This window comes from Nodularia spumigena CCY9414 (assembly GCF_000340565.2).
GTDB classification, from domain to species: domain Bacteria; phylum Cyanobacteriota; class Cyanobacteriia; order Cyanobacteriales; family Nostocaceae; genus Nodularia; species Nodularia spumigena.
The window spans coordinates 4,906,970-4,964,640 of the sequence record NZ_CP007203.1 but is presented as its reverse complement, the minus strand read 5'-3'; the positions used below and the strand labels follow the sequence as shown (position 1 = coordinate 4,964,640).

Genomic DNA, 57,671 nt, shown 5'->3' with positions numbered 1-57,671 from the left:
ACTCCGGCAATTTCTCAATGGTTCAGTAAGCTGGGTAATTGTACTCTGCACAATCATTATGGACCATCGGAAAGTCATGCAGTTACAGCCTTTACACTTTCTCCTCCAGTAGAAACTTGGCCACTATTGCCTCCCATTGGCAAGGCGATCGCCAATACAGAGATTTATCTTTTAGATCAAAATTTACAGCCTGTACCTATTGGTATTCCAGGAGAGTTGTATATTGGTGGTGTGAGTTTGGCTAGAGGCTACCTCAACCGTCCAGATTTAACAGCAGAAAGATTTATTAAATTGAACATTGGGCAGGAAGAAAAAAATCATCCTACCCAGTCCCTAACCCTATATAAAACTGGGGATTTGGCACGTTATCTAGAAGATGGCAATATTGAATACTTGGGACGCATTGACACTCAAGTAAAAATACGTGGTTTCCGTATTGAGTTGGGTGAGGTGGAAGCAGCACTAAGTCAATATGGGGATGTGGAAGGATGTTGTGTAATTGCCCGTGAAGATACCCCTGGTAATAAACGTTTAGTTGCTTATGTGGTAGCACATCCAGAAAGCACACCCACAGTTAGCGAATTGCGGCAATTCATGAAAGCAAAATTGCCAGATTACATGATACCCAGTGCTTTTGTAATCTTGCAATCCTTCCCATTAACTCCCAGTGGTAAGGTAGACAGACGTGCATTACCCGCACCAGACTTAGAAAGCACACTGCTAGAAAAATATGTTGCTCCGCGTACTCCCATTGAAGAACTGTTAACCCAAATTTGGTCGCAAGTGCTGAAAGTTGAGCCAGTGGGTATTGATGATAACTTCTTTGAACTGGGGGGACACTCCCTACTAGCAACACAATTAGTTTCACGCATCCGCAACATTTTCCAAGTAGAACTACCTTTGTATGAGTTATTTACTGCCCCTACAGTGGGCGAATTAGCGCATATTATTGGGCAGTTACAGCAAGAAAATTTAGAAATTTCAGCACCACCGCTTTTACCAAGAGAAAAAAATTCTGACTTACCAATGTCTTTTGCTCAACAGCGTTTGTGGTTCTTAGAGCAATTTGATCAAAAGAGTGTTTTATACAACATACCCACTGCTTTACGCTTGCTGGGAAATCTGCAAATTGCAGCCTTAGAGCAAAGTTTGCAAACAATTATTCATCGTCACGAAGCTTTACGTACTAATTTCATTGCTGTTAATGGACAACCAACTCAAGTTATTAGGGAACAGAAAGCAGGGAACAAGGAACAGGGAATAGTATCAATTGTTGATTTACAGCACTTACCCACAACAGAACAGGAAATAGCTGTAGAACAATTAACGCAACAACAAATGATTAAACCATTTGATTTAAGAACAGAAGCGTTAATGAGAGTGCAGTTAGTCTTGTTGAACGAGACAGAGCAAGTATTGTTAGTGTGTATGCACCACATTGTTTCTGATGGTTGGTCAATGGGTGTTTTTGTTCAAGAACTTACACAACTATATAATGCTTATTCTCAAGGTCAACCGTCACCTTTAACACCTCTGTCAATTCAGTACGCAGATTTTGCGATTTGGCAAAGACAATGGTTACAAGGGGATGTACTGCAAAGTCAACTTTCTTACTGGGAACAGCAACTTAAAGACGCACCAGCTGTATTATCATTACCGACAGACAGACCCAGACCTGCTGTACAAACTTTAGTTGGTGCAACTCATGAATTTGCCCTGTCAGTTGAGTTAACTGATAAATTGATCAAACTGAGTCAAAATCAAGGTTATACCCTGTTTATGACGCTGTTGGCTGCTTATGACACCTTGCTTTATCGCTACACCGGACAGTCAGATATTTTGGTAGGTTCACCCATTGCTAACCGCGATCGCTCGGAAATAGAAGGGTTAATTGGCTTTTTTGTCAATACTTTGGTGATGCGTAGTAATTTGGCAGGTAATCCCCGTTTTAGTGAATTGCTGACTCGTGTGAGAGAAATGGCTTTGGGTGCTTATGCTCATCAACATTTGCCTTTTGAAATGCTGGTGGAAGCATTGCAACCAGAACGGGATTTATCCCATACACCTCTATTCCAAGTCATGTTTAACCTGCAAAATGCTCCTGTGTCTGAGTTGGAGTTAAATGGGTTAACCGTTAGTTCAGTCCCATTTAAAGGTGTTACAGCTGCATTTGATATGACTTTATTCATGCAGAACACCGCTAACGGACTGGTAGGAGTGTGGGAATACAACACTGATCTGTTTGACCATAGCACCATCGAGCGCATGATTGGTCATTTTGTGACTTTGCTGGAAGCAGTGGTTAGTAATCCCCAAGAACGCATTGACCAATTGCCCATATTAACAGCAGTTGAACGGCAAAAGTTACTGGTTGAGTGGAATGATACTCAAGCTGATTATCCTGTAGGTAAATGTCTCCATCAATTATTTGCACAGCAGGTAGAACTAACACCGGATGCTGTAGCGGTGGTGTTTGATGATCAACAATTGACTTATCAACAGTTAAACACCCAAGCTAATCAATTAGCCCATTATTTACAATCTCTGGGTGTGGGTCCAGAGGTTTTGGTGGGAATTTATTTAGAGCGATCGATCTCCATGACTGTAGCACTGTTAGCAGTCCTCAAAGCTGGAGGCGGTTATGTCCCCCTAGATGTTGATTATCCCCAACAACGATTAACTTACATATCCCAAGATTCACAAATTTCTGTATTGATCACACAAGAGAAATTACTCAACTTCTTGCCAGTTGAAGGCGTGAAAGTAATTGTCTTAGATCAAGAATGTGAAGTATTCTATTCTCAAAGTCCAGAAAATCCGGTGAGTGAAGTTATACCGGAAAACTTAGCTTGTGTATTGTATACTTCTGGTTCTACCGGCAAACCCAAAGGCGTGATGTTAACTCATGGAGCTTTGGTAAATCATAGCAGTGCCATTAGTGAAGCATTTGGTTTGACGAGTAGCGATGCCTACGGCGGGCAAAGGCAACGCGTTTTACAATTTGCAGCTTTCGGCTTTGATGTAGCATTAGAAGAAATTTTCCCCACTTGGTTTAAAGGCGGAACAGTAGTATTAAGACCAGTGCAAATGTTTTCTTCCTTTGCCAATTTTGCCCAGTTTATAGAACAACAACAAATAACTGTTTTAACCCTGACTTCCGCTTATTGGCATGAATGGATGGTAGCAGTATCTCAATCATACTCCACCGTACCCCAAAGTTTACGTTTATTGACAGTGGGTGGAGATACAGTTTTACCGGAAACAGTGGCAATGTGGCAGCAATTCGTAGGGGATAGAATCACTTGTTTAAATGCTTACGGTCCCACGGAAGCCTCAGTTACAGCAATAGTCTATGATGTGCAGAATTACCAACCAGAAAAAACCAATTCAGTTCTCATAGGTCGTCCTGTTGCTAATACAGAAATTTACATCCTTGACTCTAATTTGCAACCAGTTCCCATAGGAGTTAAAGGTGAATTGTACATTGGTGGTGAGCGTTTAGCGCGGGGTTATCTCAACCGCCCAGAATTGACACAAGAGAAATTTATTCTCAACCCGTTTAAAGATGGTAAATGGTTCGACTTCGCTCACCAACCATCCCATTACCTCTATAAAACAGGAGATTTAGCACGTTATTTACCCGATGGTAATATCGAATTTATCGGACGCATTGATGATGTAGTGAAAATCCGAGGTTTCCGCGTTGCACTGGGAGAAATTGAAAGTCTCTTAGTTCAACATCCTGATGTAATTGCTCAGGTTGTGATGCTCAGAGAAGATCAAGCAGTCCATAAACAATTAGTTGCTTATGTTGTTTCTGATAATCCATCCTTAACCCAAAATGAATTACAAAGCTTCTTGAAACAAAAGCTGCCAAATTACATGATTCCCACAGCTTTTGTGATGTTGGAAGCTTTACCAATTACTACTAATGGTAAAGTAGACCGTCGCGCTTTACCCGCACCCAGTCAAGACATTGATTTGACTAACTTTGTTTTACCCCATACACCCACACAAAAACTAATAGCAGATATTTGGAGCAGTGTTTTAGGAACAACACAGTTAGGCATTCACAACAACTTTTTTGACATGGGGGGCAATTCTTTACGCGCTATGCAAGTGATGTCTTTATTAACAGAAACCTTGCAAATAGATTTACCCCTACGTTATTTGTTTGAAAACCCCACAGTAGCAGAACTCGCGGCCGGGTTTGATAGTTTACTAACAAGTCAGAAGGATACCATTACTACCTCTAGCTTTGATTTAAAAGCAGAAGCGGTTTTAGATGCCAGCATTCAAATTTGTAAAGACGTTATATATAACGTCTCTACAGAGTACAACAACAAACCTCAACGAATCTTTTTAACAGGAGTGACTGGTTTTCTGGGTAGTCATTTACTTTATGAACTCCTGCAAAACACCCAAGCTGATATTTATTGTTTGATTCGTGCTACTGATATTGAACAGGCACAACAAAAGCTACAAAGTCAGCTTGAATTTTATCAACTCTGGTCAGTAATTTACAGAAAACGCATTATTCCTGTAGTTGGAGATTTAGGGAAAAACCATTTAGGTCTTTCCACATCAGAATTTCAACAGTTAGCAAGTCAGATAGATGTTATCTATCATTGTGGTGCATGGATTAATGTTATTTATCCCTACTCTGTTTTAAAACCTGCTAATGTTTTGGGAACTCAAGAAATCATTCGTTTAGCTAGTGAAATCAAAGTTAAACCTTTGCACTTCATTTCCACCACATCTGTTTTATCAGCATCTTCTCCTAATGAGGCTGGATTGATTTTAGAATCCGATCCCCTTGAGCAATATCAAACTCTTGATAATGGCTATATCCAAAGTAAGTGGGTAGCAGAAAAATTAGTGATGCAAGCTCGTGATTTGGGACTTCCTGTGGCTATTTATCGCGCATCAAGAATTACAGGAAACACCCAAACAGGGATTAGTAATACAGATGATTTATTTTGCAGGTTAGTCAAAGGTTGTTTAGAAATGAGAAGAGTTCCTGATATAAATATGGAAGATAATTTGACTCCTGTAGACTATGTGAGCAAGATGATTGTTCATCTATCAGGACAAAAGGAATCTTTAGGAAAAGCATTTCATCTAGTCAATCCTGAATCTACTAAAATTAAGGATTTGTTTAACTTGATTCGCTCTTTAGGATACCCTGTACAGATGATTCCTGTAGAGAAATGGCATTCAGAGATTTCACTTTATAGTCAAATGTCTGATACAGATAATTTAAGATTTTTGTCTCATATTATTCCCAAAACTGAGGTAGAAAACAACGACGAACCACAGATTGACTATCAAAACACTATCAATGGGCTAGTAAATACTGATTTTATGTATCCCGCGCTAGACCAAAAATTGCTAGAAACTTATATTTCCTACTTCATTAGTAGCGGTTTTATTGATGACCAGTTGGTAACAGAGCCAATGGTATTTGGTAATAGGACTAACTAACTATCTCAACATCACTAATTTGCAATAAAAATCACATTTTTTGAAACATTAGGAACTAAGCCATGATTACTGACAACCAGATTAAAAGCAAAGTTTGGGAAAGTAAACAAGAATATTCCCTAACGAAAGAATCATTAAAGATGCTATGGGAAAACCGCATTCCTTTAATTCGCATCAAAGATTTTGCTACAGAGCAAGAGTGTGATAGTTTAGTGGCTCAGGCTCAATTGTTTAATTTTGATTCTTATCAAAATGTGTATCCCAAAATTGAGCGAATTGGCATCACCGTATTTGAATATAACCGCATTAGTAAGGCAGCTTATTTTCAAGCAGTAGAACGCACAATAAAATTAAGAGACTCCATCATGGCAGCCTCTTTTAATCCCTTAGAACGGTTAATGGAGAAAATCCGTGATTGTACAGGTGCTAATGTGCGGATTGCTTCAGAACCATTATATGGTAGTTATTATGCGGGATTGATTAGAAAAATAGAGCAGGGTACTCAACTGCATATTGATTATGCTCCCTCAGAACAATCTGAATGGGAAGTTGGTACAGTAATTTATCAACTTTCTTGGAATTTATACTTGAGATTTTCCCCCAATAATCACGGTAAAACCCGTATTTACGATCGCCAATGGCAACCAGGCAATGACGAATATAAACTTGATTCCTACGGCTATAGTGATACAGTCATTGCAGATGCAGATATGATTACTTTCCAGCCTTATGTGGGGGATGTGTTCATTTTCAATACACGCAATTTTCACACTGTTGAGCCAATGGATGGACAGCGTATAACTTTCACCTCTGCAATTGGTTTACTTCCCAACGGTGAAATTATTTTGTGGTCTTGATAGGAGGCAGGAGGCAGGAGGCAAAAGGTAGAAGTTCTTTAATTTTGACTTTTGACTTGATTTATTCCCTGTTCCCTTTCTTAACTATAAAATTTATTTTGCACGACTACTTACAGTGAGGAAATAATTGATGCCTTTAGCAGCTGTGATGAGCGCACCTAACCAACCAGTAGAGGTGCAACAACTACCAGAACCGATTTTGGAAACGGGTGGAATCGTAATTGAAACCCTATATTCTGAAGTCTGTGGTACTGATGTACATTTACTGCATGGGCGGTTAGAAGGAGTACCTTATCCCATTATCCCTGGACACTTTTCTGTAGGTCGTGTGGTGGAAACAGGAGGACAGGTTCGTGATGTTAATGGTAAATTAATTCGCCCTGGAGCGATCGCTACTTTTCTCGATGTCCATGAAACCTGTTACAACTGCTGGTATTGTTTAGTAGCTAAATCATCTACGCGCTGTCCACAACGTAAGGTTTATGGTGTCACCTACTCAGCCAAAGACGGTTTACTAGGTGGTTGGTCACAATTGATTTACCTGAAACCAGGAGTTAAGGTAATCACTTTACCCGCAGAAGTTTCACCAAAACAATTCATTGCTGGAGGTTGTGCTTTACCCACTGCAATACACGCTATAGACAGAGCGCAAATTCAAATTGGTGATAATGTCGTAGTTCAAGGTTCTGGTCCTGTGGGGTTGAGTGCGGCAATTCTCGCTTTACTATCAGGCGCTGGTAAAGTGATTGTTATTGATAAATTTGAGAGTCGCTTAAAAGTTGCACAATCCTTTGGAGTAGATGAAACCCTAATAATTGAAACTGATAATCCTCGACAACATATTGAGCGGGTTTTGGAATTAACCAATGGACATGGTGCTGATGTGACCATTGAAGCGACAGGTGTACCGATTGCTGTTAAAGAGGGTTTGGCGATGACAAGAAATGGAGGCCGTTATGTGATTGTTGGACATTACACTAATACAGGTGAAATTCTCATCAATCCACACCTAGAAATTAATTTAAAACATATTGATATTCGCGGGACTTGGGGAATTGATTTTAGCCATTTTTATCGCATGATTGAATTACTAAAAAGACATAGTGATTCTAGAAAAAATATTGCTTGGGAAAATCTGATTAGTCGTGCCTACACACTAAAAGAAATTAATCAAGCACTGGCAGATGTAGAGCATGGTTATGTACTGAAAGCTGTGATTCAGCCTAATTCTTGATGGGGTTATACCAAATTAATATGAAGCTACATAGAATAAGATGAAGATAATAATTGAACGCGGATACACGCAAATAAACGCGGATAACGGCAGATAAATAATTTAGATAATAAAGAAAATATATGCTCACAGATTTACAAATTGCCTTTATCGGTGGTGGCACGATGGGCGAAATTATCATTAGTAGATTATTAGCAACAAAAACCGTTGACAACTCAGAGCTAATTATAGTTGGTGAACCAGTTGCTGCACGATGTCTTGATTTAAACAAGAAATATGGAGTACGTACTACAAGCTCCAATTTAGAAGCGGTACAAGGCGCAGCCATTGTCATATTAGCGGTGAAGCCTCAAGTTTTAGCTTCTGTGATGACTACACTTAAAGATAAAATTTCACCAGAGGCTTTAGTAATCAGTATTGTCGCTGGAGCAAGTATTCCATCTTTGTGCCAAGGGTTAAATCATGCTGCTATTGTTCGTACAATGCCTAATCTTCCAGTAGAAGTTGGTCATGGAACTACCGTATGGAGCGCATCAGAGAATGTAACAGAAAAACAGCGATCGCTTACTCAAGTTGTTCTACAGCCACTAGGTAAGGAATTTGTTACTCAAAGTGAACATTACCTGGATATGGCAACGGCGTTAAGTAGCGCCGGCACTGGATTTGTGTTTCTGTACATCGAAGCAATGATTGATGCTGGTGTTCAAATAGGTTTAACTCGCACACAAGCCCAAGAACTGGTATTGTATACAATTGCTGGCAGTGTCGAACTGATGTTGCAAACCCATGAACATCCAGCAGTATTACGCAACAAGGTTACAAGTCCTGGAGGCGTAACATCTGCTGGCCTTTACGAGTTAGAGAAAGGGGGTTTACGAACTGTTGTTTCTAATGCGGTGCTGACTGCTTTAAGCCGGACTCAACAATTAAGTAAGTAGGTGAACAGAAAAATTTAAAGGTCTGTGAAGAAAAGTAAAATCGCCCAAAACTCTCTTCCTGTTCCCTGTTCCCTTGTCATAACGACAATTTTTAACGCCAACCTACTTAATATGAGTTAACCTACTTAGTTATGCTCAGTGGTTATTTTGATAAGTATTAAATTCAATTCTCAGAAACTTAATTTATTGCTCCAATATGCAAACCGAAGTTATTCAATCTCAACCCTCGACAAATCCTTTTTCAGCTTTGACTCAATTTTGGGAAAATGTCAAAGCGATCACTGAACCTTACTGGTATCCAAGTAAGTCAGGGGGAAGAGCATTTTCAGATGTGATGCGTTCCTGGGGAATGCTCATTCTCTTATTATTATTAATAATTGCGCTGGTAAGTCTCAATGTATTTACTAATTTCCTCAATCGCTATTTAGTAGATGTTATCATTGTCGAACAGAATGTTAGTAATTTTTTTAAAGCTATATTGGTTTATAGTGTAGCTCTTGTATTCGTAACACTTTTGGTAGGTGTTTCTAAATTACTCAGAAAACAAATTGCCCTTGATTGGTATCAATGGCTAAATAATCACACATTATCAAAATATTTAGGCAATCAAGCATATTATAAAATCAATTTTCAAGCTGATATTGATAATCCAGACCAACGTATAGCTCAAGAAATTGAACCGATTACGAGAAATGCTTTAACTTTTTCCGCTACTTTTCTGGAAAAAATACTGGAGCTTATAGCATTTTTAATCATCCTGTGGACTATCTCTCAGAAAGTGGCGATTATTTTGTTTGTTTACACAATTGTCGGGAATGTAATCAGCACTTACTTGACAGGAGAGTTAAATAAAATTAATCAGGAAGAAATACAATCCAAGGGTGATTATAGTTATGCTCTAACTCATGTTCGTAATCATTCTGAATCAATAGCTTTTTTTAGAGGAGAGAAACAAGAATCAAATATTATTGGGAAAAGATTTAATCATTTCATCCAAATTTATCAACGGAAGATTAAGTGGGAAAGAAATATAGATATTTTTAATCGAGGATACCAGGGCGTAATCGAAATTTTTCCCTTTTTAATCCTTGGTCCTTTATATATGAGGGGTGACTTGGGATTTGGAGAAATTAGCCAAGCTTCTTTAACAGCTTATCTGTTTTCTCTTTCTCTATCAGAATTAATCAATGAATTTGGCATTTCGGGACAGTTTTCTAGTTATATTGAAAGGCTGGCTGAGTTTTCCTCTGCGGTAGAAGCAGTAGCTAAACAATCAGAAAATGTTAATACCATCACAACAGTAGAAGATAATCATATCAGCTTTGAGAATGTAACTTTACAAACTCCCAATTATGAAAGGGTAATTGTTGAAGATTTATCACTTTCTGTAAAACCAGGAGAAGGTTTATTAATTGTTGGTCCGAGTGGTAGAGGTAAAAGTTCTTTATTGAGGGCGATCGCTGGTTTGTGGAATGCAGGAACAGGTCGTTTAGTCCGGCCTCCTTTAGAAGAAGTGTTATTTTTACCTCAACGTCCTTACATTATTTTAGGAACTTTGCGGGAACAGTTGCTTTATCCACATACAGAACGAATAGTTAGCGATCGCGCACTCACAGAAGTTTTAAAACAAGTTAATCTGGATAGTTTATTGAGTCGAGTAAATGGTTTTGATACTGAAGTTCCCTGGGAAAATATATTATCTTTAGGAGAACAACAACGTCTAGCATTTGCCAGATTGTTAGTTACTCAACCTGGTTTCACGATTTTAGATGAAGCTACCAGTGCTTTAGATTTAAAGAATGAAGGTAATTTATATCAACAATTACGAGAAGCAAAAACAACATTTATCAGTGTCGGACATCGAGAAAGCTTATTTGATTATCATCAATGGGTTTTAGAACTTTCTCAAGATTCTAGTTGGCAACTTTTGACTGTGCAGGATTATCAACGTCAGAAATTAAAATCATCTGTCATCAGTGTGGCTGAGAAAGCTGAAATTACAATAGATAATTTTGCCAATAATCAATCTCCTAATTCACCAGAAACAGCAATACAAGAAATAGCCAACCTAGCAAACCAAGTAAGTTTTATTACCGGACTTTCTCATCAACAAATGCAGAAATTAACAGATTATTCACTGGGGACTGTGAGAACTAAAGCTAGTAAAGGTCAAACTGTTACAACTCAAGATGGTTCTACCTACAGCTATAATAAAGACCCCAATGTTTTGAAATGGGTGAAAGTTTAGGGTGAGACAAACTACAATGTTTTTGTTTTTGGGTTGTAGATTTTGTGAGGATACTTATTTTCAAAATAGGTAATAGCAACTTCACCCAATGCTTTAACTGCGGCCGCTCCCATTGCTGGTTGAACCACTGAGCCAATACCAGGAATCAACCCTGCTATAATACTGCCCATATTAAACAGAAATTGTCCACCACCTACGCCTATAATTGCTGCGGCCATTGCTCCAGCACCACTAGCAGGTATCAAATTCACATCATAAATTTGAGCAATGCGAGTGACTACAACACCCTGTACACTAGCTAAACTGGTTTGAAAGGCGATCGCACCAAGAGGAGAAATTCCTCCAGTGAGTCCTGCTGTTGCTCCTGCTCCCATCATTAACCAAAGTTCATCTCTAGCTTGCTCACAACAATATTTATTCATAGAAGATGCAATGTAATAAAAAAGATTTTTTGTATAATTAGGGTTTCATCCCTTCCATTTATGATATTCAGAATTTTTTAGACAAAATCTATCCAAGGATATTGAGGCGAAAGTAGCGAAGCTGCTATAAGCCACCTTTCCTTACGCTTCCACTCGACCTGCTTTCATCAGAATAATTTGGTCAGCGCGACGCAACACAGAAGGACGATGAGACACAACTAAACAAGTTGGTGTCCAAGGATTTTCTTCAGTTTTATTAGTAAATATCCGCGACCATAATGTTAATGTAATGCAAGTCTTAGGTAGAGAAGCCCAGGGTTCAGGCTGCATCTACTTTACAGGTGGAGCTAGCGCCCTACTAATTGGATGGCGCAACTCCACAGTTGATGTCCATCTTCGTCTAGACCCTGAACCACCAGGTATTTTTCAAGCAATTGCCAAGCTCAAACAAGAATTGAACTTTAAACTAAAATTTAGTTAGATCACCCTGATTTCTCACCAACATTCTCAAACCCTTATAAAATCTGGATTATGGAGTTTCACACTACATCAAAAGTCAACCCCGTAAAAAATGCCTGAAACCGATTCTCTATCCGGGTTATACAAATTGCGATTACATTATTCGTGAGAAATACGGGAGCAAAGGTTTCAGGCTTAATAGCTTTTTCTGTACAGTTGAGCCTAAAATTTCGTCAGGAGAAATATCAAAATGGTTCGGTCTATTGCGGCCAAGGATGTGACGCTAGGGGAATTAAAGCAAAATTTTGGCATTCAAATCGTTCAAGATGCTACTTTTTTTCCTGAGTGGTTGGATGGGCTTGAGGCTTTGAACAAAGAAGAGCAACATTTATTAGATCGGGTGAAGGCTAATTTTTTAGAATTGATGGATGATCCCCCAATGCTAGAAAATACGGTGAAGATGGTGGTACTTGCGCCCTTGTTAGATTTAGCTGGTTTTTATCATAAGCCATTTAGGATTGAAACAGAAACGAGTTTGGCTTTAGAAATGGAGGATGAAGGAACGATTATTCGGGGGCGGATTGATGTTTTGGTGTTAAAAAATCGGCTTTGGTTGTTGGTAATTGAATCAAAACGGAGTGATTTTGCGGTGACACGCGCAATTCCTCAAGCTTTGGCTTATATGTTGGGTAATGAGGAAACTGTGCTACCAACCTTTGGTATGATTACCAATGGTAATGAGTTTTTATTTTTAAAGGTATTGAAACATGAATATGCTAATTCGCGGCTGTTTTCTTTGGTAAATCCTGATAATGAGCTTTATAGTGTATTACAGGTATTGAAGCGTTTGGGAATGGAGGCGATCGCGTTCAGCGCGACATAGGAATATTCTGGACAATTTAGGACGGTTTTTGACCTGTTGGTTGTTTAAATGGGAGCAAATCTGGAACGACAAAGAAGCTATAAATCAGGTAAATCAAGAACTTGGTAATTGGAATGACCGTGTTTTGCAAATATCACAATTAACTGTATAAAAACTATGACATAGTTTCTGATTCCAAATCTAACCTGACATCTTCTTCATATAAATTTATGGAAGCATCCATAATGGGATTATCTGGTATTCCTGCTTTTAAATCATGAAACTTAATATTTAGGACTTACGCAAAAACTCTCTGAAATCCTCTTCCCTTCGTGTCCTTCGTTCCTTCTCCCAAAGGGAGAGGCTAGCGCCAACGTGGTTCCTTTCTCCGTTGCTTGTGCGTAAGTCCTAATATTGATATCTTCTCCTTTTTCGAGACAGCATAACTGAATACTTTAAATATTTTGCGTATTTTGACAGCAAATCAAATATGGAAACCTCACCCCCACCCCCTCTCCTTGTGAAGGAGAGGAATCAAATATGGAAACCTCACCCCCACCCCCTCTCCTTGTGAAGGCTATCGTGTACACACAAGTCTTATCAAGTTGCCTAACAGCGTTTCGATCCCCCCTAACCCCCCTTTATAAGGGGGGAACTAGAATCAAAGTCCCCCTTTTTAAGGGGGATTTAGGGGGATCAGATCACTTGTGTGTACACCGTAGCCTTGTGAAGGAGAGGGGAGATCAAGAGTTAGATATCAAGCCCCGGCGAATGGAATATTGCTACCGCAACGCCAAGGACGAACGCGGCTACACAAACACAGCCCACCTGCGTGGGCTAAATTCTTAAATGTCACAGCAAAATTTTGATAACTGTTAACTGATTATGCCATGACCATGCCACCATCAACGTTAAAGACTTGTCCGGTGATATAAGCAGCAGCAGGATCGGCGGCTAGGAAGCGCACCATGCCGGCTATTTCTTCTGGTTGACCGTAGCGACCGAGGGGGATATATTTTAATATATCTTCGGTGTTGCTGAGACTGCTGGTCATGTCTGTAGCGATGAAACCAGGGGCGACGGCGTTGACTGTGATTCCACGCGAGGCTAGTTCTTTGGCGACGGTTTTTGTAAAGCCGATGACTCCGGCTTTGGCGGCGCTGTAGTTGGCTTGACCTGGATTTCCCATTTGTCCGGCGACGGAGGCAATATTTATAATTCTTCCTGAACGTTGTTTGAGCATGATTTTACTGACTGCTCTTGTACATAAGAATACACCTGTTAAATTAAGGTCTATTACGGCTTGCCAATCTTCTGGTTTCATGCGTAATAGGAGGGTGTCGCGGGTAATTCCGGCGTTATTGACTAAGATATCAATGCGCTTGAATTTTTCCATGACGGTGCTAATTAGTGTATCTACTTGCTGGGCTTGGGATACGTCTGCTTGTAATGCGATCGCCTGTCCTCCATCTGCAATAATGTCTGCAACTACACTCTCAGCAGCACCGCTATAATTAGCATAATTAACTATTATAGTCGCTCCTTGGGTTGCTAATTCAAGAGCGATCGCCCGGCCAATTCCCCGTGAAGCACCTGTAATAATTGCAACTTGCCCCTGTAAAAGTTTCATAAATTAATCCTGTTGCTTTTTAAATAACCGCGCTAATTATCTTATGGTGATTTGTGCCTATAATCTCACGATTTTAGACATCTACCTTGGGGAAGAGTCGGAAATTGAGCAACAATAAAAACAAAATGATGTTACAGCGATTCTCTGAGCTACGCATTACCATTGAAAGCAATCAATAAAAATTTGGTGTGTGTCACATGGCTACAAAAAAACAATTCAACAGTTTTGAAGAGATGTTATCAGGTTCTGATGTCCCTGTGTTGGTAGATTTTTATGCTGATTGGTGTGGTCCTTGTCAGATGATAGTGCCAATTTTAGAGCAAGTTAACGCCCAATTACAAAATAGTGTGCGGATTGTCAAAATTGACACAGAAAAGTATTCCGCCCTAGCAAGTCAGTACCAAATTAATGCTTTACCGACATTGGTACTATTTAAACAGGGTCAGCCAGTAGAGAAAATTGAGGGAGTTATGCAAGCAGAACAATTGGTGCAACATCTCAAAAATTTCCTTTAAGGAATATTAAGCATAGAGACGCGAAATTTTGCGTCTCTAGATATGAAAAAATATTAATTTTTAGGAATTTCATCTTAGGAATAATTTATCACTTTAAAGTAAAAGATAGATTGGTTACATTTGTTCTGTGCTAGTGACTTTATAGTTAAAGTATTATATAGGACTCCTATTTGATTTCTGTTGGCGTAGCCTGCGCTTTGCGCTTACAACTCAAAAAGCTGTTTCCCACGGACCACGGACCACCTACGCAAGTAAGTATGGCTACGCCACGCAAGCTATCAAAAATCAAAGCGGATTACTATAACATTCTGAAATTATGGGCGAGAAATGAGCATCTCGGTTGAAAATACCGGGATTCTGGCTGGGTGTATTTGAGCCTTTGCTCTGAATACTCTATGATTTCTGTAATTCATCCTGGTAAAGGTGTGTTTTTTCTTACTGTCATGTATCGTGTATACGCAACTTAAATGTAAATTTGCATAACAGAGAAGCATTAATCATTATGAAAATTGGGTAAATCTCCCCATATAAAAACGGGGGCTTTTACCCTACCGGGAACAGCGATCTATTTAGGAAAATAGAAATGTAGGATGGGCTTTAATCCCAAGCAGCAACTATGGAATATTTGTATTACCTGGCAAATGCCAGTTTAACTCTGAGAATTGTACAACATCTGCACGCCAGACCTCAGATGCCCGTTTCTTTCGTCACCGTGATTCATCAAATTGATGGCTGGGTTGTGAGGATAAAATTCACAGAACAACTTTCGCCCCAAGAGGATGGGGACTTTCGGGCTTTTCTGAATGAATTAGGAATTAGTTATGCGCCACCGATGCGGGTGCAAATGGCTCTTTGGAGTTTGGAAGCAGGACAAAGCCCTGTAGACGTAATGCGTCGCTACCAAGTTGCGATCGTTTCTCATGGTAATCCAGAGAGAGAAGAAATTGAAGCATTCCGCCAACAATTCGTGCGAGGACTGGGTTACTGTCCAGAAACACTGGCGTAATCTCTGACATGATCAGCCATCAACAGAGTCAAAAGCTGCTGGTAGATATTCTTGCAGATAAAATTGGTATCCATCTGCTGATAAGCTAGCTAAAGGTTCTGGAGTCAATGTCAGCCCAGGACGCTGTTTTGATATTCGCTGACAGTAGACAATAGCAACATCAAAGCGACATGGGTAATCAGCTTTTTCAGGATATTCAGCTAAAAATATTGTCGCCGTCCGCTCAATTTTTGCTTGCTTTTGTCGTGTGATGGCACATTTACCCCCTAGATCCCAATTTCTTTGACTACGGGTTTTCACTTCCACAAATGCTACTTGGGGTAATTGGTGAACACAGAGATTTTTTTCCCGAAGCTGGGCGATAATGTCGATTTCTCCCCAACGACTGAAAAAGCGACGATGCAAAATCTCCCAGCCTGTAGAATGTAACCATTGTGCTACGAGGTCTTCTCCTAATTCACCAATATCGGGATAATGAGAGGGAGGAGGGTTCGCCATTGGTTAAAAATATGATGAATACTAGATTAAATAATCGAATTGGAGCCAGTATACTCAGTGTATTGCTTTGGGTAGTAGTTGGCATCACAACAATTGTCGGCTATACGCCCACAGCTTTAGCCCTGGAATATAATAAGGAGATTTTGGTAGAGGCTGATTTTTCTGGACGTGATTTAACAGACTCTAGTTTTACTAAAGCTAATCTCCGCCAAAGTGACTTTAACCATGCTAATTTGCGCGGTGTCAGCTTTTTTGCCGCAAATTTAGAATCGGCAAATTTAGAAAGTGCTGATTTGTCTTTCGCTACTTTAGATTCAGCGCGACTGATTAAAGCTAATTTGACAAACGCGATTTTAGAAGGTGCGTTTGCTTCTAACGCTCGGTTTGATGGTGCAATTATTGATGGAGCCGATTTTACTGATATTCTGCTGCGTCAGGATGAGGAAAAAAAATTGTGTCAACTGGCTAAGGGTACTAATCCTGTGACTGGGCGAAATACCAGGGATACGTTATTTTGTCCGTAGTTTAGATGGTGGGTTACGGCGCAAAATTGGACATCTTCATCTATGATCTCGTGCGCCTAACCCACCCTACACCGACTGGGCGAAATACCAGGGATACGTTATTTTGTCCCTAGGGAAAGATTCTCTCTATGCTGATCATGGGATTTTCAAAAGTTAAAACTTGATGGCTCTGTGATATGAGATCATTAGAGCATCAAATATGTCACAAGACGATTCATGCAATTTTAAGAAAATGGCACAAGATCAGAAGTCAACAGTCGTAATCACGGGCGCTTCCTCTGGGGTGGGTTTGCAAGCCGCGAGAGCGCTTTCCCAAAAGGGGTGGTATGTTGTGATGGCCTGTCGGAATTTATCGAAGGCGGAAAATGCTGCTAAATCTCTGGGGATGGAGCCGGATAGCTACACAGTCATGCATATTGACTTAGGCTCTTTGGAGAGTGTGCGGCAATTTGTGAAGGATTTTAGAGCCAGTGGTAAGTCCTTGGATGCTTTGGTGTGCAATGCGGCTATTTATATGCCTTTAATCAAGGAACCATTGCGAAGCCCTGAAGGATATGAGTTGAGTGTGGCGACAAATCACCTTGGTCATTTCCTGCTGTGTAACCTGCTTTTGGAAGATTTGAAAAATTCACCTTCTTCTGAGCCGAGGTTGGTGATTTTGGGAACTGTGACGCACAATCCCAAGGAGTTGGGCGGGAAGATTCCACCACGTCCAGATTTGGGCGATTTGCAGGGTTTTGCGGCAGGTTTTAAAGAACCGATCGCTATGATAGATGGTAAGAAGTTTGAACCTGTGAAGGCTTATAAGGATAGTAAGGTGTGTAATGTGTTGACTATGAGGGAGCTACATCGGCGCTATCATGAGTCACACGGTATCACTTTTAGCTCTCTTTATCCTGGTTGTGTGGCAACAACGGCTTTGTTTAGAAATCATTATCCTTTGTTTCAGAAGATTTTCCCTCTTTTCCAAAGGTATATTACTGGGGGTTTTGTGACTGAGGAAGAATCAGGCGATCGCGTGGCGGAAGTTGTCAGCGATCCTCAATATAATCAATCTGGTGCTTATTGGAGTTGGGGAAATCGACAAAAGAAAAATGGTAAGTCGTTTCTACAAGAGGTTTCTAATGAAGCCAGTGATGATGATAAGGCTGAACGGATGTGGGAGTTAAGCGCTAAGTTGGTGGGATTGGCTTAATACTTTTGCTAAGTTGAACCACAGATATAGACACATAGTGGCTTGCCGTAGGCTACACCGATTAACACCGATAATTTAATTTGGAATTTGGAATTTTTTATCGGTGTTTTTTTGTTGTTTACAGGGATTCCCCATTTTAAATTAATGAGTAAATTTATCCGTAAATTGTGATTTTACTAAGTAGTCACTTATAATCTGTGTAGTTTAAGCCTTGCTTCTTAAAGGTTATGGAATTTAATTGACTACTATTGGTTCTTATCAGGTAAAAGTTCAAATTGAATCGACGGTTGAGGAAACAGCTTTTCTTTCCTTCGCTACAATAGAAGATATGCCCACTGATTGGGATTTTGATTGGTTAAGCCTATGGCAAAATACTAGTTTTGAGTGTCAAAATATCATCAAACTGGTTTATGAAGGTGAAGTATGGGGATTAGTGCGATATGGTCTTTATCCTTACCCTGGATTTCCCAAGTACCTAGAAATTGAACATATAGAAGCCCATCCGACAAGTCGAGGTGAGGTCGCTGAAAGGTTTATAGAACCAATCGGTAAATGGTTAATCTGGTATGCAATAAAAGTTGGATTGAAATCTTGTCAAACAGAACCAGACGATCCGCTAGTAATCCTGTCAGCCGTAGAAAAAGCTGTGGCATACTACAGAGATAAGGTTGAGATGGAATATGTTGGGGTTGCACCGAGCGCTCCTGGAGAAGATTTATATGGTTTCAGATTCTCACGAAAAGCAGCAGCAGTCTTCTGTCAGCGACAAGAACGCGAATGGGGAGTACCACAACTATTTGACTAGCAGTGAAATCAAAGCAGGTTCAAAAGTTGTTATGACTCACGCCGAAAGGCAAGCTTTTATGAAAACATCTCCTTTAGGACAACTATTTGGAGTGTCACATTTACTCCCTGAAGTTGAAGATTTAACGAGCAGCAACCATGCTTCAACAGATAAAGCAACAGTAGTAAATACATTATCTGACAACGAACAGACGTTTAACTATGAGATGTTAGAGCCTTGCACAAGAGGTCGTGGTAAGTGGTTGAAAAAACCCTTATCTTGGAGACAACTGTACTTGCAGTTCTCCTCTTAATTCCTGATCTATCTTCTGGGAAATACCTGGGATAAATCCAAAACTAAATCAGGAAAAACGGGTAAATTAACTGTTTCGTTAGGCAAGAAAATTAACTTGCGGCGATAACCAAATTTTTCTTGTAAACCTTGATAAGGTTCACTATAACACTCTAGATAATTATCTACTAAATTAAATATCCAATAATTATTAATACCTGCTTTTGCATAAAGCGGTAATTTTATCTCTTGGTCATATTTTAAAGAGGAATCAGCAACCTCAATTACCAGCAATACATCAGATGGCTGAGGATGAGCAGAAAGATAATTATCATCAACATTACGCACAATGGCTAAATCTGGTTCAGGTTCACTGTGTTCGGAGATGATAATTGGTTGTTGACCTCGTACTAAAGCACTGTCTGCTACAAGCTTGATTAACTCCCTAAATAAAAGTGTTTCACAAACAGAGTGCGGTGTACCTTTAGCAACCATCTGGACTATTTCTCCATCAATTAGTTCAACTCGGTCATCCTCCGCAAAGAAGCCGAGTTCTGCCATCCGGTGATATTCATCTATGGTGAAGCGTTTAGCATTAGTTAGGCTCATAACAGCTAAGGCATACAGGGTTATTTTTATCTTAATATATTGGCAATGGATTAATATTAATTAATTAAATTAAAGTAAGTCTGTAATGGAAAATTGGCGTTGACGATCTAGTTCTTGCAGGCGCATTTTTTCATGGTAGAAAGATTGATAATAAGATTGCCATTTTTCTGGTTCGGCTTGGGAATCGGTTTTTTCCCACAGTTCTAAAAAGTAACGATAGCGCTTTTCTATTAATACTCTCTCCATACAAGCAACAGCAGCTTGAACGGCTTGGGGTGTCCGTAGTATTTCTTTTTGGCTTTTCTCGTTCAGATGAAATAAGTGGGAAATTGATGCTATTTCTTCTGATAATTCTAAATATCTATCTTGCAAACTTGATACAAAGTCTACTTCTTCCCCCGTTGACCCTAAAATCTTCTGCCACAATAATCGATGGTGGGAAAGGCTAAATTCTAAATTTCGTTCTTCTAAGGTGTTAAAAATAATTTGACGCTGTTCGGGACAGTGCAAATAAATTCGTAATAGTAAGGCTTCTGCTAATTCTAAAAGACTTTTATCCCCTGGGATTGGGGATTGGGTGAATTTCTTTTTACTGGATAAAGGTTTATTTCTTGTGGCGGTAGTTGGTGCAATTTGAGTTAATAGATTTTCTACTCGCAGGGGTATGAGTCTCGCATCACCTAAGCTGAGGATTTCGGCACAGTAAGAAACGTAATAATTTCGGGTGTCGCTGTTATCTATATTTTTCAGTAATTTTACAACCTGCTGACTAACTTGCTGAAAGTCTGTAGCTTGTTTTAAATCGCGATTTTGAATAATTTGCTCAATTTGCCAATTCAGCCACAGTGGGGCGTTTGCTAGCAGTTGTTCATAGTCGAATGGTGTATGAGTGTACAAATATTCATCAGCATCTTTACCATCAGGGATATTGAGAATTTTGAGTTGGACTTCGCCTTTATATGCTAGTGTGGCAATTTCTCCAATGGCTCTTTCTGCGGCGATATTACCTGCTTTGTCAGCATCAAAGTTGAGGACTAATTGTTTCGATTCGGTGTAGCGTAAGATTAATCTGACTTGTTCAATGCTTAAAGCTGTACCTAGAGAAGCCACAGCGTTATTAATACCCGCAGCATGAAGGGCGATCGCATCAAAATAGCCTTCTACCACTACGGCTTGATCCAGTTGAGAAATTCCGTCTTTGGCTATATCCAGGGCGAATAGAGTTTTCCCCTTACTAAAAAGTTCGGTTTCTGGTGAATTTAAATACTTTGGTTGCTCCTCAGATAGAGTTCTTCCACCAAAAGCAATTACCCGTCCTTGGATATCGCGGATGGGAATCATCAGGCGATCGCGAAACACATCATAATAACCGCCTCCCTCCTTCCTGGGCTTAATTAACCCGGCTTTTTCCACCAACTGCACTGGGTAACGTTTATCCTCCACCAGATAGCGATGTAGAGTTTCCCAACCTGCGGGTGCATAACCTAAACCAAACTGCTGAATAGTTTCCTCCTTCAGTTGGCGCTCAGATTGCAAATACTGATACGCTTTTTGTCCTTGGCTTTGTCTAAGGGCGTGTTGATAAAACTGTCCGGTAGAAGCCAGAACCTCATATAACTGTTCACGTAAAGAAATTTGACGCTGTAATTCTTGGCGTTGTTCTGGTGCGAGAGTTTGTACAGGGACTTGATAACGTCGGGCTAAATCTAACACCACCTCTGCAAAAGAGTGTTTTCCCAAGTCCATTAAAAATTTAATGGCATTTCCCCCAGCTTGACAACCGAAACAATAGTACATTTGCTTGGTTTGACTGACTGTGAAACTGGGAGTTTTCTCATCATGGAAGGGACACAAACCCACAAAATCTTTACCACGCTTGCGTAAAACTACGTGGTCTGAAACAACATCAACAATATCAGCACGTTGTTTAATTTCCTCAATTGTGTCTGGGTGCAAGCGGGGAATTTGCATTCTCGTCATAACTGCTATGAGACTACCCACTGATAGGTATTATATTCTTGTTGCCAAGTCAACAATCATGTATAAAATTGCTTCAACTTAATTTTTAGAGGAAATACTGAAGATGGGACGTATTTTTATTTCAGCAGCTCACGGGGGTAGAGAAGCCGGAGGGATTGATCCAGGCTCCATCGCAGGTGGTACCAGTGAAGCCAGAGAAATGATTTTGCTGCGGGATTTGATTGTAACAGAATTACGGGCGCGCAGTTTTGATGTTTTAGCAGTTCCCGATGACCTCAGCGCCGCCGAAACTATTACTTGGATTAATTCCCGTGGGTTGCGGGTGGATGTCTCCCTAGAAATTCATGCTGATACGGCTAGCAGTCCTACTGTGCGCGGTGCGGGTGTCTACTACATCGCCAACAACCAGGAGCGTAAAACTAATGCCGAATTGCTCTTAATGGGGCTTTTGCGCCGTGTAACTCAGTTACCAAATCGGGGAGTTAAGCCAGATACAGATAGCGGGTTGGGAAGTTTGGCATTTTGTCGCCAAATCACCATTCCTTCTTTATTAATGCAGGTAGGCTTTCTGAGTAGTCCAGAAGATCGCTTTTTGCTGCAAAATCGTCGCCGTGATTTTGCTGTGGGAATTGCCGATGGTCTCGCATCTTGGAGTCGGGTAATTGACCCCACTTCTGTAACTCCTGTTGAACCAACTTATCCAGCTATTAATATTAACATTAATGGGCAGAAATATGGTGAGCAAGGCATATTAGTTAATGGTAATTCTTACATTCCTATTGATTTAGTAGATCAGCTACGGATTGATGTATCACAATTACCGAATATCAACCGGATTAGTTATCGAAAAATAGTTTATATGAAAGCTGTGGATTTGAGAAGTTTTAATGTTTCTATCGGTTGGGATGGCGCAACTCGGACAGTTAATTTACGCTCAAATTTATTAGTTTGTGTGGATCAACTTGATCGGATTATGTCACGGGGAAATACATCTGAAGTAGAGTTACAATTATTTCTGAGAAACAACAATGAAAATGCTTTGCTCAATTTCTCTGATATACCTAAATTGTATCGAGAAGAAGGTAACGCCGAAGGTGTTAACTATGATATTGCTTTTTGCCAAATGTGTTTAGAAACTGGATTTTTACGCTTTGGTGGGGATGTCAGACCTGAGCAAAATAACCTCGCTGGTTTAGGTTCTATTGGTGGTGGTGCTGAACCTGCATCTTTTTCTAGTGCAAGAATTGGTGTGAGAGCGCATATTCAACATTTAAAAGCTTACGCTAGTTTAGAACCTTTAGTAAACGAAGTTGTAGACCCACGATTTCGGTTTGTCACCCGTGGAATTGCACCATCAATTTATCAACTTGCGGGGCGCTGGTCTGTTGATTTAGACTATGGTACAAAAATCTTAGCACTGATGAAACGATTGTATGAGTCAGCAAAACTTTTGTAATTTGTCATGAGCTAATTAAATGTTGAACAGTCCAATCTCGGACTACGTGGTAAACTTCATCAGCTACCTCGTCTAGTCCATGATTGGCATGAGGATAAAGAATTAGGCTATCAGCTGTGGAATCGTTTGCGGGGTGTAGAAAATCCCGAACACTTGGGAGAACCTAGCGAGAGCTAAAATTTTCCCAGAGATTCGCTATAGAATCAAATTTTTGACTTTTGACTTTTGACTTTTGACTTCCGCCTTGCGGCGTTAGGCTGTTTTGAAAAAACGGATAATTTCACGGACATGATCGAGAAATTGTCCATCGGTGGAAAGTTGAGCGATGGGCAAAGCCCCGCCTCCGGCGATCGCACTTCTGGCTTCTCTAGCTAAACGTTCATGTTCGACTTGATTTGTGGCGCGTAATTCTGCTAAACTAGCATTTAAGCTGGCTAAATCTGTGCGCGTTTGTTCAGTAAAGCGCTGTTGAGTTGCGGGTAATGAATAATCGAGTTGGGGATTGAGTTGTTCTTCTAAACGTTTAACTGTGTCCTCTAGGGCATAAAAACGATTGCGGAGTTCCATCACATCCTCACGGGGATATTGGAATTCTTGGCGAATCATCCTCAGACGTGCATATAAATATTCGTAGGCGCGGATAGCTGGACGCAGGATGGTTAATAATAAAGCCGCACCAGAACTGATATATCCCACAGCGCTGATACCAGTAGCGGCGAGAGTATAAAGCCCCACGGCTGAAAATAAGTGTAAAGCAATGGCTACCCAGAGCGATCGCTTGGCTAAAACTCTGACATAATTAACTTGTTTATCATCTACAGGAATTTGTTTTTCCCTAGATTGTGCGGCTTCGGCTAAAACTTCCTTAGCTTGAAAATGTACATTCCAAGGTACAGTCACAATCACTAATAACCACCAAAAACTAGCCCCAGCAATTACCCAGTCAAGGAAGCTACCCGCAGAGATTTGGAACCATTGCAACCCGCCAAAACCCAGAAGTACAGCCAGTACAATTAGTACGATAGAATTGATAAAAAAACTGAAATTCATTTTGCTGAATCTCCGGTAAAACGATTACCTCGATCATGACTATGCCTATGAGTTTCTACGGTAAAGCTTATGATAGTTTTTGGAGTTGCACAACACCTTAAAGGATTAAATAGCTACGCCAAGTTTTTGGAGTATCTTTGCTATCCTGTGCCGGAACTAGCAAGCGCCAACTTTTACCTTCTTGCTGAATTTGCAGATAAACTTGAAAAGGTTGTTGCAGTTGTTTCAACTGTCTTTTGGGGAGATTTAAAATTAAATCGTAGGTTCCCCGCACCCGAAATGCTGGTAAACTTTCAATAGTCAGGGGTTGTTCCTGGAGAATTTTTAAGCCTTTGATGTCAAAACCTTGAAAATCCAGATTTAGTTTTTGGTGAAGTTGCTGCTGAGTTTGCTGTACCTGGAGTGCGATCGCCTTTTGGACTAACTGAGTCGTTGGTAGTAGTCCAATACTTCCACACCCCGTCAGAAACACCAGTAAAATCAACGTTACCAAAAACCGCACCATGTTAAATTCACATACAATCCGCTAGCGATAGTATACAACACAATCGCAGTTTTTTGTCAAACAAAACTCCGCGTCCCTCTGCGTTAAAAAACCCTATGGTCTCATCGCCCTACCAGCAAACAGATTCTGAAACACATTTCGCCGTAGCTGCGGTGATTCTGGAGTAATAGAACCCCATAAACTTTCCCAATAAAAAAACGAAACACCGGGAAAAGAGCGATCGCGAACAGTTTGAACCTGTTGTTTAATTTGAGTAATACTCACAGGAGTCTTAGAAGTTCCCGTCAATATTCCAATACCTACAGGAATGCGAGACCGAGCAAACCTCACAGATGGTTGTTCTAACTCCGTCATAAAACTACTTTGATTATTGCGATATACTTGCAATATCAACTCATCAACCAAACCTTTTCTCACCCAAGTTTCCCAGTCTTGCAAATAGTATTTATAGGAAAAACTTTGTGAATTTGGCGACAGAGATATTATAGCATCAGGTTTAATAGCTTTCACACTTTGATAGATTTCTGCCATAAAATCAGTGATCTTGTTAGCGCGCCAACGCATCCAGCTAGGATTAAAAGGATCACTGGGAGGACTTTGACCTTGATGTTCTTGGCGATAAAGATCAACAGTGAAAGCATCATAACCAAATTTTACAGGCATTCCAAAGTGGTCATCCAACTGAATACCATCCACATCATAATAACTCACAACTTCCACAATTAGCGCCAAGATAAACTCCCGAACCCCCGGATGTAGAGGATTTAGCCAAGCTTGCTGATGCGCTGAGTTATCATTAACTTCTTCCAAAGGAACTTCAGTGCTAGATTTTATCCCTTCTTGTCCCATTGTGAGCCAACCTGGATAACGTTGGGCTAATTGCGAATTAGGGGGTGTCATAAAACCGTATTCAAACCAGGGAATGACACTTAAACCTTGAGGTTTAGCAAGTTGTATGATCTTTTTTAAAACATCCTGTCCACCGTGCATTAAATTAACTATAGGGTCAGCATCTGAACCCGTGACAATTTTAGCTATACTACTCTTATAAAAAGTATTGCCTCGATTCCAAACCACAGGATAAATCGTATTAAAGTTAAGTGCAGATAACTGGTTAACAGCGCGATTAATTCCCCAAGGTAAAAATAAGACACCACTAGCAACATTAGTCAACCAAACGCCCCTAATTTCTGTTGTAGTAGGTAAGTTTTTTTGCTGTTGAAAAGCTGGACGCGAAGGAAAAGAAACTATTATTAAGTATAACATTAAACCCAAGCACAGCAAGTAAATAAAACCACGTTTAGGCAACAAATTCATTTATGGGCTTAACTTTCTTTCAGAGCAATACTTGTCCCTACAAAATAAACGAGCATTCCTCCGGAATGTATAGAGATATCATCATATATGAATTAAAAACCCAATATATTCAAGAAATCGGGTTAGAAAAGTTGTGCAATTGTACCCCATAAAATACAGAAAATTTGATGTAGATGAGCTACAGATTTATCTGTATTTGTCTGTGTTCATCTGTGTTCATCTGTGGTCGATTATTCCGTGATTTGAACCTCGCATGAATACTTATAATAAAACTTATTTTTGTAGATTGGGTTGCAATACTACTCGGTTAAGCAAATTCGTGAGCCGAAAACCTTTGTAGAGACGTTCCATGGAACGTCTCTACATTCCTTAACCGAAAAGTATTGGATTGGGTTGAGCAGCGCGTATAAAGCGAAAGTTCGGCTTTACGCGTAGCGTCCCGGAGGTATAACCGAAAGCTGTCGGGGATGTTGGGTTTGGCAAAGCTTCAACCCAAGCTACTTTTTGTTAAAATTGTTCCACCCCTGCAAACTGCTTCATACTCACAGCATTTGCAGCTTCACCACAAGTACGAGGAGTGGGGAAAATCTTATCAGGATTTGCTAAACCCTGGGGATTAAAAACTTGGCGTATCCATTGCATACTTTCCAAATCAGCAGGACTAAACATATCAGGCATATAGCATTTTTTATCAGCACCAATGCCATGTTCACCAGAAATACTACCACCTACTTTAACACAAAGCTTGAGAATTTCCCCGCCAACTTCCTCAACTTTTTCTAACGCGCCCGGTACAGCATTATCAAATAGAATTAACGGGTGAAGATTACCATCACCAGCGTGAAACACATTGGCAATTTTATAACCAAACTTTTGACTTAACGCCTCAATTTCCTGTAAAACATAAGTTAATTGAGTGCGAGGAATTACACCATCCTGAACATAATAATCCGGGCTTAAATGTCCAGCCGCAGCGAAAGCCGCCTTACGACCTTTCCAAAGTTTTAACCGAGTTTCTAAGTCACTTGCAGAAGTTACATTCCGCGCGCCATTTTTTTTGCAAATTTCCGCAACACGTTGTTTATTTACTTCAACTTCCACATCCAAACCATCGATTTCTACTAATAAAATTGCCGTAGCATCACGAGGATAACAATTTGTCGCCACAACATCCTCAACAGCATTGATGCTAATGTTGTCCATCATTTCCATACCACCGGGAATAATTCCGGCGCTGATAATATCAGAAACAGTTGCCGCAGCCGCTTCCACACTGGTAAAATCTGCTAATAAAACACAAATTGATTCTGCACTTTTAAGGATTCGCAGAGTAATTTCTGTAGCGATACCTAAAGTACCTTCAGAACCCACAAATACACCTGTTAAATCATAACCAGGCATTTCCGGTACTTGTCCGCCTAAATCTAAAATTTCCCCGCTAGGTGTGACAATTTTTAACCCTAAAACGTGGTTAGTAGTCACACCGTATTTTAAGCAATGCACCCCCCCAGAGTTTTCGGCAACATTACCCCCAATTGAGCAAATAATTTGGCTAGAAGGGTCTGGTGCATAATAAAATCCCGCACCGCTAACGGTTTGCGTTACCCAGCTATTAATGACTCCTGGCTGTACCACAATACGCTGATTATCTAAATCAACATTGAGAATTTGCCGCATTAAGGAAGTGACAATCAAAACCGAATCTTCTGAAGGTAAAGCACCACCAGATAAACCAGTCCCAGAACCACGGGCGATAAAGGTGACAGAGTATTTATTGCATATCTTCACCAGTTCGGCAATTTGTTCTGTAGTTCTGGGTAAAACGACCACAGCAGGGCGTTGACGATAACTGGTTAAGCCATCGCACTCATAGGTAATGAGTTCTTCTCGCCGTTGCACTACACCATTTTTACCAACTACAGCCTCAAATGCTTTAATAATAGGTTTCCAGTTGTATTGCTTTTTCTCTTGGATAAGCATAGTTTTTTATAGTTAGAGGTAGATATATCACCATTGTGACAAGAATTGCGCTTTTGGGGAAGGCATGGCTACGCTTACCGCAGCAGCATCACAAATCAATTAACCTAGAAATAACGCTCTCAAATAGTGGATAAAATTATGGTTGAGCAAATTCTGATTAATACAGATGATTTTTATGTGCCAGATGCCAACCAGCTAGTTACCGAAGATGATACACCTGTGGATAATTTCGCATCTGAAAAACAACAACGCCTTTTGGTTGGCTCTCTTTACAGTTCTTTACAAAACCAGACTTTTTTAGCAGCTGCTAATGTGGGTGTTTACTACACAGACCTTCAGCCCCCCATTGTACCCGATATTTTTCTGAGCTTAGATGCCCAAGTTCCCGAAAAGTGGTGGGAAAAAAACAATCGTTGTTATATGGTTTGGCGTTTTGGAAAACCTCCAGAAGTGGTGATGGAAATTGTTTCTAATAAAGAGGGTGATGAATTAGGCAAAAAGTTAGAAATTTATGAGCAAATGCGGGCAAGTTACTATATTGTCTATGACCCAAATCAGCAATTAGGAGAACAAGTAATCCGGGTTTATGAACTCAGAGGAAGGCGTTATTTTGATACTTCAGAAACTTGGTTAGAACAAGTAGGTTTAGGTTTAACTTTGTGGTCAGGCGCATTTGAAGGGAGACAAGATAATTGGTTACGCTGGTGCTACCAAGATGGAACTATTTTACCTACTGGAGATGAACGGGCTGAACAAGAAAAGCAAAGGGCTGAACAAGCCGAACAACGCGCCCAATTACTAGCAGAAAGACTCAGGGCTATGGGTATAGATCCTGATAGTCTTTAGAGGCTTTGTAGAGATGTTTGATAAAATGTCTCTACACATTGTTGATAAACTCTTGTACTCGTCGCCAAACGTTATCTAATAAATCCGGATCATCTGCATCAAACCACTCAATTTGGGGAGATGATTTAAACCAAGTACGTTGGCGTTTGGCAAATTGGCGCGTATGTAAAACAGTTAATTCTTTTGCTGAATCTAAAGAAATTTCACCTGCTAAATATTGCCTGATTTCTTGATATCCTAAAGTATTTAATAAAGGTAAATCAGCACCGTATTTTTGACAAAGATATTCTACTTCAGCTACTAAACCATCGGCGAGCATTTGTTCTGTGCGGTTGTGAATACGTAGCCTGATTTTTTCGACTTCGCAATCTAAACCTATTTGCAAAATGGGATAATCTGGGGGGTTTTCTCCTTGCTGCTGGGAAATTGGGCGACCTGTAATGTAAAATACTTCTAATGCTCGTAATGTCCGCACATTATCATGAGGATGAATTTTCTGGGCGGCGATCGCATCTACTTGCTGCAATATCCCATATAGCGTCGTTTGTCCTAAAGATTGCAGTTGCGATCGCAATTCCTGATCTGGTGCAACCCTAGGAATTTTCATCCCTTGCACAATCGAGCGTATGTATAAACCTGTACCACCGACCAACAACAATGGCGCACCAGGAAGCTCCGTAATTAGCCTTTGTGCTTGTTCCTGATAATCTGCTACCGTCATGATGTCTGTGGGATTGCAGATATCTATTAAATAATGTGGGACTAATTTTCGCTCTGCTAATGTTGGTTTAGCCGTACCAATATCAAATTCCCGATACACTTGACGAGAATCAGCACTAAGAATCACAGAATTTAACCGCATAGCCAAATTCAAAGCCAAGCCTGATTTACCAGTCGCCGTCGCCCCACAAATTACAATCAATTTAGTCATTAGTCATTAGTCATTTGTCATTGGTCATTGGTCATTTGTCATTAGTCATTTGTCATTAGTCATTAGTCATTAGTCATTTGTCATTAGTCATTTGTCATTTGTCATTAGTCATTTGTCATTTGTCATTAGTCATTTGTCAACACTTCCCATTGTGATAGAATCTTAAAGCTTTTATCTAATTTTTGCTGCTGTGCAGTTTTAGCCCAGGCATTAAGTTAATTTTTATGACAAGCATTTGATTTTAACTTCACTTTGGTTATCTTTCAGCAGTCATCTCAGTAATTATAAATTTTGAGGCAATAAATTCAAAAAACTTATAGGGTTACATCCCCTATATAAACTTCTCATAAAATTGCTCTACAGTCGCCAGTAACCCTTTTGTGTTACAATTTTGGTGTGTTTTGACTTTTTTGTTTTTGGGCGACTTTAAACCCACGCATCAGGAGAATTTTCATGACGAGCAGTTACAGTGCCGATCAGATTCAAGTTCTGGAAGGTCTGGAAGCCGTCCGCAAACGGCCAGGGATGTACATCGGTACTACCGGGCCGCGAGGACTCCACCATTTAGTCTATGAGGTGGTAGATAACTCTATTGATGAAGCTTTGGCGGGTCACTGTACCCACATAGAAGTGGATATCAATGCTGATGGTTCGGTGACTGTCACAGATGACGGTCGGGGTATTCCTACCGATACTCACTCACGCACCGGGAAATCGGCTTTAGAAACCGTGTTAACCGTACTACACGCCGGTGGTAAGTTTGGCGGTGGTGGCTATAAGGTTTCAGGAGGATTACACGGGGTCGGTCTTTCCGTGGTTAACGCCCTCTCAGATGTGCTGGAAGTAACCGTTTGGCGAGATAATAAGGTTCATGTCCAGCGCTATGAACGCGGTGTACCAGTTACTGAACTGCAAGCCAAGCCTGATAAAGAGGGCAAAACGGGAACTTCTATCAATTTCAAGCCAGATAGCCAAATTTTTATCAATAGCGTTGAGTTTGATTACATCACTATCGCGGGTCGTCTGCGGGAGTTGGCTTATCTGAATGCAGGTGTCAAAATTATCTTTGGCGACCACCGTTTAGAACTGCTGAAAAGCGATACCCCCAGGATAGAAACCTACGAATATAAGGGTGGGATTAAAGAATATATCGCTTACATGAACCGCGATAAGCAACCACTGCACGAAGAAATTATTTATGTGCATGGGGAACGCAATAATGTACAAGTGGAAGTTTCTTTACAATGGTGTACTGACGCTTACACAGACAACGTGCTGGGTTTTGCTAATAATATTCGCACCATTGATGGTGGTACTCACCTCGAAGGTTTGAAGGCGGTTCTGACTCGGACTTTAAATGCGATCGCTCGCAAACGCAATAAAATTAAAGAGAATGAATCTAACCTCAGTGGCGAACACGTCCGGGAAGGTTTAACAGCAGTAATTTCCGTTAAAGTCCCAGATCCTGAATTTGAAGGACAAACCAAAACCAAACTCGGTAATACTGAAGTTCGCGGTATTGTTGATTCCTTAGTGGGAGAAGTTCTTAGTGAGTATTTAGAATTTCATCCGGGTATCGCCGACTCGATTTTAGATAAAGCTATTCAAGCGTTTAAAGCCGCAGAAGCAGCTCGTCATGCGCGGGAGTTAGTCCGACGCAAATCTGTACTAGAATCTTCACCATTACCCGGTAAGTTAGCAGATTGCAGTTCTCGTGATCCTAGCGAGTCAGAAATCTTTATTGTGGAAGGTGACTCTGCGGGTGGAAGTGCGAAACAAGGACGCGATCGCCGCACTCAAGCTATTCTCCCCCTGCGTGGTAAAATTCTCAACATCGAGAAAACAGACGACGCTAAAATCTACAAAAATAACGAAGTCCAATCTTTAATTACAGCCCTTGGTTTAGGCGTGAAAGGAGACGAATTCGACTCCACCCAACTACGCTATCACCGCATCGTGATTATGACTGACGCGGACGTAGATGGCGCGCATATTCGCACACTGTTGTTAACTTTCTTCTATAGATATCAGCGCGCACTGATTGAACAGGGTTTCATATATATTGCTTGTCCTCCACTATTCAAAGTAGAACGAGGAAAGAATCATGAATACTGCTATAGTGAACGTGAATTGCAACAGTATTTGGGGACACTTCCCAGCAACGCCAACTACAACATTCAACGCTTCAAAGGTTTGGGGGAAATGATGCCTCAACAACTCTGGGATACTACTATGAACCCAGAATCTCGGAAAATGAAGCAAGTAGAAATTGAAGATGCTGCCGAAGCTGATCGTATTTTTACCATTTTAATGGGCGATCGCGTTGCACCCAGACGCGAATTCATCGAAACCTATGGTTCTAAACTCAATTTCACAGATTTAGATATCTAAGCATCAAGCAAATAAGCATTCATCTAAAATCAGTCAACAACACACAGAAATTGAACTTCGTCAAACTCTCTCCCCTCTCCTTGCTAAGGAGAGGGGTTGGGGGTGAGGTTCTGTCTTTTAGGGACTTCCAAGAAATAAATTACCCAAATAAACGAACCACAGAGACACAGAGAACACAGAGTCATGAGAGTTTGAGAGGTTTCTTGCGTTAGGTGGTTGGGTGTTTTTTTATTTGGAAGTCCCTTATCTGAGATAGAAATTTGAGCAAGTCCTAAGTTGACAATTTCATAGACAAAACTATACTTATATTGACAAAAATCAATATATATTTTAGGAAAAAATCAACTACTTGATATATAATACGGTGATATCAAGTATTGAATTGAGACTATTGCCGACGCGAAAACCAAGCAATGATGGTGGTAGTCTTTTTCAGAAACTTAATTGGAACACAATCGCGTCTGGCTAAGGCGTGAAAGTCTACTGAGGGATAACTGCTCCCATGCTCCCGTTGAAGTAGAAAGTAAAGTCTAGTTTTGTCTAGGTTTTATATAGCAGGATGGTACACAGGAATTGAACCTAGTCAAACTCTCCCCTCTCCTTGCTTTCGCATAGCGTCTCCCCTCTCCTTCTCCCAAAGGGAGACGCTACGCGAAAGCAAGGAGAGGGGTTGGGGGTGAGGTTCTGTCTTTTATTTGGTATGGAAATTTGAGGATGATAGTTTACTTCTTGTGAAAGATGAACTTTGCCAAAATATGAAGTTAGTGACCTGATAAAACTACTCGCCCAAATCGCCTCAAACGCTGATTCAGCAGGGACTGAGTAAAAATTTAATTCAACCTAGATATTCAATTGACCCTGTTTACTAAAGTTTACAGCTAAATTTCAGTGTTTTCAAGCTATGCCGTTAGGCTGAGGGACAATATCCATAAAATTATTAACTATTGTCAGTAATTCTCTACTTAACGCAATCTTCACAAAACTATGAAATTCAGTCAAAAGCTCATAGGGAAAATACTGTTCAATATTCTCAGTATAGGCAGTTTAGTTGCTCTATCTGCCTGCGCCGAACCTGTCACAGAAACTCCACCACCCGTGACACAAAGTCCGCCGGTCACTGCTCCTCCCGTTGCAGATACTCGTACAGAAACAACTGCTGATCTGAATTTAGCCCAACTAACACAAGCCGCAGCCAAGGAAGGACAGTTTCAAACCCTCACACGCGCAGTGGAAGCCGCAGGCTTACAGAATCAATTAGCAACACCAGGCCCTTACACAGTATTTGCACCTACTGATGCCGCTTTTGACGCGTTACCCACAGGTACTTTAGACAACCTCCTCAAACCAGAAAATAAAGACCAATTAACCAAGCTCATTGCCTACCACGTTATCCCTGGGCGATTTACGTCTAATCAACTGACATCTGGAGAAGTCAAAACAGTTGAGGGTAGTCCTGTCACAGTCGATGTTAATGATGTTACCCAAGGTATTACAGTTAACAATGGTAAGGTGACTCAAGCAGATATTCCAGCTAGTAACGGCATTGTTCACGTAATTGATCAGGTAATGCTACCACCAGATTTTCCCGCGACTTAGAAAACAAGCAAATATCACATAATTGCACAAAACACAATATCTCCCCGGTGGTATTTTTGAGAAATCAAGCACAAAAACCGGGGAAATTTTATTTGTGCTTTTTAGTCAATGAGAATTGTTTGATAAAATACATAAAGATAAAATTAACATAACTATCAGTTTTTTAATATAACTCGAAACACATAAATGACTTCTTGTCAAGGTTTAACCCACATTGATTGAGTATGAGTCACAGATACTAAGTATTTCGGCACTTCAGTAAGAGTCAAAAGCAGCGCTCTATAACTTGTGGGTGAATTTCTCCCACAAGTTAGAAAAGCATTTGTTATGCTTGAATAGCAAAGCAAAATCTTGTCTATCCAGCAGAATTGGCTCAATATCTTAAGGATTGAATATCACAGAATCATCACATTGCCTTAAGTTAAAAGTATTATATTTAACAAGCTTTTTACCCAAAGCCACTCTGCAAGTAGCTTCTCAACCAATAATCTGACTGTTCTATGTTCCAACTTCTCACTGCTAATACCTGCCAGTATTGCCGAGGTGATTGCTATTATTTTGCCTGTATCATCTAAATATTTGCCTTCAGTAGGCTAATATCTGTAATTTTGACTGACAAATCTCTTCTGAATTGATTAAAATATCGGTGTATACAATAAGAACAGTTTGTCAACTTTCATAGGGTTGAAATTTCAGCAGTGCGCTAATGTGTGAATAAGCCAATCAGTCAAATCTCAATTTTTTCCCATTTGGCTGATTCCCCCCGCCACAGCCTCAACTCCTTAGTTCAGGCATTTGGCATCAGTAAGGTTAAGAATCTTGAGACCAGCATCACCATTCTTACTGTCTTTACGCTGTAGGAATCTCCATGCAAATCTGAAGATTGAGCCATTTATGAAGGAAATGTAAAAATGGGTGCATTAATATTTCTCGCTTAAGTTAACATTAACAAAACAGTTTCTAAGTAATTAATGTTGCACATCATACCTAAAAGTAGGTAAAAGCGAGTGTAGTTTCCTTTGAATGTAAAGATAACGCCACTAGGATGCCAAAAAGTTTGAGAAAAATTTAAGGGCATAACTACCATGAGCAATATCTTTTTGTTATTAGTGGCTTTACCTTGCACAATGGCATCATGATTAATACACAAAAAGAGTGCAATTTTTGTGAAACAGGCTACAATCGGAAAAGTCTTTATCAGAAAATATGCCAACACTCATATTACAGTCCTATTTTGTGTATATGGAGTGGTAGATTTTTGAGATCAAGACAAGCCTTTGTAAAAGACGAATTAGTTAAAAGTTGTATGTCATGGCAACACATATGATTTCTAACTAAAATGAGCAAGTCAGCAGTAATTGCGGCTTTCTACATACAGTCAAAAATCCTCTATAAAGAGGAGCAAAACTTCCGAAAATATTTCCGGGAAATCAGCCTAAAACCCGATTTTCGGTAGTTCACTAGCTCGTTTAAGAAGAGCAGTAAACACGTCTTGAGTAATTGATTCTGCAAGGAGCATGAGGAACGCGGCATGAACCAGGCTAACAACGTACTCGAAAGCATTTATCAGCCTGACCTAGAAATAATAAATCAGCCTGAGCTCGAGTTAGAACTCTTAGTCGAAGAAGAAGAAGAAGAAGAGGACTTGCTGATTAACGATGATGGCGAAGATGAGTTTTTAGAGCCTCAGTCTGATGAGGACGACACAAAGTCTGGAAAAGCCGCTAAATCACGTCGTCGGACACAAAGCAAGAAGAAGCACTACACCGAAGACTCGATTCGCCTTTATCTACAAGAAATTGGTCGGATTCGCCTATTGCGGGCAGACGAAGAAATCGAATTGGCGCGAAAAATCGCTGATTTGTTGGAGTTAGAAAGGGTGCGGGATAGACTGCAAGAACAGTTAGAACGCGAACCTGAATATCGGGAATGGGCGGAAGCCGTACAAATACCGTTACCAGCATTTCGTTATCGCCTGCATATTGGACGCAGGGCAAAAGATAAAATGGTGCAATCGAACCTGCGTCTTGTGGTGTCAATTGCCAAGAAATACATGAATCGTGGTTTGTCCTTCCAAGACTTAATTCAGGAAGGTAGTCTCGGTTTGATTCGCGCCGCAGAAAAGTTTGACCACGAAAAAGGTTATAAGTTTTCTACATACGCTACATGGTGGATTCGTCAAGCAATTACTCGTGCGATCGCTGATCAATCCCGGACTATCCGCCTCCCGGTTCATCTCTACGAAACCATTTCGCGGATTAAGAAAACTACCAAATTGCTATCCCAAGAAATGGGACGCAAACCCACAGAGGAAGAAATCGCCACTCGCATGGAAATGACCATCGAGAAATTGCGGTTTATTGCTAAATCTGCCCAGTTACCCATCTCACTAGAAACCCCCATCGGTAAAGAAGAAGATTCTCGCTTGGGCGATTTTATTGAATCCGATGGTGAAACTCCAGAAGATCAGGTTTCCAAAAATCTCCTGCGTGAAGACCTAGAAAAAGTCCTCGATAGCCTTAGTCCTCGTGAACGTGATGTACTCAGACTCCGCTATGGTTTGGATGACGGTCGCATGAAAACCCTGGAGGAAATTGGTCAGATTTTCAATGTCACCCGTGAACGGATTCGTCAAATTGAGGCGAAAGCACTCCGCAAGTTACGTCACCCAAATCGCAACAGTGTTCTCAAGGAATATATTCGGTAGTCATTGGTCATTGGTCATTGGTCATTGGTCATTAGCTTTAAACCAATGTGTGATGACTAAGGGAAAATAACAAACAAGTGAAAACCTGGTAGTGAGTCAACATTACCAGGTTTTTTTTAATTTTTTATTTAGTTAATTCTGTGTAGTAAAACTTACAGAATGCCCCAATAATGCAGGAAGCCTTGACCAGAAAACAACTCGATGAGCGCTGCTGCTAAAAAGCCAATCATTGCCAAGCGACCGTTCCAGATTTCGGCTTGGGGTGTAAAGCCCCAGCGCCAAGCGTTGCGATCTTCAGTTACCGGAGCATTAACGTTTGTTGCGTTTGTCATGGTTGGCACTCCAAACTAGATTTACGAAGTATTATTGCCTTATGTAAACTAATATAACAAATATTTTCAGCAATGCAACGTTTATTTATGATTTGTTGCTATTTCTTGACTTGATTAGTTTTTCTTGGTAGATGAAAAAAGCATCTATCCCAGGGTAGATTTACTCAGAGTTAAATAAATCTGCCCCGATAAATTATTTATTGATATAAATTTGCAACTATTTTATCATATAATTGGATATTTTTGCGCCAAAAGTCTAGATAATCTGTATTTATTATGGCAAATGAAGATTTAGCAGTTGTATTGAGTTATAGAAAAGTTTCGCAGTTATCATATCATGTCCGCATAATTAGTTATGATTCCCACAGTCATTGCACCCCACCCCTTAATCCCCTCCCATATCAAAGGTTTATCCTTTTCTTCCCCCCGTTGCGGGGGGATTTCGGGGGGTGCGGGGAGGGGAGACAAAGCGTACCTTTGGTGGGGTGCGGAATGTGGGTTTAATAAGTAATCAAGCGGACATGATATCAAATATCAAACTAAAAACCTCACAGGTAGAAGCCGTGTGAGGTTCAAAGAAGTTCTAATTTTGTTTGTTTGTGCTGATTATGATTGCACTTCCATCACTGAGATAATTCTTTCATCGCGGTTCAGGTCAAGAATGCTTTCACCCTTACCATCTCTAGCCAAGATTGGCACTGTGTCCACAGGTATCCGCACAACACGGTCTTTATTGGTCACTAATGCTACCTCAGCCGAGGCGATCGCCTGAACCATAGCAGCTAAATTATCCGTTTTGCTGGCAAATTTCAGCGATTGTGTGCCTATATTACCCCGATCAGCCCGTTTTAAATTACTCACAGGTAGGCGTTTGGCATATCCTTCTTCAGTCACCAGCAACAAGTTATCTTCCCCAGCCGCAGTTACACAGCCCACCATTTGCTGATGTTTGAGCAGGCGCAATGCTTGCAAACCCATCGCTGTGCGACCCATAACAGGGAGTTGTTGGTCATCGGCGGCGAACTTTAACAAGCGCCCGCCCGAACTGGCTAAAATCAGATTTTCCTTGGGAGTAGTTAACTGGGTAAATAACAATTCATCATCTTCTTTGAGCTTCAGAATCGTAATTCCCCGACGGGTCAGATTCGTCAATTCTCCCAAAGTCAGGCGCTTAATTCGTCCTTCCTTGGTCAGGAGAACCATCTGCCTAGTTTCCAAGTTTTCCGGCAGAATCAGACGACTAACCACGGCTTCTTGAGCGCCTTGAGCCGTACTACTGAGCATGGTAATCAATGGTGTTCCCCGTGGAGAACGTCCAGTGGTAGGGCGAATATCTCCCACATTCACAGGGTAAACTTTGCCACTACTGGTAATTACCAGCAACTCTTTATCTGTGGCGGTCAAATCGCTTTGGATGATGAAGTCATGATCCGGTAGACCGTTTTCAGCTTTCGATTTTTTTCCTGATGGCTGAAGGCGACGCACATATCCCCGGTGGCTAAAGTCTAAAATTACTTCTTCTGGTGGTTCAGCATCTGGGGAATTTGGTGAATCTATGGCGGCGGCTGTGATTTGAAGTTTTTCTACTCCTTTGACTTTGGCAAACTCTTCACTACTCCTAGCTAAAAGCTTAGTTCGCCGGGGATTGTTATATTTGCGCTTGAGCGATCGCAAATCTTTTTTCAGTGTTTTCAGTAATTCTTTGCGATCGCTGAGTAATATTTGCAATGAACCAATTTGTTCGCTCAGTTGCTCAAACTCTTGCTGCAAATTGCGCTGTTCTAAACTAGTGAGGCGGCGTAATGGCATCGCTAGAATAGCATCTCCTTGTGACTCACTCAAATCCAGACGGCTACAAAGGCTCATTTTGGCCGTAGTACCATCAGCAGCTGATCGCAAAATTTCAATTAATTGATCCAGTTGCGATAATGCTTTAAGCAACCCAGACACGATATGCAGCCGACTGTCTGCCTTACCCAACTCATAACTGTAGCGACGGTTCAGGGTTTGTTCGCGGAATTTCAAAAACTCTTGTAACATTTGCCGCAAACTTAACTGGCGGGGTTGTCCATCCACCAATGCTAAGAGAATCGCCCCAAAGTTGCTTTGCAAGGCGGTTTGGTGATACAAGTGTTGCAGAACTTCTTGGGGGTTGGTATCACGTTTGAGTTCAATTACTACCCGCATTCCTTCGCGATCGCTTTCGTCCCGCAAATCAGAAATCCCATGCAAACGACCGTGATTGACTAAATCGGCTACTTTCTCAATCCAGCCAGCTTTATTCACTTGATAAGGCAATTCGGTGATAATAATTGCCGTCCGTCGCTTACTTCCTTTAGTAGGTGCAATTTCCTCGGTCTTGGCGACTCCGCGCAGCACAATGCTACCCTTACCACTGGTGTATGCTTCCCGAATCCCGGAATCACCAACTATTTCTCCCCCGGTGGGAAAGTCGGGGCCGGGAATAATCTCCCATAATTTTTGGTCTGATAAATCCGGTTGGTCAATTAAAGCAATTAAGCCATCAACTAATTCTCCCAAGTTGTGCGGGGGAATATTTGTCGCCATACCCACAGCAATACCAGAACAGCCATTGAGCAAGAGAAAAGGCAATTGAGCCGGCAGGACGGTGGGTTCTTGCTGGGAATTATCAAAGTTACCGATAAATTCCACCGTTTCATCGGCAATTTCCGCCAGCATTCCCTCATAACTGATGGGTGCGAGACGCGTTTCTGTGTAACGCATCGCTGCTGGTGGGTCATTATCGACACTCCCAAAGTTACCATGTCCTGACAATAAAGGATAGCGGCAGGAAAATTCTTGTACTAACCTGACTAAGGCATCATAAACTGATTGGTCACCGTGGGGATGGTATTTACCCAACACATCTCCGACTACACGGGCGCACTTACGATAAGGTCTATCTGGCGTTAGACCTAGTTCATGCATGGCATATAAAATCCGCCGATGCACTGGTTTTAAGCCATCACGCACGTCTGGTAAGGCTCGCCCAACAATCACACTCATGGCATATTCTAGGTAAGACCGTTGCATCTCCGTGTGCAGGGCTGTTGTGATTACCTGTCCCGTGGGGAGAAGGTTTAACTGTTTTGCCATGAGTTTTTTCCCTGAAATTTAATTACACAAAGGTCGCTTGAATTGAACACCGCAGCAAACACAGCATAACGGATGAAATGAGATTTCTCACACAATTTTGATCGTCAAAGGATAAACAGCAGTAGTATTATCCTTGATGACGGAATAGCAATTTGATCGTTAAAAAGGAGCTAGACAACTGTTTTTGTCCGGTTGTCATCTCCCTAGATTCTATAAATAAAATTCTCATGAAAACTGTTTTAATTGTTGAAGACGACCTGATTAATGCGCGCGTTTTTTCCAAAATTTTGACCAAGCGGGGTGGCTTGGCTGTGAAACATACAGAAAATGTGGAAGAAGTCATCAAAATTGCCCACTCAGGAGCAGCCGACCTGATTTTAATGGATGTTTCTCTGTCAAGAAGCGTTTACCAAGGTCAGTCTGTGGATGGGATCAAAATTACCCAAATCTTGAAATCAAACCCAAAAACGGCAAACTTACCAGTTATTCTGGTAACTGCTCATGCAATGGAAGGCGATCGCGAGAACTTTCTTAAGCAAAGTGGCGCTGATGGCTACATCTCTAAGCCCGTTGTCGATCATCAACAGTTTGTTGAACAAATCATTGCGCTTATCCCCACTGATATCCACTAAAAACTGAGAACTTCTCTCAGGAATACTCGCCCGCTAATACTTTGGGCGAATAGTTCCTGCTTGAGATAGTCTATATGTACTATATGATAGTCTGTTCTGCAAGTGGTCAAGGAAAAAAGGCACTCATGTAAAGATTTTTTAATTTTTGCCTCTAGAACACCTGTGATTAGTTTTCCTGTTACTGTAAAACCGCTTGAATGCGTGGCAATTCTAAGAATTTTTTCGCATCAGAGAGTAATCGTTCACCCCAGAGATTTTCTTTGAGGAAATCTAAATTACCATAGCGCTGATCGATGCCCAGAGCTGCTTCTCCCATTGATAGGGCTTTTTGGCGATCGCCTTGATTATACATTGCCACTGCTAAGGCTAATAAAGGTTCTGCCGCTTGTTTGTCGATTTTCACAGCAGCTTGCCATTGCTTCATAGCACTTTCCACCTCACCCTGTTCGTATTGGATTAGGGCAATGTTGTTAATCGCCGGCCAGAATTTTTTATCTTGAGAGAAAGATTTATTGTACTGGGCGATCGCTTCAGGTAATCGACCTAACATATAGTAAGCATTCCCCAAATCAAACCATCCTTCTGGGTTATCAGATTTTAACTTCAAACCCTGTTGGTAAAGCGTCGCTGCTGCTTGGTAATTTTGCTTTTGAAAGTTAGCCGAACCCAACGCAAACAAAATTTCAGGATTTTGGGGATTCAGGGATTGTGCTTTTTGCAAAGCGGCCATCGCCGGCTCAAAATCTTTGGCTTGTAAATGTAAACCACCTAACAAAAACCAGACTCTCTCATTGTTAGGAGCCAGTTGACTAGCTAATCTAGCCCGTGGTAAAGCTAACTCAAACTGCTGAAATTGTCCGAGTTGAGCTGCTTCTTGTGCTAAACCCAACCCTTGTTTTTCTAATTTTTCTGCATCTAGTTGCAGTCTAGGAGCGATCAGAGCCTGTGCGTGAACTGCTTTGGGCATACTCCACAAACCACAGACAACCAGAAGAGAAATCAAACTAATATGTTTAGGCACAGTACCGCCTCTTAGCCACAAATCAAGGAATCTTCCAGCTAGCTTAAACGATCTCTGCTGGAGAAGAAAGGCAACGTTGACTTGAAAAAGCCATTACAGGATGTTTTCGGTAAATAAAGTATACAGTAAGCTTGTAGCCTCATATAACTCATGAGGTAGATATTGCTGCTCAAATTGCCAGGATAATTCGATATGAGGATGGTTTGATTATAGGCTAATTATGTACGAAAATTTGGAATTGTAACTCCAAATTTGCTGCTAAACCTGATTAATTAGGACATCAAAGTCAAAATATGAAATTTATCTTATTCTGTGTCCATTCTACGGGGCTGGCCGTGGCGATCGCCTCCGGCGCGGCTTTGCCGATCGCTCTTATATTTCCCTCTTTAGGCAGAAGTGTCTTTGCCCAAACTCTCCCAGAAACACAGGCTGATTCTGTCCCAGTTCCTGATTTTCTCAATCCTGATCCCAATCCTCTCCAGTTACCCATTCAGCCACAAGAAGTGAAAATTCAGCGCACTCAGCCCATAACTTTAGCTGAGGCTTTGGAACTAGCAAAACGCAACAATCGAGAATTACAGGTAGCCATATTAGAACTAGAACGTAGTCGTTCTGCATTACGGGAGTCTCAAGCTGTTTTGTCTCCTAATATTGGTGTCAATACTAACTTGACTAAGAGTGGTCAGGATTTTATTGGTAGTGGCTCTCAAACTAGAACTTCTTTCAATAGTCAAGCACAAATAAATTATGACCTCTTTAACTCTGGTCGTAGCATCCGCGTGGCTGAGGAACGGCTACGGATAGATGAATTAGATGTGGAGAACAGGACTTTAGAAGTCCGGTTGAATGTCACCACTCAATATTACGATTTGCAAGAAGCAGATGAACAAGTCAGAATTAATCAGTCGGCTGTGGAAAATGCCCAGGCTAGTTTGCGGGATGCTCAAGCTAGAGAACGGGCGGGAGTCGGTACGCGGTTTGATGTGCTACAATCTCAGGTAAATTTAGCCAATGCTCAACAAGGGCTGACTAATTCTCTGGCACAACAGCAAATTGCCCGCCGTGAGTTTGCCTCTTTCTTAAATTTGGCGCAATCAGTGGATATTAGTGCCGCCGATGCTGTGCAAGAGGCGGGAGTTTGGGAACCAACCCTAGAAGAATCTATTGTGCAAGCGTTTCAAAACCGCCCAGAATTGCCACAGTTTTTGGCACAACGGAATATTTCTGAACTAGAGCGACGACAAGCTCTTTCACGGCTAAGTCCGCAATTTAGTTTGAATGGAAACTACAACATCGTAGATCAATTTGACGATGGGCAAAGCCTAACTGATGGTTATTCTGTAGGATTCAGAGCTAGTTTAACTTTATTCGATGGGGGAGCCGCTAAAGCCAATGCAGCTCAGTCTAAAATTAATATTGCGATCGCCGAAAGTCAATTTGCTAGTCAGCGTGACCAAATTCGCTTTAATGTGGAACAATTCTATGCTCAATTGCAGTCAAATTCAGAGAATATAAAAACTTCTACTGTGGCTTTAGATCAAGCCAGAGAAGCTCTACGTTTAGCAAGATTGCGGTTTGAAGCTGGCGTAGGAACTCAAACAGACGTAATTTTTGCCGAAAACGATTTGACAAGATCCGAAGGTAATCGAGTCACAGCGATTTTAAATTACAATCGCGCCTTGGCTAATTTACAAAGGACTGTAACATTCAGGAGTGTCAGATAATCATAGGACTTACGCAATAACTCTCTGCAACCCTCTTTCCTTCGTGTCCTTCGCGTTCTTCTCCCAAGGGGAGACGCTACGCGAATGTGGTTCGTTTTTTCATGATTTTGCGTAAGTCCTGAATCACACTGGCAAAATTAGCCGATCAGGTGAAGGCGTAAATCAAGACTAAAAGCTAATATAAAGAAAGATTAAGCAACTATAAAGCTGAATTTCAGTCTAGTTGCTGAGTTTATGGATAAATATTGAGTATTTAGTCCACACGTCTTTTAAATCAGTGAACAGTGAACAGTGAACAGTGAACACGCCTATGTATTAGGGGACTTAGAGCCAATTATATATCTTGACTGGTAACTGATAACTGATAACTGATAACTGATAAATTCCTGCACTTGCTTTATCAGGCGATTAAAGCTAAGTGATATTCGTAGGCTACTCTTTATGGTTACGCAAATAGAATTGCCTTTTATTGGCAAAGTTAAATATCCACTACGCTGGGGAATTGGGTTAATCGTAGCAGGTTCTTTAGCTGTGGGAACAACTATTACCTATAACCTGGTGAATCAGAGAACTCGTGAACAAAATATTACCGAATTAACTGTACCTGTAGAATCACAAAATGTGACTTTGCGGATTAGTGCTAGTGGTAAAGTTGTGCCAGTTCAAAGTGTGAATATTAGTCCCAAAAACCCCGGTGTTTTAACACAGTTATATGTAGAACAGGGCGATCGCGTGTCACAAGGGCAAGTTTTGGCGCGGATGGATGTAGGCGACATTCGGGCGCAAATCCTCCAGAACCGCGCTAATTTAGCCCAAGTACAGGCACAGTTAGACCAAGCACGTGCGGGGAGTCGTCCACAAGAAATAGAGCAAGCCAAGGCGCGTTTAGCCCAAGCTCAGGCGCAGTTAAATCAAGCGCGTGCGGGGAATCGCTCTCAGGAAATTGCCCAAGCCCAAGCACAGGTAAATTCAGCCCAAGCACAGGTAACTCTCACCCAATCACGGGTAAATCGATATCGACAATTAACTCAGCAAGGAGCTACTTCTCAAGACCAATTAGAACAGTTTATTAGTGAAGACCAAAGAGCAAAAGCGAGTTTAGATGAAGCCCAAAAACGACTGTCACTGTTAGAAGTTGGTAGTCGCAATGAAGAAATTACAGCTAGAGAAGCGGCTGTAACCGAAGCCCGCGCCGCATTGGTACTATTACAAAATGGTAGTCGTCCAGAGGAAATTGCTCAACGTCAAGCAGCAGTGAAAGCGGCCCAAGCTCAAATTCAAGCGGCTGAAGTGAGGTTACAAGATACTGTCATTCGTGCGCCTTTATCAGGTATTGTTACCCAGAAATACGCCAACGTTGGCGCTTTTGTGACTCCCACAACTTCGGCTTCTACCAGTGCATCAGCAACTTCTAGTTCTATTGTGGCAGTTGCACGGGGTTTAGAAGTGCTGGCGCAAGTCCCAGAGGTGGATATTGGCAGAATTAAACAGGGACAGCAGGTGGAAATTGTGGCTGATGCTTATCCTGATCAAGTATTTAAAGGTAATGTCCGCTTGATTGCTCCGGAAGCGGTGGTGGAACAAGGTGTCACATCTTTTCAGGTGCGGGTGGCGCTGGATACGGGTACAGAGCAACTGCGTTCTGGCTTAAATGTGGATCTGACTTTTTTAGGCGATCGCCTCAGTAATGCTTTGGTGTTACCGACTGTAGCAATTGTCACTGAACAGGGGAAAACTGGTGTTTTAGTTACAGATGCACAAAATAAACCTCAGTTTCAAGAAGTCACTATTGGGGCGCAAATTGCAGACCAAACTCAGATTTTACAGGGAGTGGAAGAAGGCGATCGCGTGTTTATCAATCCACCTCCAGACTACAAAAAGGAACAACGGAATCGATGAATTTCCTAGAAAGTATGCAAATGGCGGGAAAAACCCTGCTATCGAATAAGTTGCGTAGCGCCCTGACTATGTTGGGGATTGTCATCGGGAATGCTTCGGTGATTGCTATGATTGGGATTGGCGAAGGTGGACAAAGGTTTGTGGCGAAACAACTGGAGTCTTTAGGCCCAAATGTGTTATTTGTGATTCCAGGTAATCGCGCCAGTCAGCGTATCTCTAGAGATGTGCCGAAAACTTTAGTATTTGAAGATGCTCAGGCGATCGCAAATCAAGTCCCAACTGTAGCAGCAGTTACAGGAGAATTGAATAGTCGGCAGGTAGTGACATATGGCAATCAAAACAGTAATGTGAATATTGTCGGCACAACTCCCGCATTCTTGACCGTGCGTGACTTTGAAACTGCTACAGGGCGATTTTTTACTGACGTAGATATGAAGCGCAATAACCAAGTTGTGGTATTGGGCGCAGACTTAGCAGAAAGACTATTTGGTAATAGTAACCCCCAAGGGCAGCAGTTGCGGATTAAAAATGCCAGTTTTCAAGTAATTGGCGTACTAGAAAGCAAAGGCTCAAACTTAGGTGTGAATTACGATGAAGCGGCTTTAATTCCACTCATCACAATGGCGAACAGAATTGTGGGGCGAACTTCTCCCTATGGATTAGAGTTAACTTATATTGTTGTTTCCGCTAAAAATGCCGAGAGTGTTGATGCAGCACAGTTTCAAATTACTAATTTGCTGCGTTTGCGGCACAAAATTACTGGAGAAGATGATTTTACCATCAATACTCAAAAGGATGCTTTGCAAACCGTCGGTCAAATCACAGGTGCATTAACAATTATGCTAGCGGCGATCGCCGGGATATCATTATTTGTCGGTGGTATTGGTATCATGAATATTATGCTAGTTTCCGTTACCGAACGCACCCAAGAAATCGGACTGCGGAAAGCAATTGGCGCAACCGAACAAGATATTTTACTGCAATTCATAATTGAAGCCGTGATAGTTTCTGTCTTCGGCGGTGTAGTTGGGACTGCGGTGGGTGTGAGTGGTATTCTATTGGTAGCAGTAGTAACTCCCTTAGAAGCAGCAATTTCTGCTAGTGCGATCGCCACAGCAGTTGGTGTTTCTGGCGGAATTGGCTTATTTTTTGGTGTCGTTCCCGCCCGTCGTGCTGCTCAACTTGACCCCATTGTAGCCCTCAGAAGTGCTTAGAGGATGTTTGAAAAGTTTTGGGCGAATATAATATGGCTACGCCACGCCAAGGGCGAACGCTACTACACAGGCAGGACGCGTAGCGGCTTCCCGTAGGGAAGTCCACCTACGTGGACTAATGAAAAAATGGGATTTTTAACCCGCGCAGGTGGGTTTAGTTTGTGTAGCCGCCACTTCTAGTCGCCAGGGATGTAATAAATTAGACTTAAAGCATAGTGTCGCCAGATCAGTTTCTAATTGTTGGGGAACTGTACCAGTCGGTAAATAAATGGCTGTTAAGCGCAAACTATACAAATCTCCTTGTAGGAGAGAGGAATGGAACTTAAATTATTATGGCAAAAACGATCACAATTACCGATGCTCTCGTTCCTAATCCTGCACCAAAATCGGCAATTATTCGCCTAGAAAATATCTTTAAAATTTACGGAAGTGGAGAAACCGAAGTTAAAGCCCTCAACGATGTGAACTTGACTATCCATGAGGGGGAATATTGTTCAATTATGGGACCTTCTGGTTCTGGTAAATCCACAGCCATGAATATTATCGGCTGTTTAGATCGCCCTAGCACCGGACATTATTATTTAGATAACCTTGATGTCGCCCAAATGAACGATGCAGATTTAGCCAAAATCCGCAATAAAAAACTAGGGTTTGTCTTTCAACAATTCCACTTATTACCCCAACTGACAGCATTAGAAAATGTCATGTTACCAATGGTGTATGCTAGTGTAAATCCTAGCGAAAGACGCGATCGCGCCACCGAAGCCTTAACAAAAGTTGGTTTAGAAAAGCGCCTGAATAACAAACCCACGCAATTATCTGGGGGACAGCAACAACGGGTAGCGATCGCTCGTGCTATAGTAAATCGTCCCGTTGTCCTCCTCGCTGATGAACCCACAGGCGCACTTGACTCCCAGACAACCCAGGAAGTATTAGATATTTTCACCGAATTAAATAACAGTGGAATCACCGTTGTCATGGTAACTCATGAATCAGAAGTAGCGCGTCAAACCCAACGCATTGTTTGGTTCCGAGATGGCGCAGTCGTCCACAGCAACTTAACACCAAAAGATTTAACTCAAGTCACCATGTCTTAATAAAAACCTCCCCTCTCCTTAGTAAGGAGAGGGGTTGGGGGTGAGGTTCCATATTTCATCGCATCTGCTATATAAAACCTAGACAAAACTAGACTTTACTTTCTACTTCAACGGGAGCATGGGAGCAGTTATCCCTCAGTAGACTTTCACGCCTTAGCCAGACGCGATTGTGTTCCAATTAAGTTTCTGAAAAAGACTACCACCATCATTGCTTGGTTTTCGCGTCGGCAATAGTCTCAATTCAATACTTGATATCACCGTATTATATATCAAGTAGTTGATTTTTTCCTAAAATATATATTGATTTTTGTCAATATAAGTATAGTTTTGTCTATGAAATTGTCAACTTAGGACTTGCTCTACAAACCCTGATTACAAACTGGGGGTTTTTCCCGCCTTAGTCTACTTCACCCAAATGACATATAATGAATTAAATAAAAACCTCCCCTGAAACCCAATGTAAATCAAGCTCCTACCCATGATGCACAATTAGCTGCTGATAATATGGTTAGTGGTAAAGAAAAAGCACCGAAGATTGATTTTGAATCTGATTATGCAGCTGCACAAGAATTTAGTGTCAGTGAAATCGACCAGACAAATCAAGGTGCAGCCGCCGCTAAAGCCGCCACCGCACCCAAACAAAAAGTTTCTGAGGTCAAACAAACAAAAACTCAAGCGCCATCCACAGGGAACCCCGAAGACTATGTAGAAATGGCAAAGCAAGTTGGCGGTTCTAGAACTGAGGCTGTAACTAATGTTAGTAATGATTTAGTTCAAAAAGCTTTGAAAAAAGGTCAATCAAAACAGTAATTTTTTCCAATTTTTCCCAGCAATGAACATGATATTTTCAAAGCCTCTGTCTATGGGCTAATACCATTTCTTGATGAGGAACCGCGCCAAATTTTTTAATCTTGTATTTTCCTCCTCTGTGTCCTCTGTGCCTCTGCGGTTCGTTTCTTTCTAAATTGAGCGCATCTTTATACACAATTGGTATAAAATGTACACAAAAGTCTAAAAACCTTTATTTGTGTAGGGTGTGTTATGGACGTTAGTCCTAACGCACCGAAAATCTCGCATGGTGCGTTGCTCTAGGTGACAACACACCCTACAAAAACAGGACTTACGCAAAATTATGAAAAAACGAACCACATTCGCGTAGCGTCTCCCCTTGGGAGAAGGACACAAAGGACACGAAGTCAAGAGGGTTTCAGAGAGTTCTTGCGTAAGTCCTAAAAAAAAGATTTGGAGTAATTTAATCATGTGTGTGTACACTTTAGCTCTGTGGAGTAGAGGTTTGGAGAGGGGTTATTCAGTAAATTTTAAAACTTGGCAAATAACCTCTCAGCACTTTTTGATAACTTCTATTAGTTCCCTGGGATGGTTAATCAAAAAATCGGGATTTTGTTTAGCTAAAGCTTCAGGAGAATTGAAGCCCCAAGTTACTGCAATCACTTTGATATTAGCTTTTTTTGAAGCTTCTATATCTCTGGTTTCATCCCCGACATAAATGACTTCTTGAGTGTTGAGTTGTTTTTGTCTTAATACGTTATTAATTATGGTGGTTTTACCAAAAATCGTGACTCCTGAATAAATAAAGTCGAATAACTGATTTAATTCGTTATTTTCAAGAAAAGCTATGACGTTATCTTGAGAATTAGACGTAATAATTCCTAATCTGTAACCTTGATTTTGCAGTTCTATTAAGGCTTCGTGAATTCCGGGTATGGGTTTTAATTCTTGAAGCTTGTGTTTTAATTCTCCTTTAACTTTTTTGATGAGAAAGGGAATTTTAAAGAAAGAGATTCCGGAGTATTTAAGGATTTCCCTAGAGGTAAAATTTCTGAGCAGGGAAAGTTCCTCTGGAGTAATTTGTATATAACCAAATTCTACAGCTAAACGATTGGCAATAGTCACAAGAGCATCTACTGTATCCGCAATCGTGCCATCAAAATCAAAAATAATTACTTTCTGGGTCATTCTTTAGTTGGGATGCGTCAAGATTAGCACGGGCATTTCGTCTTAACATTTCTGGCTTAATCCGCCGTAAGGCAGATGCGGGAAATCGTTTATTCCACTCTTCCGTTGAGATGTTGGCTAATTCTATCAGCCCAGGTGCAATATTAGCAGGATACGGCTGAAAATCAGCTACATCCGTTGTCTGGGCAAAACGCTGATTCCACGGACAAACATCTTGACAAATGTCGCAACCTGCAACCCAACCTTGTAAATTGGATGATATTGTCTCTGGTAATGTTTCTGAGCGATTTTCGATGGTATGATAGGCAATGCAGCGATTAGCATCAACTACAAATGGTTGGGTAATTGCACCTGTAGGACAAGTGTCTAGACAACGAGTGCAGCTACCACAGTGTTCTGTATGTGGGCGATCGCTTTCTAATTCCAGATTTGTAACTATCTCTCCTAAAAATACCCAAGAACCATATTCTCTAGTAATCAGATTACCATTTTTGGCGATCCAACCGATTCCGGCTCGTTGCGCCCAGACTTTATCTTGTACTGGGCCAGTGTCTGCATAATATCTCGCCTGAATACCTGCATCGAGTGATTCTAGCCACAACATCAGCGCTTTAAGCTTTTTATGCATCACCTTATGATAGTCTCTACCCCAGCCATAGCGAGAGATTTTGGCGTATTCTTCGCCTTCAGGACGTTCGTCTGGGGTGTAGTAATTGAGGGCGACACATACGAGCGATCGCGCCTCTGGCATAATTAAGCTAATATCCTGACGTTTGGGGCTATTCATCCACTCCATATCGGCGTGATAACCCAGACTTATCCATGCTTGTAACCTCTGCGCGTCTGTATTATCTACCCCATCTACAGCAGTAATCCCGACTTTGTGGAATCCTAACTCTTTGGCTTTTTCTTTAACTACATTGCTGCTAATTACAGAATGCTTATCCATTTTTCTTATGTGAATTTAGAGGCAATTATGGGCAGCTTATTTATACATTATCCCTGGAAAACCTTTGTTCAACATTTGCTAACTCACCTATATGTAATAATTATTTGATTTTTGTTAAGAAATCATGCAATATGTCAATTAAGAGGTATGGCAAACCTCCCAGTAATTACCTGCGTATTTCCAATAACCAACTGTGGTGAAATCATGACATTCACTTCTGATTCAGCTTCAACCCGTTTATCTAATCAGCCTGGTGATGCTGTTAGTTCCACCACTGCTGTATTCCAAAGCCTGAGCGTGGATGATCAGCTAGCAGTGCTATGGTATGCCTACACAGAAATGGGACGTTCCATTACACCAGCAGCTACAGGTGCGGCTCGTTTACAACTAGCCTCCGGGTTGCTGACTCAAATCAAGCAGATGTCTCATGTAGAGCGGTTAAATGTCATGCGTGACTTAGCTGCTCACAAAAATACTCAATTTTCCCGTTCCTATGGTATTCTGAGCAATAATACCAAATTGGCTTTCTGGTACGAGTTATCAGAATTGATGGTAAAACATCTTGTTGTACCTATGCCAGTAGGCTATGAATTTTCTCGTGATGGTGTGCAGGTACTTGCAGCTATCAAAGCATTAGATTTTGGTCAGCAAATCTCTGTGCTTCGCCAGGTAGTAGCTGATATGGGCGTTGATCCCTTGGCTGAATAATTCCAATTTGATGTTTTCACATCTTGTATAGCTATGGAAAATGGTGCAAGATATCAGCACAAAGATGGATTTGTTGTTGGGGAAATCTATTTCTATAGCACCTTTTTTTGATGCTATTTTTATCTTTTAATAAACTTCAGCTAGCATAATCAAGGGAATTATATGACAGCTGCTGAATATTTAGAGGCAAATCAGATAAACGTCGCCACTACAATCACAGAAGAATTGCAGATTGAGGGAATTGTCGAACCCACTATCTGGCGTTACTTTGAAACTCTCAACGCCGGAGAATTTGCAGCAACTGCGGCGTTATTTGCCGATGATGGGGTGATGCACCCGCCCTTTGAATCTGGTATTGTGGGACGAGAGGCGATCGCTATCTATTTACAACAAGAAGCTGAAAATATTCAAGCTTGTCCGCGTCTAGGAATTGTGGAAACATTAGAAAATGACCACATCCAAATTCAGGTAACAGGTAAAGCGCAAACTTCCTGGTGTGGTGTCAATGTCACCTGGTACTTTATCCTCAACCAACAAAGGCAAATTAGCAATGCCAAAATCAAACTATTAGGTTCTCCCCAAGAATTACTGGCTCTGCGTCGGGAAAATTAGCCCCTATGTTGATATTGGTTATTTTTTGGTGGTAGCTGTTTGCAACAAAGAGCGCATTAACAATTTCCGACCTAAATCAATATCTGATGGCGCACATTGCCATTCTGGGTGTGCTGTCATTAATAAACTATCCAAGGTTTCTTGGTCAAATAGATGCCAAATTGGAGCATAATTAATTTCTGCTTCCACAGCATAACAATTAGGACTGATACAGTGAATCGTACAATCACTGGCAATTCTGTTCACAGTCATTTGTTCCCCAGGCTGTAAAGACCGAAATTGGCGGATAGCTTGCTTCAATTCACTCATTGAGGAAACTACCAATCCAGGTATAGCTATTATTACATTGCTGTCTCCATTGACTGCAATCCAGTAATGACGACTGGGGTCGATACCCTGTAGCCAAGGTGATTCATCATCAAGGCGATAGCGTGGCGACAAACAAAATAAAGCTTCCATAGATTTCGTGATAACGTTGGTTGATTTAGTGTAATCCTTTACACGCGTGGCTATCCTGGGGGTTGTAGGGCTATGCCATTACCTTTTTTTTGGAGATATAAAATCGGCAGTTAGGCTTGCTACTGTATCCAGTATTTAATATTTGGCAGTGATAAATCAACTTAAATTAGCAAAAATTATTATCTAACTTTACATTTATTCATAAATTCACCTCTCTTCAGCATTCAGCCGAAATCCCTATTGACTTTCCTGTAAGTATTTTGGTGGGTTACGCTGTCGCTAACCCACCCTACGGTGATTTTTAGGGAAGGGCAAAAATTTGAGAAGAACACAAAAAATGGACACTGATAAATCTGTGTTTATCTGTGTCCATCTGTGGTTGATTAAATTAACCGAAAATTATTCCCATTCTATGGTTCCAGGTGGTTTGGAGGTAATATCGTAAACCACACGGTTAACACCTTTCACCTCGTTGACGATGCGGTTAGAAATGTCTTCCAATATATCGTAAGGTATGCGCGCCCAGTCAGCAGTCATACCATCTTCACTGGTGACAATGCGGAGAACAATGGGGTAAGCATAGGTACGTTTGTCACCCATAACGCCGACACTGCGAATCGGTAATAATACGGCGAAGGCTTGCCAAACATCGTGATATAAACCACGTTTGTTAATTTCTTGGCGAACAATTAAATCAGCATCACGGAGAATATTCAATCTTTCGGGGGTGACTTCGCCTAAGATGCGAATTGCTAAACCTGGGCCGGGGAAGGGTTGGCGTTGGACAATTTCTTCTGGTAAACCAATGGAACGCCCTACTTTACGGACTTCATCTTTAAACAGTTTCCGCAATGGTTCTACAAGTTTAAACCGCAAGTCTTTCGGCAAACCACCAACGTTATGATGACTCTTAATTTTTACTGCTACCCGTTCGCCGGTTTGGGGGTCTACGTTGGTATCAGCAGACTCGATGACATCGGGATACAGTGTACCTTGGGCTAAATAGTCAAAGTGTCCCAGGCGTTTGGATGTTTCTTCAAATACTTGGATAAATTCATGTCCGATGCGGCGGCGTTTTTCTTCGGGGTCTGTGATACCCTCTATCATGTTGAGGAAGCGATCGCGCGCCATGACGTATTCTACAGGAATATGAAACTGTTCTTTAAATAGTTTCAATAATCTTTCTGGCTCTAATTTCCGCATAAAGCCTTGGTCAATAAACACACAGGTCAATTGCTCCCCAATAGCTTTATACAACAAAAACGCCAGGGTAGATGAATCAACTCCCCCAGATAAGGCTAAAAGTACCCGCTTATCACCAACTCTGGCGCGAATTTCCCGAATTGCTTCTTCAACAAATGCCTCTGTTGTCCAGGTGGGTTCGCAATCGCAGATATGATATACAAAGTTGCGAATTAATGGTAAACCACCGAGGGAATGTACTACTTCGGGATGGAACTGGACACCATATAGTTTCTTTTCGTGGTCAGCGATCGCCGCACAGGGTGTATTATCTGTATGGGCTAACAATTCAAACCCCGTTGGCATTTTAGTGACTGAATCTCCGTGACTCATCCACATAGTAGTGCCTTCTTCGACGTTAGTTAATAAGTCGGTAGGGTCATCTATATATAATGATGCTTTACCATACTCACCGCGATCAGCTTTGGCTACTTCCCCATCAAGTTGCTTCACCATCAACTGCATTCCATAGCAAACACCCAGGATGGGAATGCCTAAATTCCAGATTTCTGGATCACAATGGGGAGCGTGATCATCATAAACTGAACTCGGACCACCAGAGAGAATGATGCCCTTGGGATTTAGTTTTCGTAAATGTTCAGGTGTCGTGCGATAAGAGAGAACTTCGGAGTATACTTGAGTCTCGCGGATACGACGCGCAATCAATTCTGAATATTGTGAACCGAAGTCTAGAATCACAATCATTTGTCGATCTAGTCGCCCCAAATTTTCCATTTGAGACGCTTGTTCGGTTTGTAGAGTCACCGATGTATTCATGATGGGGGGAGTTGTAGATGTAAGGTAGATGTTCGTTCTGTGGTCTAAACTAGATCCCACTTATCGCCTGGTTTAGCTGGTAAATGGTTGGTTGAGTGGATAGCCAACAAACGCGAGGTTGAACGCGCTTGCTAGTCTCTGCTTATGGCATGGTATTAAAAAGAATGATTTAACTGAGAATGACTACGGAAAAAAATATGTATTTGGATTATTTATGATTATTCATAATAAATTAACACAATTTTTCCATTAAGATACCACCGATTTTGCTCTTGATGATAATTTGGCGATCGCGATCAAAGAGAATAGAGCCGCAGACTGTGGTATCTTTACCTCTACTGCTATGACTTTGAATGTATTCTAAAGAACGCGTATCAATAGCTTGAGCGATCGCACGATAAATTTGATTTACCCAATCACTACCTGTATCAGCATCTAAAGATTTTAAGTATTTTAATGCCGCTTCAGCTGTAGGACTATCAAACACCGTGTGTATATCTTCTGATTTTAAACCCACGAGGGCGCAGTGGGCAGCTAAAATTTCCCGACGACCATCAGCCAAGTGATGATGGGTGTGAAAAATTCCCCCGGCTAATTTCATCAGCTTCCCGTGATAGCCAAATAATAAGATTTCTTTAACACCCAAAACATCAGCCTCTACTAACAGTGGTCCGAGCCAGTTAGCAGTTTTTACCAGTTGTTCGGGATTAATACCGAGTTTACGCGCCAAATCTAGACCATTTTCGCCAATACAAAACACCAAAGTTTCAAATTGACTGGCTTTATCTTGTAATTCGCTGCGAAAAGTGGTTAATTGATCTGGTGTACTTAAAGGTTGAGAAATCCCAGTTGTTCCCAATAACGAGAGTCCTTCCACCACACCAAAGGCAGAATTAGAAGTACGAACAGCAAGCGATCGCCCTTCAGGTAGAATAATACTTACCGTGATTTTCTCTTCAGGTGCTAACATTCGGCTGAGGTTTTCTTGTAGCAGCCTTTGAGCATAACCATAAATCGCCGGTTGATTACCAGCATTTAGCTGTATACCAATACCTTCCCCACCTTGAATAATTACACTTTCCCCATCTCCTGTTCTCCATTCCACTAACGCCCAAATTGGAGTATTTCTAGTTAAATCGAGATTATCACCCGGTTCACTGCGAGTAATAGCCAAAGCCATATTTTCAGATAGTCCTGATACCTGTTCAATGGGTATTTCTGCTATTTGCGCGGGTGAAATCAAGTCAACGGAAACAGATGCGAGAGGTTGACAATGGCGTAACCAGTGTAACGCCGCAATAGCAGAAGCACAGGCAAAAACGGGGAGAGTGTATCCAGAACGGGACATTAGGGAGTAGGGGGAAAGAGGCAGGGGAGCAGGGAGCAGGGAGCAGGGGGGAGAAGACGGTAACTTCCCAATAACTAATGACTAATGACTAATGACCAATGACTTCTGAAAGTAAATTTTCCATAGCTTCCCCAGAAATTCCTTGTTGGATATAACGGGGAGCTTCAGGATTGTAAGGGCTTTTGATGCGGTCAACACTGAGAATTATGGCTTCATCTGGGATAACTGGCACATCGGGGTCAAATGCAGTTGGACGCATCAAGGAACTAGAGAAACCTTTAAAAATGGCGATTTTATCTTGCTCATCGGCGATTTGCACTGTTACCAGTAAGACTTCCTGCGGGCGTTTAATGGTGTATTCTTCCAGTCGCTTACCAATGGAATTATTCATTTTTCCCTACTGTTGTGTAGCTGAACGTCCCTGTTTACCCAGCTTAACTACGACAAAGTATGTCAAATACACTACATAAATTAGTAAACCAACGATGCCCAGAAAGCCGAGAAAAGCAGGTTTGCTATTGTAATGAAAATATTGTTTAAACAGTAAGGGTGCTTCCAGCCAAACTTGACAATAGGGCGTTTTGATGGCCGTTTCTGAGATAGCACAACCCACAAAAGGCACAAGAGAAATTGCACCTAAAATAGAATAAACAGTTACACCCCAGCGCCAAGAGTTAAAAATCAGCTTTAAAGGGGTATTTGCTTGATAATCAATTTCATCATTGAGATCCACCCAAAACCACAGGGAAATGGTAATCAGAACTCGCCCCATCAAGCCGGATATAAAGCTAACTGGGTACTGAGCAATCATTAAATAAATTGTAATGGCTAGCAGACTGGATACTCGCCAGTAAATGGTTAACAGGCGTTGCATTCCTTCGGCTTTTTGTACAAATGCCCAAATTAGCACAATTAAAGGAGTAAACACTAAAAATAATAATGCTAGTCGATAGTCAATCCAGACAAGCTGGCGAAACCAAACTTCATTCATAATTTTTTTTTAGATTAGCAATAATAAATTTAAATCCATGATTTGGAAATTCGCTTAATTTATAGTTAAAAAAAACAAGCAACTGGCAGAACTTCAACTTAAATATCTTGCATAATCCTACAGCGTCGTCAGGAGAGTTAAGGAACTCGTACCGAGTAGTAAGTCCACAAAAAACCCAATTTTGTTAAATGCTGGGAGTTCTTTTTCAGAACATCGATCCTGAATAGAAACCTCCTAGACTCACCTAACCCTAGAATTATTAACTTACCCTCCTGAGTAGAGAGAAGATGATTAAAAGGGATGGACTTCGATTTAATATGGGGTTAGCGCCAAGGTGCAAGATATCAGTAAGTAGATTCTCGTTGCTTGCTTATGCGGCAAAAACAAATTTACCGACTCAGTGTCTAGTCTTCGTAAACCCGGCACTCAGCAGCGTCTGGGTTATCGTCACAGTACTTTTCTAGGGAATTTTTTGGATTCTTGCTGCGTTGGTGGGCGGCTTCAGCTTGGAGTTCTTCAACTGCATCCCAAGCGGCGGCACACTCAGCAGAGTTGCTCCCTGAAATGTCACAGACAGTCCGAGCTTGTTCTACTTCTGTTTCGATTTTTTCTTGGATTTTTTCTTGGATGTCGCTCATAGTTTAGTCTCTTTGTGTAATTTTCGTACCAGTATAGAAAAACTTGAAGAATGGCATCTTTGTGTTCTATCGTTAACCATTCTAACCACTTAGCAGTTACTTTAAGTATTTTAGCTTATTGATCCATGCTCAAGACAAGAGCTGGGAATCTATGAAGCATTACTTGTAGTATCCGTACTATAAAAGTATAATCATACAATATAAGTAGGTAAACAAAAAAAATTAAAGGTAGTGTAAAGATAAGTAAATACGGAAAAACATATATTAGGGTGATGTAAATATGGGGTCAAGGTTAAGGATATTCCTGACAAAAAAACAAGATAGAGAGTTGTTTGACCTGAGAACAGCGAAAGTACCGCAGAAAGTAAAAGATAGAGCTGAAGTAATCAGATTAAATGCAGATGGTTGGTATGTGGAAAAAATAGCGGCTCACTTTGATTGGGGAGAGCAAACAGTAAGAGTCGTGTTGAATAAGTGGGAAAAAGAAGGAATAGAAGGACTCCATGAGTTACCAGGTCGAGGGAGAAAGCCAAAATTGGTGGAAGCTGACATTGAATATTTAGAAAAATGCTTGAAAGAAGAAGCACAAACTTATAACAGTAAGCAATTAGCAGAAAAA

At 41.1% G+C, this 57,671-nt stretch carries 48 protein-coding genes and 1 pseudogene (2 of these 49 running past the window's edge); 26 read left to right on the top strand and 23 right to left on the bottom strand.

Going from position 1 to position 57,671, the window contains the following annotated elements; all coding sequences use genetic code 11:
* The 5 genes from NSP_RS21660 to NSP_RS21640 form a co-directional block, all read left to right on the top strand.
* Positions 1–5,484, top strand: partial view of a non-ribosomal peptide synthetase gene (locus NSP_RS21660; protein ID WP_006198652.1) — the final stretch only. It extends 7,032 nt beyond the left edge of the window; 5,484 of the gene's 12,516 nt are visible here — the last part of the coding sequence; the start codon falls outside the window, past its left edge; it ends in the stop codon at positions 5,482–5,484.
* 62 nt (positions 5,485–5,546) lie between these two features.
* Positions 5,547–6,341 (top strand): 2OG-Fe(II)-dependent halogenase WelO5 family protein, encoded by a 795-nt coding sequence (locus NSP_RS21655; protein WP_006198651.1) that lies wholly within the window; start codon positions 5,547–5,549, stop codon positions 6,339–6,341.
* Positions 6,342–6,471: 130 nt separating this feature from the next.
* Complete coding sequence (locus tag NSP_RS21650; protein ID WP_006198650.1) at positions 6,472–7,575, top strand: zinc-binding dehydrogenase; 1,104 nt, start codon at positions 6,472–6,474, stop codon at positions 7,573–7,575.
* 122 nt (positions 7,576–7,697) lie between these two features.
* Positions 7,698–8,513 carry a pyrroline-5-carboxylate reductase gene (gene proC, locus NSP_RS21645; protein ID WP_006198649.1) on the top strand — a complete coding sequence of 272 codons (816 nt, stop codon included), beginning with the start codon at positions 7,698–7,700 and terminating at the stop codon, positions 8,511–8,513.
* A gap of 196 nt (positions 8,514–8,709) precedes the next feature.
* Positions 8,710–10,761 (top strand): ABC transporter ATP-binding protein/permease, encoded by a 2,052-nt coding sequence (locus NSP_RS21640; protein WP_017804415.1) that lies wholly within the window; start codon positions 8,710–8,712, stop codon positions 10,759–10,761.
* A gap of 11 nt (positions 10,762–10,772) precedes the next feature.
* Here NSP_RS21640 and NSP_RS21635 read toward each other — a convergent pair whose 3' ends face one another.
* Positions 10,773–11,183, bottom strand: coding sequence for a hypothetical protein (locus NSP_RS21635; protein ID WP_006199329.1), 411 nt, complete (start codon positions 11,181–11,183; stop codon positions 10,773–10,775).
* A 141-nt stretch (positions 11,184–11,324) separates the two neighbouring features.
* The gene (locus NSP_RS24585; RefSeq protein WP_006199328.1) at positions 11,325–11,513 is read right to left on the bottom strand and encodes a hypothetical protein; all 189 of its coding nucleotides are present in this window, start codon (positions 11,511–11,513) and stop codon (positions 11,325–11,327) included.
* A 379-nt stretch (positions 11,514–11,892) separates the two neighbouring features.
* Between NSP_RS24585 and NSP_RS21625 the strand changes: the two genes are divergently transcribed.
* Complete coding sequence (locus NSP_RS21625; RefSeq protein WP_006197880.1) at positions 11,893–12,525, top strand: type I restriction enzyme HsdR N-terminal domain-containing protein; 633 nt, start codon at positions 11,893–11,895, stop codon at positions 12,523–12,525.
* Positions 12,526–13,387: 862 nt separating this feature from the next.
* Here the strand turns inward: NSP_RS21625 and fabG are convergent.
* Positions 13,388–14,134, bottom strand: a complete 747-nt coding sequence (fabG, locus tag NSP_RS21620) for a 3-oxoacyl-[acyl-carrier-protein] reductase (RefSeq protein WP_006197878.1) — start codon at positions 14,132–14,134, stop codon at positions 13,388–13,390.
* 197 nt (positions 14,135–14,331) lie between these two features.
* Here fabG and trxA point away from each other — a divergent pair, with 197 nt between their 5' ends.
* Entirely contained in the window at positions 14,332–14,649 is a 318-nt protein-coding gene (trxA, locus tag NSP_RS21615; protein WP_006197877.1) for a thioredoxin, read from the top strand.
* Between the two features lie 616 nt (positions 14,650–15,265).
* Positions 15,266–15,655: a hypothetical protein gene (locus tag NSP_RS21610; protein ID WP_006197876.1), complete on the top strand. Its 390-nt coding sequence runs from the start codon at positions 15,266–15,268 to the stop codon at positions 15,653–15,655.
* Positions 15,656–15,667: 12 nt separating this feature from the next.
* On the opposite strand, the gene NSP_RS21605 is transcribed toward NSP_RS21610, so the two are convergent.
* Positions 15,668–16,153 carry a YraN family protein gene (locus tag NSP_RS21605; RefSeq protein WP_006197875.1) on the bottom strand — a complete coding sequence of 162 codons (486 nt, stop codon included), beginning with the start codon at positions 16,151–16,153 and terminating at the stop codon, positions 15,668–15,670.
* A gap of 14 nt (positions 16,154–16,167) precedes the next feature.
* Here NSP_RS21605 and NSP_RS21600 point away from each other — a divergent pair, with 14 nt between their 5' ends.
* From NSP_RS21600 to NSP_RS21585, 4 genes are all read left to right on the top strand, one after another.
* Positions 16,168–16,677 (top strand): pentapeptide repeat-containing protein, encoded by a 510-nt coding sequence (locus tag NSP_RS21600; RefSeq protein ID WP_017804413.1) that lies wholly within the window; start codon positions 16,168–16,170, stop codon positions 16,675–16,677.
* Positions 16,678–16,909: 232 nt separating this feature from the next.
* Complete coding sequence (locus NSP_RS21595; protein ID WP_006197873.1) at positions 16,910–17,872, top strand: protochlorophyllide reductase; 963 nt, start codon at positions 16,910–16,912, stop codon at positions 17,870–17,872.
* Positions 17,873–18,110: 238 nt separating this feature from the next.
* Positions 18,111–18,677: a hypothetical protein gene (locus NSP_RS21590; protein ID WP_006197872.1), complete on the top strand. Its 567-nt coding sequence runs from the start codon at positions 18,111–18,113 to the stop codon at positions 18,675–18,677.
* Between the two features lie 31 nt (positions 18,678–18,708).
* The gene (locus tag NSP_RS21585) at positions 18,709–18,969 is read left to right on the top strand and encodes a protochlorophyllide oxidoreductase (protein WP_231859506.1); all 261 of its coding nucleotides are present in this window, start codon (positions 18,709–18,711) and stop codon (positions 18,967–18,969) included.
* An 8-nt stretch (positions 18,970–18,977) separates the two neighbouring features.
* On the opposite strand, the gene NSP_RS21580 is transcribed toward NSP_RS21585, so the two are convergent.
* Together NSP_RS21580 and dnaG are read right to left on the bottom strand one after the other, a co-directional pair.
* Positions 18,978–19,556 (bottom strand): Uma2 family endonuclease, encoded by a 579-nt coding sequence (locus tag NSP_RS21580; protein WP_006197870.1) that lies wholly within the window; start codon positions 19,554–19,556, stop codon positions 18,978–18,980.
* Positions 19,557–19,625: 69 nt separating this feature from the next.
* Positions 19,626–21,527 carry a DNA primase gene (gene dnaG / locus NSP_RS21575; protein ID WP_006197869.1) on the bottom strand — a complete coding sequence of 634 codons (1,902 nt, stop codon included), beginning with the start codon at positions 21,525–21,527 and terminating at the stop codon, positions 19,626–19,628.
* A 112-nt stretch (positions 21,528–21,639) separates the two neighbouring features.
* Here dnaG and tftA point away from each other — a divergent pair, with 112 nt between their 5' ends.
* Positions 21,640–22,992: a hormogonium tapered terminus morphoprotein TftA gene (gene tftA / locus NSP_RS21570; RefSeq protein ID WP_006197868.1), complete on the top strand. Its 1,353-nt coding sequence runs from the start codon at positions 21,640–21,642 to the stop codon at positions 22,990–22,992.
* A gap of 252 nt (positions 22,993–23,244) precedes the next feature.
* Here tftA and NSP_RS21565 read toward each other — a convergent pair whose 3' ends face one another.
* The 4 genes from NSP_RS21565 to glcD form a co-directional block, all read right to left on the bottom strand.
* Positions 23,245–24,042 carry a hypothetical protein gene (locus NSP_RS21565; protein WP_006197867.1) on the bottom strand — a complete coding sequence of 266 codons (798 nt, stop codon included), beginning with the start codon at positions 24,040–24,042 and terminating at the stop codon, positions 23,245–23,247.
* A gap of 97 nt (positions 24,043–24,139) precedes the next feature.
* A complete protein-coding gene (locus NSP_RS21560; protein WP_006197866.1) occupies positions 24,140–24,547 on the bottom strand; it encodes a hypothetical protein in 408 nt (135 codons plus the stop codon).
* A 93-nt stretch (positions 24,548–24,640) separates the two neighbouring features.
* Positions 24,641–25,864, bottom strand: coding sequence for a glycoside hydrolase family 10-like protein (locus NSP_RS21555; RefSeq protein WP_006197865.1), 1,224 nt, complete (start codon positions 25,862–25,864; stop codon positions 24,641–24,643).
* 507 nt (positions 25,865–26,371) lie between these two features.
* Positions 26,372–27,844 carry a glycolate oxidase subunit GlcD gene (glcD, locus tag NSP_RS21550; RefSeq protein WP_006197864.1) on the bottom strand — a complete coding sequence of 491 codons (1,473 nt, stop codon included), beginning with the start codon at positions 27,842–27,844 and terminating at the stop codon, positions 26,372–26,374.
* Positions 27,845–27,982: 138 nt separating this feature from the next.
* On the opposite strand from glcD, the gene NSP_RS21545 reads away from it, so the two are divergent.
* Positions 27,983–28,690: a Uma2 family endonuclease gene (locus NSP_RS21545; RefSeq protein ID WP_006197863.1), complete on the top strand. Its 708-nt coding sequence runs from the start codon at positions 27,983–27,985 to the stop codon at positions 28,688–28,690.
* Positions 28,691–28,721: 31 nt separating this feature from the next.
* On the opposite strand, the gene miaA is transcribed toward NSP_RS21545, so the two are convergent.
* A complete protein-coding gene (miaA, locus tag NSP_RS21540; protein ID WP_006197862.1) occupies positions 28,722–29,621 on the bottom strand; it encodes a tRNA (adenosine(37)-N6)-dimethylallyltransferase MiaA in 900 nt (299 codons plus the stop codon).
* A 453-nt stretch (positions 29,622–30,074) separates the two neighbouring features.
* Here miaA and gyrB point away from each other — a divergent pair, with 453 nt between their 5' ends.
* From gyrB to rpoD, 3 genes are all read left to right on the top strand, one after another.
* The gene (gyrB, locus tag NSP_RS21535) at positions 30,075–32,012 is read left to right on the top strand and encodes a DNA topoisomerase (ATP-hydrolyzing) subunit B (RefSeq protein WP_006197861.1); all 1,938 of its coding nucleotides are present in this window, start codon (positions 30,075–30,077) and stop codon (positions 32,010–32,012) included.
* 984 nt (positions 32,013–32,996) lie between these two features.
* On the top strand, positions 32,997–33,608 hold the full coding sequence (locus NSP_RS21530) for a fasciclin domain-containing protein (protein WP_006197860.1): 612 nt from the start codon (positions 32,997–32,999) through the stop codon (positions 33,606–33,608).
* A gap of 1,531 nt (positions 33,609–35,139) precedes the next feature.
* A complete protein-coding gene (gene rpoD, locus NSP_RS21520) occupies positions 35,140–36,315 on the top strand; it encodes an RNA polymerase sigma factor RpoD (protein WP_006197858.1) in 1,176 nt (391 codons plus the stop codon).
* 152 nt (positions 36,316–36,467) lie between these two features.
* Here the strand turns inward: rpoD and NSP_RS21515 are convergent, their stop codons facing one another.
* Positions 36,468–36,647 (bottom strand): chlorophyll a/b-binding protein, encoded by a 180-nt coding sequence (locus tag NSP_RS21515; protein WP_006197857.1) that lies wholly within the window; start codon positions 36,645–36,647, stop codon positions 36,468–36,470.
* A 606-nt stretch (positions 36,648–37,253) separates the two neighbouring features.
* A complete protein-coding gene (gene gyrA / locus NSP_RS21510; RefSeq protein WP_006197856.1) occupies positions 37,254–39,764 on the bottom strand; it encodes a DNA topoisomerase (ATP-hydrolyzing) subunit A in 2,511 nt (836 codons plus the stop codon).
* Positions 39,765–39,991: 227 nt separating this feature from the next.
* Between gyrA and NSP_RS21505 the strand changes: the two genes are divergently transcribed.
* Positions 39,992–40,396: a response regulator gene (locus tag NSP_RS21505; protein ID WP_006197855.1), complete on the top strand. Its 405-nt coding sequence runs from the start codon at positions 39,992–39,994 to the stop codon at positions 40,394–40,396.
* Between the two features lie 178 nt (positions 40,397–40,574).
* Here the strand turns inward: NSP_RS21505 and NSP_RS21500 are convergent, their stop codons facing one another.
* The gene (locus NSP_RS21500; protein ID WP_006197854.1) at positions 40,575–41,417 is read right to left on the bottom strand and encodes a tetratricopeptide repeat protein; all 843 of its coding nucleotides are present in this window, start codon (positions 41,415–41,417) and stop codon (positions 40,575–40,577) included.
* A gap of 293 nt (positions 41,418–41,710) precedes the next feature.
* On the opposite strand from NSP_RS21500, the gene NSP_RS21495 reads away from it, so the two are divergent.
* The 3 genes from NSP_RS21495 (at position 41,711) to NSP_RS21485 (ending at position 46,254) form a co-directional block, all read left to right on the top strand.
* On the top strand, positions 41,711–43,141 hold the full coding sequence (locus tag NSP_RS21495) for a TolC family protein (protein ID WP_017804410.1): 1,431 nt from the start codon (positions 41,711–41,713) through the stop codon (positions 43,139–43,141).
* 441 nt (positions 43,142–43,582) lie between these two features.
* Entirely contained in the window at positions 43,583–45,040 is a 1,458-nt protein-coding gene (locus NSP_RS21490) for an efflux RND transporter periplasmic adaptor subunit (protein ID WP_006198123.1), read from the top strand.
* A complete protein-coding gene (locus NSP_RS21485) occupies positions 45,037–46,254 on the top strand; it encodes an ABC transporter permease (protein WP_017804409.1) in 1,218 nt (405 codons plus the stop codon). Before NSP_RS21490 ends, NSP_RS21485 begins: the two co-directional genes overlap by 4 nt.
* 135 nt (positions 46,255–46,389) lie before the next feature.
* Here the strand turns inward: NSP_RS21485 and NSP_RS26105 are convergent, their stop codons facing one another.
* Positions 46,390–46,548 (bottom strand): hypothetical protein, encoded by a 159-nt coding sequence (locus NSP_RS26105; protein WP_157133677.1) that lies wholly within the window; start codon positions 46,546–46,548, stop codon positions 46,390–46,392.
* 38 nt (positions 46,549–46,586) lie between these two features.
* Between NSP_RS26105 and NSP_RS21480 the strand changes: the two genes are divergently transcribed.
* Positions 46,587–47,351: an ABC transporter ATP-binding protein gene (locus NSP_RS21480; RefSeq protein ID WP_006198119.1), complete on the top strand. Its 765-nt coding sequence runs from the start codon at positions 46,587–46,589 to the stop codon at positions 47,349–47,351.
* 504 nt (positions 47,352–47,855) lie between these two features.
* Complete coding sequence (locus NSP_RS21475; RefSeq protein ID WP_006198118.1) at positions 47,856–48,161, top strand: hypothetical protein; 306 nt, start codon at positions 47,856–47,858, stop codon at positions 48,159–48,161.
* Between the two features lie 531 nt (positions 48,162–48,692).
* Here NSP_RS21475 and NSP_RS21470 read toward each other — a convergent pair.
* Together NSP_RS21470 and queG are read right to left on the bottom strand one after the other, a co-directional pair.
* Positions 48,693–49,328: an HAD-IA family hydrolase gene (locus NSP_RS21470; protein WP_006198116.1), complete on the bottom strand. Its 636-nt coding sequence runs from the start codon at positions 49,326–49,328 to the stop codon at positions 48,693–48,695.
* Positions 49,303–50,277 (bottom strand): tRNA epoxyqueuosine(34) reductase QueG, encoded by a 975-nt coding sequence (gene queG / locus NSP_RS21465; protein WP_006198115.1) that lies wholly within the window; start codon positions 50,275–50,277, stop codon positions 49,303–49,305. Before queG ends, NSP_RS21470 begins: the two co-directional genes overlap by 26 nt.
* Positions 50,278–50,481: 204 nt before the next feature.
* Between queG and NSP_RS21460 the strand changes: the two genes are divergently transcribed.
* Positions 50,482–50,985 (top strand): orange carotenoid protein N-terminal domain-containing protein, encoded by a 504-nt coding sequence (locus NSP_RS21460; protein WP_006198114.1) that lies wholly within the window; start codon positions 50,482–50,484, stop codon positions 50,983–50,985.
* A 162-nt stretch (positions 50,986–51,147) separates the two neighbouring features.
* Positions 51,148–51,597 carry a nuclear transport factor 2 family protein gene (locus NSP_RS21455; RefSeq protein WP_006198113.1) on the top strand — a complete coding sequence of 150 codons (450 nt, stop codon included), beginning with the start codon at positions 51,148–51,150 and terminating at the stop codon, positions 51,595–51,597.
* Positions 51,598–51,615: 18 nt separating this feature from the next.
* Here NSP_RS21455 and NSP_RS21450 read toward each other — a convergent pair whose 3' ends face one another.
* The 6 genes from NSP_RS21450 to NSP_RS21425 form a co-directional block, all read right to left on the bottom strand.
* The gene (locus NSP_RS21450) at positions 51,616–52,056 is read right to left on the bottom strand and encodes a hypothetical protein (protein ID WP_006198112.1); all 441 of its coding nucleotides are present in this window, start codon (positions 52,054–52,056) and stop codon (positions 51,616–51,618) included.
* 399 nt (positions 52,057–52,455) lie between these two features.
* Positions 52,456–54,075 carry a glutamine-hydrolyzing GMP synthase gene (gene guaA / locus NSP_RS21445; protein ID WP_006198110.1) on the bottom strand — a complete coding sequence of 540 codons (1,620 nt, stop codon included), beginning with the start codon at positions 54,073–54,075 and terminating at the stop codon, positions 52,456–52,458.
* 232 nt (positions 54,076–54,307) lie between these two features.
* On the bottom strand, positions 54,308–55,423 hold the full coding sequence (gene cbiD / locus NSP_RS21440) for a cobalt-precorrin-5B (C(1))-methyltransferase CbiD (RefSeq protein ID WP_006198109.1): 1,116 nt from the start codon (positions 55,421–55,423) through the stop codon (positions 54,308–54,310).
* A gap of 88 nt (positions 55,424–55,511) precedes the next feature.
* Positions 55,512–55,814 (bottom strand): DUF7734 family protein, encoded by a 303-nt coding sequence (locus NSP_RS21435; protein WP_006198108.1) that lies wholly within the window; start codon positions 55,812–55,814, stop codon positions 55,512–55,514.
* Positions 55,815–55,820: 6 nt separating this feature from the next.
* Positions 55,821–56,414: a DUF3177 family protein gene (locus NSP_RS21430; protein WP_006198107.1), complete on the bottom strand. Its 594-nt coding sequence runs from the start codon at positions 56,412–56,414 to the stop codon at positions 55,821–55,823.
* Between the two features lie 404 nt (positions 56,415–56,818).
* On the bottom strand, positions 56,819–57,052 hold the full coding sequence (locus NSP_RS21425) for a Calvin cycle protein CP12 (protein ID WP_006198106.1): 234 nt from the start codon (positions 57,050–57,052) through the stop codon (positions 56,819–56,821).
* A 280-nt stretch (positions 57,053–57,332) separates the two neighbouring features.
* Here NSP_RS21425 and NSP_RS24890 point away from each other — a divergent pair.
* Positions 57,333–57,671: pseudogene (locus tag NSP_RS24890) on the top strand (IS630 family transposase) (it continues 710 nt past the right edge of the window).

Bases quoted from the DNA above. Each gene is read 5' to 3' on its own strand.
- NSP_RS21655 (WP_006198651.1), top strand. From the start codon at position 5,547: ATGATTACTGACAACCAGATTAAAAGCAAAGTTTGGGAAAGTAAACAA.
- NSP_RS21650 (WP_006198650.1), top strand. From the start codon at position 6,472: ATGCCTTTAGCAGCTGTGATGAGCGCACCTAACCAACCAGTAGAGGTG.
- proC (WP_006198649.1), top strand. From the start codon at position 7,698: ATGCTCACAGATTTACAAATTGCCTTTATCGGTGGTGGCACGATGGGC.
- NSP_RS21640 (WP_017804415.1), top strand. From the start codon at position 8,710: ATGCAAACCGAAGTTATTCAATCTCAACCCTCGACAAATCCTTTTTCA.
- NSP_RS21635 (WP_006199329.1), bottom strand. From the start codon at position 11,183: ATGAATAAATATTGTTGTGAGCAAGCTAGAGATGAACTTTGGTTAATG.
- NSP_RS24585 (WP_006199328.1), bottom strand. From the start codon at position 11,513: ATGCAGCCTGAACCCTGGGCTTCTCTACCTAAGACTTGCATTACATTA.
- NSP_RS21625 (WP_006197880.1), top strand. From the start codon at position 11,893: ATGGTTCGGTCTATTGCGGCCAAGGATGTGACGCTAGGGGAATTAAAG.
- fabG (WP_006197878.1), bottom strand. From the start codon at position 14,134: ATGAAACTTTTACAGGGGCAAGTTGCAATTATTACAGGTGCTTCACGG.
- trxA (WP_006197877.1), top strand. From the start codon at position 14,332: ATGGCTACAAAAAAACAATTCAACAGTTTTGAAGAGATGTTATCAGGT.
- NSP_RS21610 (WP_006197876.1), top strand. From the start codon at position 15,266: ATGGAATATTTGTATTACCTGGCAAATGCCAGTTTAACTCTGAGAATT.
- NSP_RS21605 (WP_006197875.1), bottom strand. From the start codon at position 16,153: ATGGCGAACCCTCCTCCCTCTCATTATCCCGATATTGGTGAATTAGGA.
- NSP_RS21600 (WP_017804413.1), top strand. From the start codon at position 16,168: ATGAATACTAGATTAAATAATCGAATTGGAGCCAGTATACTCAGTGTA.
- NSP_RS21595 (WP_006197873.1), top strand. From the start codon at position 16,910: ATGGCACAAGATCAGAAGTCAACAGTCGTAATCACGGGCGCTTCCTCT.
- NSP_RS21585 (WP_231859506.1), top strand. From the start codon at position 18,709: ATGACTCACGCCGAAAGGCAAGCTTTTATGAAAACATCTCCTTTAGGA.
- NSP_RS21580 (WP_006197870.1), bottom strand. From the start codon at position 19,556: ATGAGCCTAACTAATGCTAAACGCTTCACCATAGATGAATATCACCGG.
- dnaG (WP_006197869.1), bottom strand. From the start codon at position 21,527: ATGCAAATTCCCCGCTTGCACCCAGACACAATTGAGGAAATTAAACAA.
- tftA (WP_006197868.1), top strand. From the start codon at position 21,640: ATGGGACGTATTTTTATTTCAGCAGCTCACGGGGGTAGAGAAGCCGGA.
- NSP_RS21565 (WP_006197867.1), bottom strand. From the start codon at position 24,042: ATGAATTTCAGTTTTTTTATCAATTCTATCGTACTAATTGTACTGGCT.
- NSP_RS21560 (WP_006197866.1), bottom strand. From the start codon at position 24,547: ATGGTGCGGTTTTTGGTAACGTTGATTTTACTGGTGTTTCTGACGGGG.
- NSP_RS21555 (WP_006197865.1), bottom strand. From the start codon at position 25,864: ATGAATTTGTTGCCTAAACGTGGTTTTATTTACTTGCTGTGCTTGGGT.
- glcD (WP_006197864.1), bottom strand. From the start codon at position 27,844: ATGCTTATCCAAGAGAAAAAGCAATACAACTGGAAACCTATTATTAAA.
- NSP_RS21545 (WP_006197863.1), top strand. From the start codon at position 27,983: ATGGTTGAGCAAATTCTGATTAATACAGATGATTTTTATGTGCCAGAT.
- miaA (WP_006197862.1), bottom strand. From the start codon at position 29,621: ATGACTAAATTGATTGTAATTTGTGGGGCGACGGCGACTGGTAAATCA.
- gyrB (WP_006197861.1), top strand. From the start codon at position 30,075: ATGACGAGCAGTTACAGTGCCGATCAGATTCAAGTTCTGGAAGGTCTG.
- NSP_RS21530 (WP_006197860.1), top strand. From the start codon at position 32,997: ATGAAATTCAGTCAAAAGCTCATAGGGAAAATACTGTTCAATATTCTC.
- rpoD (WP_006197858.1), top strand. From the start codon at position 35,140: ATGAACCAGGCTAACAACGTACTCGAAAGCATTTATCAGCCTGACCTA.
- NSP_RS21515 (WP_006197857.1), bottom strand. From the start codon at position 36,647: ATGACAAACGCAACAAACGTTAATGCTCCGGTAACTGAAGATCGCAAC.
- gyrA (WP_006197856.1), bottom strand. From the start codon at position 39,764: ATGGCAAAACAGTTAAACCTTCTCCCCACGGGACAGGTAATCACAACA.
- NSP_RS21505 (WP_006197855.1), top strand. From the start codon at position 39,992: ATGAAAACTGTTTTAATTGTTGAAGACGACCTGATTAATGCGCGCGTT.
- NSP_RS21495 (WP_017804410.1), top strand. From the start codon at position 41,711: ATGAAATTTATCTTATTCTGTGTCCATTCTACGGGGCTGGCCGTGGCG.
- NSP_RS21490 (WP_006198123.1), top strand. From the start codon at position 43,583: ATGGTTACGCAAATAGAATTGCCTTTTATTGGCAAAGTTAAATATCCA.
- NSP_RS21485 (WP_017804409.1), top strand. From the start codon at position 45,037: ATGAATTTCCTAGAAAGTATGCAAATGGCGGGAAAAACCCTGCTATCG.
- NSP_RS21480 (WP_006198119.1), top strand. From the start codon at position 46,587: ATGGCAAAAACGATCACAATTACCGATGCTCTCGTTCCTAATCCTGCA.
- NSP_RS21475 (WP_006198118.1), top strand. From the start codon at position 47,856: ATGGTTAGTGGTAAAGAAAAAGCACCGAAGATTGATTTTGAATCTGAT.
- NSP_RS21470 (WP_006198116.1), bottom strand. From the start codon at position 49,328: ATGACCCAGAAAGTAATTATTTTTGATTTTGATGGCACGATTGCGGAT.
- queG (WP_006198115.1), bottom strand. From the start codon at position 50,277: ATGGATAAGCATTCTGTAATTAGCAGCAATGTAGTTAAAGAAAAAGCC.
- NSP_RS21460 (WP_006198114.1), top strand. From the start codon at position 50,482: ATGACATTCACTTCTGATTCAGCTTCAACCCGTTTATCTAATCAGCCT.
- NSP_RS21455 (WP_006198113.1), top strand. From the start codon at position 51,148: ATGACAGCTGCTGAATATTTAGAGGCAAATCAGATAAACGTCGCCACT.
- NSP_RS21450 (WP_006198112.1), bottom strand. From the start codon at position 52,056: ATGGAAGCTTTATTTTGTTTGTCGCCACGCTATCGCCTTGATGATGAA.
- guaA (WP_006198110.1), bottom strand. From the start codon at position 54,075: ATGAATACATCGGTGACTCTACAAACCGAACAAGCGTCTCAAATGGAA.
- cbiD (WP_006198109.1), bottom strand. From the start codon at position 55,423: ATGTCCCGTTCTGGATACACTCTCCCCGTTTTTGCCTGTGCTTCTGCT.
- NSP_RS21435 (WP_006198108.1), bottom strand. From the start codon at position 55,814: ATGAATAATTCCATTGGTAAGCGACTGGAAGAATACACCATTAAACGC.
- NSP_RS21430 (WP_006198107.1), bottom strand. From the start codon at position 56,414: ATGAATGAAGTTTGGTTTCGCCAGCTTGTCTGGATTGACTATCGACTA.
- NSP_RS21425 (WP_006198106.1), bottom strand. From the start codon at position 57,052: ATGAGCGACATCCAAGAAAAAATCCAAGAAAAAATCGAAACAGAAGTA.